Origin of the sequence: Microbacterium yannicii PS01, assembly GCF_000304335.1 — a bacterium.
GTDB lineage: Bacteria > Actinomycetota > Actinomycetes > Actinomycetales > Microbacteriaceae > Microbacterium > Microbacterium yannicii_A.
Genome location: NZ_CAJF01000007.1, coordinates 1 through 57,671, shown reverse-complemented (window position 1 = coordinate 57,671; position 57,671 = coordinate 1). Strand labels below are relative to the sequence as shown.

General features: G+C 70.8%; 48 protein-coding genes, 1 tRNA gene and 3 pseudogenes (1 of these 52 running past the window's edge). 29 read left to right on the top strand and 23 right to left on the bottom strand.

Annotated elements, in window-relative coordinates; all coding sequences use genetic code 11:
• Positions 1-1,557, bottom strand: partial view of a hypothetical protein gene (locus WYM_RS05510; protein ID WP_019179833.1) — the 5' portion only. The gene continues 12 nt to the left of window position 1, outside the view; only the first 1,557 of its 1,569 coding nucleotides appear in the window; its start codon is at positions 1,555-1,557; its stop codon lies beyond the left edge, outside the window.
• Entirely contained in the window at positions 1,533-3,119 is a 1,587-nt protein-coding gene (locus WYM_RS22460; RefSeq protein ID WP_337479189.1) for an ABC transporter ATP-binding protein, read from the bottom strand. Before WYM_RS22460 ends, WYM_RS05510 begins: the two co-directional genes overlap by 25 nt.
• A gap of 195 nt (positions 3,120-3,314) precedes the next feature.
• Here WYM_RS22460 and WYM_RS05500 point away from each other — a divergent pair, with 195 nt between their 5' ends.
• The 6 genes and pseudogenes from WYM_RS05500 to WYM_RS22160 all read left to right on the top strand — a co-directional run bounded on the left by WYM_RS05500 (position 3,315) and on the right by WYM_RS22160 (position 7,149).
• On the top strand, positions 3,315-4,007 hold the full coding sequence (locus WYM_RS05500) for an NTP transferase domain-containing protein (protein ID WP_019179831.1): 693 nt from the start codon (positions 3,315-3,317) through the stop codon (positions 4,005-4,007).
• 61 nt (positions 4,008-4,068) lie between these two features.
• Entirely contained in the window at positions 4,069-5,013 is a 945-nt protein-coding gene (locus tag WYM_RS05495; protein ID WP_019179830.1) for a hypothetical protein, read from the top strand.
• 97 nt (positions 5,014-5,110) lie between these two features.
• On the top strand, positions 5,111-5,413 hold the full coding sequence (locus WYM_RS05490; RefSeq protein ID WP_040569100.1) for a hypothetical protein: 303 nt from the start codon (positions 5,111-5,113) through the stop codon (positions 5,411-5,413).
• Positions 5,414-5,456: 43 nt separating this feature from the next.
• Positions 5,457-5,681, top strand: coding sequence for a hypothetical protein (locus WYM_RS21000; protein WP_019179828.1), 225 nt, complete (start codon positions 5,457-5,459; stop codon positions 5,679-5,681).
• An 81-nt stretch (positions 5,682-5,762) separates the two neighbouring features.
• A pseudogene (locus WYM_RS22165) lies at positions 5,763-5,996 on the top strand (maltokinase N-terminal cap-like domain-containing protein); the annotation flags it as partial.
• 448 nt (positions 5,997-6,444) lie between these two features.
• On the top strand, positions 6,445-7,149 hold the full coding sequence (locus tag WYM_RS22160) for a phosphotransferase (protein ID WP_237739316.1): 705 nt from the start codon (positions 6,445-6,447) through the stop codon (positions 7,147-7,149).
• Positions 7,150-7,168: 19 nt separating this feature from the next.
• On the opposite strand, the gene WYM_RS05475 is transcribed toward WYM_RS22160, so the two are convergent.
• On the bottom strand, positions 7,169-8,455 hold the full coding sequence (locus tag WYM_RS05475; protein ID WP_019179827.1) for a CDP-glycerol glycerophosphotransferase family protein: 1,287 nt from the start codon (positions 8,453-8,455) through the stop codon (positions 7,169-7,171).
• Positions 8,456-8,584: 129 nt separating this feature from the next.
• On the opposite strand from WYM_RS05475, the gene WYM_RS05470 reads away from it, so the two are divergent.
• Positions 8,585-9,610 carry a glycosyltransferase family 2 protein gene (locus WYM_RS05470; RefSeq protein ID WP_051008072.1) on the top strand — a complete coding sequence of 342 codons (1,026 nt, stop codon included), beginning with the start codon at positions 8,585-8,587 and terminating at the stop codon, positions 9,608-9,610.
• A 36-nt stretch (positions 9,611-9,646) separates the two neighbouring features.
• Here the strand turns inward: WYM_RS05470 and WYM_RS05465 are convergent, their stop codons facing one another.
• From WYM_RS05465 to WYM_RS05455, 3 genes are all read right to left on the bottom strand, one after another.
• Positions 9,647-11,101, bottom strand: a complete 1,455-nt coding sequence (locus WYM_RS05465; RefSeq protein WP_019179825.1) for a CDP-glycerol glycerophosphotransferase family protein — start codon at positions 11,099-11,101, stop codon at positions 9,647-9,649.
• Positions 11,098-12,378: a CDP-glycerol glycerophosphotransferase family protein gene (locus tag WYM_RS05460; protein ID WP_019179824.1), complete on the bottom strand. Its 1,281-nt coding sequence runs from the start codon at positions 12,376-12,378 to the stop codon at positions 11,098-11,100. The genes WYM_RS05465 and WYM_RS05460 overlap by 4 nt, the downstream gene beginning before the upstream one ends.
• A 64-nt stretch (positions 12,379-12,442) precedes the next feature.
• Positions 12,443-14,101: a S1C family serine protease gene (locus WYM_RS05455; RefSeq protein WP_019179823.1), complete on the bottom strand. Its 1,659-nt coding sequence runs from the start codon at positions 14,099-14,101 to the stop codon at positions 12,443-12,445.
• A 137-nt stretch (positions 14,102-14,238) separates the two neighbouring features.
• Between WYM_RS05455 and WYM_RS05450 the strand changes: the two genes are divergently transcribed.
• Entirely contained in the window at positions 14,239-15,438 is a 1,200-nt protein-coding gene (locus tag WYM_RS05450) for an aminotransferase class I/II-fold pyridoxal phosphate-dependent enzyme (RefSeq protein ID WP_019179822.1), read from the top strand.
• Positions 15,439-15,441: 3 nt separating this feature from the next.
• Here the strand turns inward: WYM_RS05450 and WYM_RS05445 are convergent, their stop codons facing one another.
• Entirely contained in the window at positions 15,442-16,251 is an 810-nt protein-coding gene (locus tag WYM_RS05445; protein WP_019179821.1) for a carbon-nitrogen hydrolase family protein, read from the bottom strand.
• Complete coding sequence (locus WYM_RS05440) at positions 16,248-16,772, bottom strand: DUF6328 family protein (RefSeq protein ID WP_019179820.1); 525 nt, start codon at positions 16,770-16,772, stop codon at positions 16,248-16,250. Before WYM_RS05440 ends, WYM_RS05445 begins: the two co-directional genes overlap by 4 nt.
• A gap of 94 nt (positions 16,773-16,866) precedes the next feature.
• On the opposite strand from WYM_RS05440, the gene WYM_RS05435 reads away from it, so the two are divergent.
• Positions 16,867-16,940 (top strand) — tRNA-Met (locus WYM_RS05435).
• Between the two features lie 78 nt (positions 16,941-17,018).
• Here WYM_RS05435 and WYM_RS05425 read toward each other — a convergent pair.
• Positions 17,019-17,447: a MarR family winged helix-turn-helix transcriptional regulator gene (locus tag WYM_RS05425; RefSeq protein ID WP_237739314.1), complete on the bottom strand. Its 429-nt coding sequence runs from the start codon at positions 17,445-17,447 to the stop codon at positions 17,019-17,021.
• A 126-nt stretch (positions 17,448-17,573) separates the two neighbouring features.
• Here WYM_RS05425 and idi point away from each other — a divergent pair, with 126 nt between their 5' ends.
• The 7 genes and pseudogenes from idi (at position 17,574) to WYM_RS19335 (ending at position 23,202) form a co-directional block, all read left to right on the top strand.
• The gene (gene idi / locus WYM_RS05420; protein WP_019179818.1) at positions 17,574-18,125 is read left to right on the top strand and encodes an isopentenyl-diphosphate Delta-isomerase; all 552 of its coding nucleotides are present in this window, start codon (positions 17,574-17,576) and stop codon (positions 18,123-18,125) included.
• The gene (locus WYM_RS05415) at positions 18,122-19,177 is read left to right on the top strand and encodes a polyprenyl synthetase family protein (RefSeq protein ID WP_019179817.1); all 1,056 of its coding nucleotides are present in this window, start codon (positions 18,122-18,124) and stop codon (positions 19,175-19,177) included. Before idi ends, WYM_RS05415 begins: the two co-directional genes overlap by 4 nt.
• Positions 19,174-20,061: a phytoene/squalene synthase family protein gene (locus tag WYM_RS05410; protein WP_019179816.1), complete on the top strand. Its 888-nt coding sequence runs from the start codon at positions 19,174-19,176 to the stop codon at positions 20,059-20,061. Before WYM_RS05415 ends, WYM_RS05410 begins: the two co-directional genes overlap by 4 nt.
• Positions 20,058-21,629 (top strand): phytoene desaturase family protein, encoded by a 1,572-nt coding sequence (gene crtI, locus WYM_RS05405; protein ID WP_019179815.1) that lies wholly within the window; start codon positions 20,058-20,060, stop codon positions 21,627-21,629. Before WYM_RS05410 ends, crtI begins: the two co-directional genes overlap by 4 nt.
• Positions 21,630-21,631: 2 nt before the next feature.
• Entirely contained in the window at positions 21,632-21,991 is a 360-nt protein-coding gene (locus tag WYM_RS05400) for a lycopene cyclase domain-containing protein (RefSeq protein ID WP_026059574.1), read from the top strand.
• On the top strand, positions 21,988-22,311 hold the full coding sequence (locus WYM_RS05395; RefSeq protein ID WP_019179813.1) for a lycopene cyclase domain-containing protein: 324 nt from the start codon (positions 21,988-21,990) through the stop codon (positions 22,309-22,311). Before WYM_RS05400 ends, WYM_RS05395 begins: the two co-directional genes overlap by 4 nt.
• Positions 22,308-23,202, top strand: a pseudogene (locus tag WYM_RS19335) (prenyltransferase). Before WYM_RS05395 ends, WYM_RS19335 begins: the two are co-directional and overlap by 4 nt.
• Before the next feature lie 67 nt (positions 23,203-23,269).
• Here WYM_RS19335 and WYM_RS05385 read toward each other — a convergent pair.
• Together WYM_RS05385 and WYM_RS05380 are read right to left on the bottom strand one after the other, a co-directional pair.
• Positions 23,270-26,200 carry a UPF0182 family protein gene (locus WYM_RS05385; protein ID WP_019179811.1) on the bottom strand — a complete coding sequence of 977 codons (2,931 nt, stop codon included), beginning with the start codon at positions 26,198-26,200 and terminating at the stop codon, positions 23,270-23,272.
• Between the two features lie 71 nt (positions 26,201-26,271).
• A complete protein-coding gene (locus tag WYM_RS05380) occupies positions 26,272-27,396 on the bottom strand; it encodes a YlbL family protein (protein WP_019179810.1) in 1,125 nt (374 codons plus the stop codon).
• A 144-nt stretch (positions 27,397-27,540) separates the two neighbouring features.
• Here WYM_RS05380 and WYM_RS05375 point away from each other — a divergent pair, with 144 nt between their 5' ends.
• A complete protein-coding gene (locus WYM_RS05375; protein WP_019179809.1) occupies positions 27,541-28,992 on the top strand; it encodes a zinc-dependent metalloprotease in 1,452 nt (483 codons plus the stop codon).
• 763 nt (positions 28,993-29,755) lie between these two features.
• Here the strand turns inward: WYM_RS05375 and WYM_RS19330 are convergent.
• Positions 29,756-31,557 (bottom strand): annotated as a pseudogene (locus WYM_RS19330) (ATP-dependent helicase).
• Positions 31,554-32,468, bottom strand: coding sequence for an NAD(+) diphosphatase (nudC, locus tag WYM_RS05365; protein ID WP_019179808.1), 915 nt, complete (start codon positions 32,466-32,468; stop codon positions 31,554-31,556). The pseudogene WYM_RS19330 and the gene nudC overlap by 4 nt, the downstream one beginning before the upstream one ends.
• A 60-nt stretch (positions 32,469-32,528) precedes the next feature.
• Between nudC and WYM_RS05360 the strand changes: the two genes are divergently transcribed.
• Positions 32,529-33,836 carry a phosphotransferase gene (locus tag WYM_RS05360; protein WP_019179807.1) on the top strand — a complete coding sequence of 436 codons (1,308 nt, stop codon included), beginning with the start codon at positions 32,529-32,531 and terminating at the stop codon, positions 33,834-33,836.
• 6 nt (positions 33,837-33,842) lie between these two features.
• Here WYM_RS05360 and WYM_RS05355 read toward each other — a convergent pair whose 3' ends face one another.
• Positions 33,843-37,178, bottom strand: a complete 3,336-nt coding sequence (locus WYM_RS05355) for an ATP-dependent DNA helicase (RefSeq protein ID WP_019179806.1) — start codon at positions 37,176-37,178, stop codon at positions 33,843-33,845.
• Positions 37,175-40,423 carry an ATP-dependent DNA helicase gene (locus WYM_RS05350; protein WP_019179805.1) on the bottom strand — a complete coding sequence of 1,083 codons (3,249 nt, stop codon included), beginning with the start codon at positions 40,421-40,423 and terminating at the stop codon, positions 37,175-37,177. Before WYM_RS05350 ends, WYM_RS05355 begins: the two co-directional genes overlap by 4 nt.
• A gap of 159 nt (positions 40,424-40,582) precedes the next feature.
• Here WYM_RS05350 and WYM_RS05345 point away from each other — a divergent pair, with 159 nt between their 5' ends.
• Positions 40,583-40,807 (top strand): DUF3107 domain-containing protein, encoded by a 225-nt coding sequence (locus WYM_RS05345; protein ID WP_019179804.1) that lies wholly within the window; start codon positions 40,583-40,585, stop codon positions 40,805-40,807.
• Between the two features lie 11 nt (positions 40,808-40,818).
• Complete coding sequence (locus WYM_RS05340; protein WP_019179803.1) at positions 40,819-41,109, top strand: hypothetical protein; 291 nt, start codon at positions 40,819-40,821, stop codon at positions 41,107-41,109.
• Between the two features lie 15 nt (positions 41,110-41,124).
• Here the strand turns inward: WYM_RS05340 and WYM_RS05335 are convergent, their stop codons facing one another.
• Complete coding sequence (locus WYM_RS05335; RefSeq protein ID WP_019179802.1) at positions 41,125-41,838, bottom strand: ferritin-like fold-containing protein; 714 nt, start codon at positions 41,836-41,838, stop codon at positions 41,125-41,127.
• Positions 41,839-42,027: 189 nt separating this feature from the next.
• Between WYM_RS05335 and WYM_RS05330 the strand changes: the two genes are divergently transcribed.
• Positions 42,028-43,557 (top strand): DEAD/DEAH box helicase, encoded by a 1,530-nt coding sequence (locus WYM_RS05330; RefSeq protein ID WP_019179801.1) that lies wholly within the window; start codon positions 42,028-42,030, stop codon positions 43,555-43,557.
• A gap of 113 nt (positions 43,558-43,670) precedes the next feature.
• Positions 43,671-44,105, top strand: a complete 435-nt coding sequence (locus tag WYM_RS05325) for an SHOCT domain-containing protein (RefSeq protein WP_019179800.1) — start codon at positions 43,671-43,673, stop codon at positions 44,103-44,105.
• Between the two features lie 33 nt (positions 44,106-44,138).
• Here the strand turns inward: WYM_RS05325 and WYM_RS05320 are convergent, their stop codons facing one another.
• On the bottom strand, positions 44,139-45,002 hold the full coding sequence (locus WYM_RS05320) for a PHP domain-containing protein (protein WP_019179799.1): 864 nt from the start codon (positions 45,000-45,002) through the stop codon (positions 44,139-44,141).
• A 74-nt stretch (positions 45,003-45,076) separates the two neighbouring features.
• Between WYM_RS05320 and WYM_RS05315 the strand changes: the two genes are divergently transcribed.
• The 3 genes from WYM_RS05315 to WYM_RS05305 all read left to right on the top strand — a co-directional run bounded on the left by WYM_RS05315 (position 45,077) and on the right by WYM_RS05305 (position 49,517).
• The gene (locus WYM_RS05315) at positions 45,077-46,099 is read left to right on the top strand and encodes an endonuclease/exonuclease/phosphatase family protein (RefSeq protein WP_019179798.1); all 1,023 of its coding nucleotides are present in this window, start codon (positions 45,077-45,079) and stop codon (positions 46,097-46,099) included.
• 61 nt (positions 46,100-46,160) lie between these two features.
• A complete protein-coding gene (locus WYM_RS05310; protein WP_019179797.1) occupies positions 46,161-47,666 on the top strand; it encodes an aminopeptidase P family protein in 1,506 nt (501 codons plus the stop codon).
• Between the two features lie 111 nt (positions 47,667-47,777).
• A complete protein-coding gene (locus WYM_RS05305; RefSeq protein WP_051008071.1) occupies positions 47,778-49,517 on the top strand; it encodes a gamma-glutamyltransferase family protein in 1,740 nt (579 codons plus the stop codon).
• A gap of 19 nt (positions 49,518-49,536) precedes the next feature.
• On the opposite strand, the gene WYM_RS05300 is transcribed toward WYM_RS05305, so the two are convergent.
• Positions 49,537-50,211: an alpha/beta family hydrolase gene (locus WYM_RS05300; protein ID WP_019179795.1), complete on the bottom strand. Its 675-nt coding sequence runs from the start codon at positions 50,209-50,211 to the stop codon at positions 49,537-49,539.
• Positions 50,212-50,220: 9 nt separating this feature from the next.
• Positions 50,221-50,865, bottom strand: coding sequence for a general stress protein (locus tag WYM_RS05295; protein ID WP_019179794.1), 645 nt, complete (start codon positions 50,863-50,865; stop codon positions 50,221-50,223).
• 40 nt (positions 50,866-50,905) lie between these two features.
• Here WYM_RS05295 and WYM_RS05290 point away from each other — a divergent pair, with 40 nt between their 5' ends.
• The 3 genes from WYM_RS05290 to WYM_RS05280 are packed head-to-tail and all read left to right on the top strand — an operon-like array spanning position 50,906 to position 53,903.
• On the top strand, positions 50,906-52,222 hold the full coding sequence (locus WYM_RS05290; protein ID WP_019179793.1) for a magnesium transporter MgtE N-terminal domain-containing protein: 1,317 nt from the start codon (positions 50,906-50,908) through the stop codon (positions 52,220-52,222).
• A complete protein-coding gene (locus WYM_RS05285) occupies positions 52,222-52,755 on the top strand; it encodes a DUF1003 domain-containing protein (RefSeq protein ID WP_019179792.1) in 534 nt (177 codons plus the stop codon). Before WYM_RS05290 ends, WYM_RS05285 begins: the two co-directional genes overlap by 1 nt.
• Entirely contained in the window at positions 52,752-53,903 is a 1,152-nt protein-coding gene (locus WYM_RS05280) for a P-loop NTPase (RefSeq protein WP_019179791.1), read from the top strand. Before WYM_RS05285 ends, WYM_RS05280 begins: the two co-directional genes overlap by 4 nt.
• 45 nt (positions 53,904-53,948) lie before the next feature.
• Here WYM_RS05280 and WYM_RS05275 read toward each other — a convergent pair whose 3' ends face one another.
• Positions 53,949-54,341, bottom strand: coding sequence for a hypothetical protein (locus WYM_RS05275; protein WP_019179790.1), 393 nt, complete (start codon positions 54,339-54,341; stop codon positions 53,949-53,951).
• 73 nt (positions 54,342-54,414) lie between these two features.
• Here WYM_RS05275 and WYM_RS05270 point away from each other — a divergent pair, with 73 nt between their 5' ends.
• Positions 54,415-55,050 carry an O-methyltransferase gene (locus tag WYM_RS05270; RefSeq protein WP_019179789.1) on the top strand — a complete coding sequence of 212 codons (636 nt, stop codon included), beginning with the start codon at positions 54,415-54,417 and terminating at the stop codon, positions 55,048-55,050.
• A gap of 44 nt (positions 55,051-55,094) precedes the next feature.
• Here the strand turns inward: WYM_RS05270 and WYM_RS21380 are convergent, their stop codons facing one another.
• From WYM_RS21380 to dapE, 3 genes are all read right to left on the bottom strand, one after another.
• A complete protein-coding gene (locus WYM_RS21380; RefSeq protein ID WP_019179788.1) occupies positions 55,095-55,268 on the bottom strand; it encodes a DUF3117 domain-containing protein in 174 nt (57 codons plus the stop codon).
• Between the two features lie 95 nt (positions 55,269-55,363).
• Complete coding sequence (locus tag WYM_RS05260; protein ID WP_019179787.1) at positions 55,364-56,581, bottom strand: hypothetical protein; 1,218 nt, start codon at positions 56,579-56,581, stop codon at positions 55,364-55,366.
• Positions 56,563-57,639: a succinyl-diaminopimelate desuccinylase gene (gene dapE, locus WYM_RS05255; protein ID WP_019179786.1), complete on the bottom strand. Its 1,077-nt coding sequence runs from the start codon at positions 57,637-57,639 to the stop codon at positions 56,563-56,565. Before dapE ends, WYM_RS05260 begins: the two co-directional genes overlap by 19 nt.
• Between the last annotated feature and the right edge of the window lie 32 nt (positions 57,640-57,671).

Here is a 57,671-nt window from a genome sequence, read left to right as displayed (position 1 = left end):
GGCGAACTCCATCAGACGGCCGCCGCGACGCTCGAACACGAGCGATCCGATCGTCACGCCGACCACCAGCACACCGAGCCCGATGGCGACGCCTGTCCACAGCGCCGTGTCCGCGGCATCCGTGTCTCCGTCCAGGGCGAGCCAGCCGAACCACAGCACCGGCGCCGTCAGCACCAGCACGCCGAACATGACCAGCGCCTGGGCGATCGCGCCTCCGGAGCTCGTGCGCTGCGGCTGCTGGAAGGGGCTCTCACCGGGGCGCGAGACGGCATAGGGAGCGACGACGGACGAGATGCTCGACAGCCCGAGGCCGCAGAAGAAGAGCGATGCGCACACGCCCACGACCGCGGGCAGCATGGCCCACCGTCCGTGGAGCGTGATCGTGATCGGGATGGCGACGGCGAGCACCGGGATGCCCGCGAGGAGGACGGGGACGAGGCGGCCGATCCGGTCGGACACACCGCGAACGCCGCTCGCGATGTGCATCCACACCGCCGTGGAGTCGTACGCGAGGTCGTTGTGCGGGAGCCAGCCGAGGAAGAGCGCGACGAAGACCACCGGCACCAGTGCGACCAATTCGGAGGGCACTCCCGCGACCAGGAGCGGCACCGTCGTGATGGCAGCGGCAACCGGGATCACGAGCGCGTTGACCACGTACCGCCGATCGCCGAACCAGTACACCAGGCTGCGGGCCGAGATGGCCCCTCCGGGCGTTCCAGGCGCGACGGCGAACCATCCCAGCCCGCTGCGCTCGCGGCCCGACGACGGACGCTCGGTCGTCGTCAGAAGCCTCCGGACCGCCCACGCCCAGAGGATCCCCAGCAGCACGACCGTGCCGACGGCCACGAGGCCGGTGAGGACGGCGTCGTCGTCGCCTTCGGCGATCATGCCCGGAAGCGCCCAGGAAGCGCCGATCGGCGTCAGCGCGAGCGCGGAGACGGCTTCCAGCAGCTGCGGCGGAACCTCGCCACGCCACTCGAGCGACGCGAGGAACACGCCCACCGGCACCACCACGACGAGGACGGCAAGAAGGAACACCCCCGACAGCTCGCGCGACCGCCGATCCCGCAGGAAGAGCGTCGCCAGGGCCATGCACAGCCGCGCGAGAAGGCTGCAGGTGAGCACAGCGAGGACCACTCCCCCGATGGTCGCGATCGGGGGCACGCCACGGTCGGACCACACGATCGCGGCGCACACCGCGACGGCGAGGAGCGTCAGTATCGGGACGCTGATGAGGCCCGCCACCGCGAGAACGGTCGCCAGTCTTCCGCGGGAGAGCCCCAGCACGGCGAATCGGCGCGGATCGAGCGGATCCTCCGCGGCGCCGATGAGCGGGGCCAGCGCGAAACCGAGCGTGACCGCCGATCCGCCGAGCACCGTCACGGCGAGGACCACGTCGGTGTCGGCGTCGCGCAGCGTGAGCAGTGCCCAGCACGCGGCAGCGGTCGCGGCGACCAGCACCAGGAGTGCGGCGGAGACGCGCACGACGTGCGCGGGCCGACCGCGCAGCGTGCCGAAGAGGACTGCGAGCCTCAGTCGGAGAACGTGTGCAGCCACTCCAGGCCCTCCACGTCGCTGAGGCCGCCCGCGAGCTCGACGAACCGCTGCTCGAGGGTCAGCTCACCGCGCACCTCGTCGACGGTGCCCTCGGCGAGCACCTGCCCGGCTACGAGGACGGCGACCCGGGTGCACACCCGCTCCACGAGCTCCATGCCGTGGCTGGAGAGGATCACCGTGCCGCCGTGCGCGACGTAGGTCGAGAGGATGTCGAGGATGATCGCGCTCGAGACCGGGTCGACGGCCTCGAACGGCTCGTCGAGCACCAGCAGACGGGGCGAATGGATCAGCGCGCCGGCGAGCATCACCTTCTTGAGCATTCCGGCCGAGTAATCCGACACGCTCCGGCCGAGCGCGCTCTCGAGGTCGAACGCCCGGCCGAGGTCGCGGGTGCGGCTCTCGACCACCGCCGGCGGCAGTCCGCGAAGCACCCCGTAGTAGTAGAGCAGCTGTCGTCCGGTGAGACGGTCGAACGTCCGCAGTCGATCGGGAAGCACGCCCAGCAGCTTCTTCGCGGCGAGCGGCTTGGCCGAAGCGTCAACGCCGCCGATGCGAATGGTGCCGCGATCGGGGTTCAGCAGACCGGCGATCATGGAGAGCGTCGTCGTCTTGCCCGCGCCGTTCGGCCCGACCAGTCCGTAAAAGGTTCCGGCCGGCACCGTCAGGTCGATGCCCTCGACCGCGTGCGTGCTGCCGAATCGCTTTGTGACGCCGCGCAGCACGAGCACGTCGCCGGATGCCGCGGGGAGGGGTGCCGGAAGAACCGGAAGCGACGCGGGATCCGGCTCTCGCTCATGGCGCGAGTCGGGCTCGAGGCTCGGGATCGTCTCGACATCCCGGACGGGCTCGGCTTCCCACACGGATTCGGGCTCCCGGACGGGCACTGCCTCCACGACGGGCTCGTCTGCGAGCTCGGGTTGCGGACCCGGTTCGGCTTCCCGGGCAGGCTCGGCCGCTGTCCCAGGCTCGGACGCCGGGACGAGCTCGGAGGCGGTCTGCGCTTCAGCCTCGACGTCGCGCTCCGTCGCGCGGATGGGATCGGATTCGGCGACAAGTTCGCTGCTCGTCGCCGCGTCGGGTTCGATGATCGCCGCCCCTGGCTCGGCGATCGCAGCCTCGGGCTCGGGCTCGAGCTCGGTGATCGCCGCCTCGGGCTCGGGCTCTGGCTCGGTGATCGTTCGTGCCCGGGGCTCGGCGACCACCGCCTCCGGCTCGGGCGGGGTGAGGACGGCACCCGTCGCCGCAGCAGACGGCGGAAGCGGGGGTCGGGGCGGAACGACGAGATCTGCCGAGGAGCTCGCCAGGATCTCGAGGTCGCTCGGCAACGGCGGCGGCGGGCCGGGATCGACGGCAGCGTCCCCGCGCTCAGGCGGTTGAGCCGTCCTCGGTGCACTGGGGCGGCGGGGCTTGCCCTTCGACTGCCCCTTCCGCGGCTTCGCCGCCGGGCGAGCGGCATCGGCGGGCGGGTCCTGGGGAGCGGGAAGCCGGACGACGGGCGCGCTGGAGTGACGGTCCGGCTCTTCCGGATCGATGTCATTCGGCACCGGGAGGGAGGCTGTCACCGAACCAAGGTATCAAGCGCCTCATCCGGACGGGGACGTCCGCGACGCCGAGCCACATTATCGACGTTGTGTCACGAATCGGCAACGGCGGTCGCCCATTCTGCCCGTTCCCAGGCGTCATGGCTACCATGAGGGAGGCACGAAGGGGTGTCTCGTCGGTGAACCGACAGTGAATCTCAGACTTCAGGAGCTACCGTGACCCTTCAGACCGTCATCCTCGCCGCAGGCATGGGCTCGCGCCTGGGCCGCAGCCTGCCCAAGCCTCTCACCGAGCTCAGCGACGGCCGCAGCATCATGCAGCAGCAGCACGACAACATCCGTGCCGCCTTCGGCGACGACGCCGAGATCACGACCGTCGTCGGCTACCGCGCCGAGACGATCGTCGAGGCGTTCCCCGACGTGGATTACGTCTACAACGACCGATACGACCAGACGAACACGTCCAAGAGCCTGCTTCGCGCCCTCGCGAAGACCGGCAAGAGCGGCGTGCTCTGGATGAACGGCGACGTCGTCTTCGACCCGCGCGTGCTCGGGCGCGCCATCGAGCTCATCGAGCGCGACCAGTCGTTCGTGACCGTCAACACGTCGAAGGTCAGCGACGAAGAGGTCAAGTACACCGTCACGCCCGAGGGCTTCATCAATGAGCTGTCGAAGACCGTCAAGGGCGGCATCGGCGAGGCGGTCGGCATCAACTACATCTCGAGCCGTGACAAGAGGGCGTTCATGCGCCACCTTGCCCGCGTCGACGATCAGGACTACTTCGAGCGGGGCCTCGAGCTCGCGATCGCCGAGGACGGCGTGCTCCTCGAGCCGCTGGACATCTCCGACCTCTACGCCGTCGAGGTGGACTTCGCCGAGGACCTCGAGCGCGCGAACCTGTACGTCTGAGTCGCGAGTCACGTTGTCAACCCCGGGCGAAGGCTCGGGAAACGGCTCTAGGATCGCTCCGATGGCCGACAAGGTGCACCAGATCCACTCGCTCCCCGACGGCGCGCCCTGGACGGGCGGTCTTCCGCCGGCGGGCTCCGACGAGCATCCGCGCACGATCCGCGCCCTCGACCGGGTGCTCGCGATCCAGCGGCCGGTCGTGCTTGCGCACCTGCGCAGCATCCGCCTGCGCCACCCCGACGCCTCGACCGCCGAGATCGTGCGCGTCCTCGAGCGCCGCTATCTCGCGGCCGTCACCACCGGCGGGGCCGCGGTGGGCGCGACGGCCGTCGTGCCCGGCATCGGGACCGGCGTCACGCTGGCGCTCAGTGGCGTGGAGACAGTGGCCTTCCTTGAGGCGACCGCACTGTTCGCACAGTCCGTCACCGAGGTCCACGGCATCCCCGTGTCAGACCCGGACCGGGCACGGGCACTCGTCCTCACCCTCATGATGGGCAAGGAGGGCGTCGACCTCGTGTCGCAGCTCGCGCGTCAGGTCGCGGGCACGGGTCCGGGGCGCGACAAGTACTGGGGCGAGCTGGTCACCAAGACGCTCCCCCGGGCTGCGATGGGTCCCCTGGTAGACCGCCTCAAGACGAGCTTCATCCATCAGTTCGCCGCACGCGGTGCGGGCTCCTGGATCGGCAAAGCCCTCCCCTTCGGCATCGGCGCGGCCATCGGCGGCGCCGGGAACAACATCCTGGGGCGACGAGTGCTGGTCAACTCGCGTCGTGCGTTCGGCCTTCCTCCCGACGTCCTTCCCGCCGACCTCGAGCCGAAGCCCGGCACCCTGCGGCTCGAACGGGCGGCGGGGCGCGGCATCTACCGCGCGGGCAGTGCCGTTGTCACAGGCATCGGCCGTGGCGCGGCGACCGTGGGACGACTCGGCGGCAGGGTCGTTCGCCGATCTGCGCCCGAGCTCGAGGCGGCCGGCGAGACCGACACGACGCCGGCTCCTCCCCAGTAGTCCTGCACGCCGGGATTCGAGGCTTCGCCCACAGCCGCCGTCCGATGCGCCGATTTCGCGTCGTGCGCCGTCGGATGCCGTCCCTACCGTGACCGGCATGCTCCGCGCCCTCGGCCCCGATGACTCCCGTCCGCTACCCGCCTACCGCGTGCCGTGGCGGGTCGACGGCATCTACGACCGGCATCCGCTCGTCACCAACGCCGGCTCTGCGCCGCTGGACTTCGTCCGGGTCTTCATCGATCTCGGGCGCGCCTCGGCGACCGAGCACTGGGGTCAGATGCCGGCAGGCGACACGGCCGAGATCTGCCTGTGCGATGCAGACCCCGGCGAATCGATCGTCACGATCGCGTGGTTCCGCCCCGAAGACGGCGAGGAGTACCTCTGGAGATTCGCCATGTGACCGGGCGCTCGCAAGAGCCGGGCGGCGGGGTGAGAATGGACGTATGGGTCTGTTCAGCCAGCGACCGGAGCACAACGAGGAGCTTCCCGGACTTCCCGGCGAGCCCGCGCACCCGGAGACGCAGGCCGAGCGGCTGGCGGATGCCGCACCCGCCGCCGGATCCCTCGACCTTCTCGGGCTCGGCGGCGGATCAGTCGAGTCCATCGTGATCCCCGTCGCGCCGGTGATCGAGATCGCAGTGCCGCGGGAGTCCGCCGCGGACGAGTGAGCCCACGGTCGCGCCGTCCTCCGCGGCAAGCGCTTGCGCGTCTCCTCGACACGGCATCGCCCCGGGCCATAGCCTCACATCATGGACAGCACGTTGGCGTGTCTGGCGGCGTGGATGCCCCGGCAGCGATGGTATGCGGCGAAGGGACGCCCGCCGAGCCTTCGCCTCGTCTCGTGGTGGGACCTGCCGGCCACCCGACCGGACGACGCCGATGCGCGGGTGCGCACATTCCTCGTGGCCGACGAGGGCGCGCTGCCGGCGGTGCTCTACCAGATCCCCGTCGTCTCGCGGGCGACCGAGACCGTCGTCGCCGACGCCGAGCATGTGATCGGCAGTCCGGAACCCGGCACGACCTTCATCGACGGGCCATTCGATCGGGCCTATGCGGCCGCCCTGCTCGAGCTCGTGATCGCCGGCGGGACCGTGACGGGTCCGCAGTCGACGGTGGTGGGCCACGCGGCGTCGTCGGTCGCGACGCCGGATCTCGGCGCCTTCGACGCGCGCGTGCTCAGCGGCGAGCAGTCGAACACCTCGCTGATCTACGAAGGTCCCGGAACCCCGCTCATCTGCAAGGTGTACCGCCAGCTCCATCCCGGCCTCAATCCCGACATCGAGCTGCAGACGGCCCTGGCCGACGCCGGATCGACGCGTGTCCCGCGCCCGGTCGGCTGGGTCGAGGGCAGGTGGCCCGACCTGGCGACAGCCCACGGGGTGATCTCGGGATCGCTCGCGTTCGCGCAGGAGTTCCTGCCCGGGGTCGAGGATGCGTGGCGCGTCGCTCTCCTGGCGGCTGCACGGGGGGTACGACTTCCGTTCGCAGGCGCGCGCGCTCGGAACGGCGACCGCGGAAGTCCATCTGGCTCTCGCCCAGCGATTTCCGACGCGGACTGCCTTGGAGAGCGACCGCGCCGCCGTGGCGGAGACGTGGGCGCGCCGCCTCGCGATCGCGATCGCGGAGGTGCCCGACGTCGGCGGGCGACGTGATGCCGTCGAAACGGTGTACCGCCGGGCGCTCGAGGTCGAATGGCCCCCGCTGCAGCGGATCCACGGCGATCTCCACCTCGGTCAGGTCCTGCAGGTTCCCGGGCAGGGCTGGGTGCTGCTGGATTTCGAAGGAGAGCCGCTGCGACCGATGCCCGAGCGCACTCGTCACGACCTCTCGATGCGGGACGTCGCCGGGATGCTCCGCTCCTTCGACTACGTGGCAGGCTCGATCCGGCTCGACGATCCGGAACGCTCGCCGGACGCGGCCCGCGCCTGGGCGCGGGACGCGCGAGATGCGTTCGTGGCCGGCTATGCCGGCACCACCGGCAGCGACCTCGACCCTCGTCATCCGCTGCTTGCGGCTCTCGAGCTCGACAAGGCCGTCTACGAGGCGATCTACGAGGCGCGCAACCGGCCCACCTGGGTGGCGATCCCCCTGCGGGCGATCGCCCGGCTCGTCGAGAGGCCCGCCGCCGTCGTGTGAGCCCCGCGCCGAGGTCCGCTCAGCCCTCGACCGCGTCGTCGAGCTCGGCCTCGTCCTCGGGCTCGTCGTCTTCCGACTCTTCCGACGACTCCGCGTACCACCGGTCCCACTCCTCCATGAGGTGACGGATCGCATCGTGGAAGCGCGCCGTCGCGGCGCCCGGTGAGGTGTCGCCGAAGTAGTGGCTCACCCAGTGCTCCAGCCGTTCGACCGCGTCCGGGTCGGCGAGGATCCGCTCCGTCTCGGCCACGATGTCGGAGGCAGCCGACGCCTCGAGCCACTCGCAGGCCGAGAGATATCCGTGAGTGTCGATCGCCGCGGCCGGATCAGCGGGTCTGGTGATCATGAGCGGCTTGTCGGCGGCAAGGCGGTCGTAGACCATGGCGGAGATGTCGACGATCGCGACGTCTGCTGCGGCCAGCTGCCATCCAAGGTCCGGCCCGTCGTCGTAGACGTGCTGGGCGGAGGGATCGGAGGCGTTGGCCGCGGCGAGCGCCGCGATGATGCGCCGGTTCGCGGCGCCGTACTCGGGATCCACCACGCCCGATCGAGGGTGTGGCCGGTAGATCACACGGTGCGAGCCTGACGCCAGCAGTGCGGCGACCAGCGCCTCGCCGTGCGTGCGCACCGATCCGTAGTGGGCGGAGGGCCGGTCGCCCTCCCACGTCGGCGCGTAGAGCACCACGGTGCGCTCGTCGGGCCGGTACGGCAGGGCGCCCGAGTAGTGATCGGCCTGCGGACGCCCGATGGCGATCGTGCGGCGGTCGACGTCGTAGTCCCACAGCACCCGGGAGAGACGGTCCCGAGCGGCATCCCCCGCGATCAGGGCGTAGTCGTACGCCTTGTACTGGTTCGTGGTCATGTACATCTTGTCGGACTCGCCGTGGTTGATGAACACGTGCCAGCGACGCCCGTACCGGAACATCTGGAAGTTGCGGGCGTTCTGGTTCACGTAGAGGACGACGCGGATGTCCTGCTGCGCGAGGAAGCGCTCCAGATCCCGCACCGTCGGCACGAACGCGACGGGCGGAGCGTCCTCGGTCAGAAGGGCACGGGCGCCGGTGGCCGCCCGGCTGAGCACGACGACCGGCCACGTCTTCGCGAGCTCGGCGAGCGGCTTGTACCACTGACGCATCTGGTACATGTTGACGGCGCCGTCGGCGAAGTACACGGCGACGCGGAAGTGGAACGGCGGATGATCGGGCTTCGTCGCCAGTGAGCGGCGGACGTCTATCACGGCCCGACGGTGGCGCACCGCCTTGCGGACGAGCGCGACCGCCTTCTTCCCATCCGAGACCAGACCCACCGCTCCAGCCTAACGGGGTCGTCCAGCCGGTTCTCGGGCAGCCCCGTGACATGATCGACGCGTGCATGTCGAGCAGCGCGGGCGTCGGGACGCTCCCTCCGTTCCCCCGCCGCGGGCGTGACGTTCGTCATGCCCGTCCTCAACGAGCGCGCCTACCTGCGCCGGGCCGTCGAGACCGTCCTCGCCCAGCAGGTCGACGGTCCCAGCGAGCTCATCCTGGCACTGGGACCCTCCACCGACGGCACCTCCGAGCTCGCACGGGAGCTCGCGGCCGCGGAGACGCGGATCGCGCTCGTCGACAACCCGGCCGCCGACATCCCGGTGGGTCTGAACCTCGCCATCCGGGCCGGCCGCTACCCCACCATCGTTCGCGTCGACGCGCACTCCGAGCTCGAGCCGGACTACACCCGCCGCGCACTGTCGGCCCTCGATCGCGTCGGAGCGGCGAACGTCGGCGGCGTGATGCGCGCCGAGGGCCGGACGCCGTTCCAGCGCGCGGTCGCACGGGCCTACAACTCCCCGATAGGCCTCGGGGGCGGCGCTTACCACGGCGGGACGCAAGAAGGCGAGGCGGAGTCCGCGTACCTCGGTGTGATGCGGCGCAGCGTCCTCGATGAGGTCGGCCTCTTCGACGAGTCCATCCGCCGCGGCGAGGACTGGGAATTGAACCTGCGCATCCGCCGCGCCGGCTACCGCGTCTGGTTCGATCCGACTCTGGCGGTGACCTATTGGCCGCGAGAGAGCTGGGTGCGGCTCGCCCGTCAGTTCTCGGCGACCGGTCGATGGCGCGGGGAGCTCGTCCGTCGCTTCGGGCGCGGCAACTCCCTGCGTTTCTTCGCACCTCCGCTTCTCGTGCTCACGCTGCTGCTCGCCGTGGTGGTGGGCGTGGTGCAGGCGACCGGCGTCCTCCACGATTGGTGGGCGGTGGCGGCATCCGTCGTCTACCTGCCGATCATCGCCTACGCCCTCCTCGTCGTCGTGGTCGCTCTCGGTCCGGGCGGAGGTCGCGGCTGGCGCGACAAGCTGTGGACGGCCGGAGTTCTTCCGACGATGCACCTCTCGTGGGGCTGGGGCTTCGTCGTCGGACTCGTGCGCGGGGCGCACGACACCGTCGACACCTCGAGGCTCGGCACCCGCAACACTCCGCTGCCCTAGGCCGCTTCGCACCTGCAGCGGCCCCGCGACGAGGAGTCAGCTCCCAGCGTCGATGAAGCCCTGGTCGAGGATGCGGGAGACGACGCGCTCAGCGGCCCTGCCGTCATCGCGGGCGTTGAACTTCGCACGCCAGCGGGCGTAGCGCTCGGCGTAGGCCCCGGAGTCGTCGCGGCCGAGGGTCGCCACCAGTTCCTCCTGGGTACGCAGGACGGGCCCCGGCGCGTGAGCGGCCAGGTCGAAGTAGAACCCCCGCAGTTCGCCGCGGTAGTGCTCCATGTCGGGCACCAGGAAGTACATCGGCTTGCCGGTGACCGAGAAGTCGAACATCACCGACGAGTAGTCCGTGATGAGCGCGTCCGCCACCAGCAGCAGCTGTGATGTGTCGGGGAATCCCGTCACGTCGACGACCCGCGGCCCTTCGGCATCCCGTCCCGGAAGGAGCGTCCGCGAGTGCCCCCGCACCAGCACGACCGCGTCAGTGGCGGCGGCGAGCTCGGCCGGATCGACGAAGTCCACGATCTCGTCGCGGTCATCGCGCCAGGTCGGCGCGTAGAGCAGCACGCGCTCGCCGGGGCGGATGCCGAGGGCCTCCCGCGTCGGAGTCGCATCGCCGCCCACGAGCACGTCGTTGCGCGGATAGCCCTCGACCCAGATCGGGCGTCTGAGGAAGGCATACGCCTTCCCCAGGATCGTCGCGGCATAGGGGTTCTGCGCGAGGAGGACGTTCCAGCGCCGGGATTCGCGGATCACCGCCGCCATGCGCCGCGGATCGAAGCCCGGCCGGTGCAGGGCGAGTCGCTTCAGCGGCGTCCCGTGCCAGGTCTGCAGGACCACCTGTCCCTTGCGGCGCACGAATCTCCGCCGCAGCCAGTCGTTGACGACGAGAAGGCGGGCCGCGCCGCGGGCGCGCCACCACTCGGGCGTCCCCTCCACGACTGCGACGGCGCCGTCCGGCACGGCGACCGAGAAGTCCACCACGCTCCAGTACCGGGTGACGCCGGGCGCACGAGCGGCGAGCTCCCGGTCGATCGCGAGCGGGTTGCAGCTGGCGTTGCGGCCGTAGAAGCTCTCGAAGAAGACCGCGTTCTCGAAGCCGTTCGGCCGTGTGGCGTAGCGCCGCTCCAGCGCGTCCTGGCCTTCGCCCGAATCGTAGGCCGGGTTCATCGGGGGGCCGATCCGCAGCGTCCACTCGTCCAGCTCGGCGCGGAGGGTTCCGAGCTGTGTCACGGGCAGGGCTTCGGGGGGACGGATGCCGCGGCTCTCGGCATTCGCGATGCGCACCTGGTACGCGCCGGCCGGAAGGGGCAGTGCGGGGCCGCCCCAGCGCGCAGCACGAAGCGGCAGGACCGCACGCCACGTCTTCCCGCGCCCGGTCAGCGTCGCCGTCACCCGCGCCCTCGGACCGATGAGCTCCACGGACCCCGGACGCTCGCCCGTGCCCGTGAGCACGAGAGCGGCTCCCCCATCGGTGGTGAAGAGAGCGTGGGTCATCGGTTTCCTTCCCTCGTTGGAACGGCATCGTTGCGTCGTCCGAGTCCGGCCAGGATCGCACGGTACACCCTGTCGGCGTTGCGTCCATCGTGGTGAGCGTGCACGCGCGCGCTCAGCTCACGCGAGCGCGAGAGGCGGGTCTCGTAGGCCGCAGGGTCGGCGAGGATCGTGTCGAGCTGCGTCGCCGCCGCGTGCCAGTCGGCCGCCGCGTCGTCGCCGGCGACATCGCGGTAGCGCCCGTAGAACCCGCGCCGTCGTGCATACTCCTCGACGTCGGGGGCGAGGAAGACGACCGGCAGCGGCACGAGCGCGGCGTCGAAGGCCAGCGAGGAGTAGTCGGTGACGAGCGCGTCCAGACCGGGAAGCAGAGGTGTGACGTCGGCCACGAGATCGCTGCCCAGCGGCTGGATTCGATCGGTGACGAACGGCGGGACGTACTCCCCCGCGCCCAGGGGATGGGAGCGCACGAGCAGAGTCGCGTCGCGGTGCGTGAGGACGTCGATGAGCACCTGCCATTCCGTCGGCGAGGGCACAGCCGGGTCGGCACCGCCGTCCCGCCACGTGGGCGCGTACAGCACGAAGCGCGACCGCGGATCGGCCCGGGGGCAGGCGCGGCCGATGGCGGCGCGGGCCTCGGCGCGACGCTCGTCGGCCGTCCCGTGCGAGAGGACGTCCACCCGCGGCTCTCCGGTGACGGGCACGCGTGCATCGGGCAGATCGAAGGCGGACTCCAGGCGCGCGCGCACCAGATGCGACGCCGCCGGAAGGATGCGGATGCGTCCTGCAGCGCCCCGGTACATCGACCGCAGAAGGGCGCGCAGCGGCGAGGTGACAGGGGCCAGCGCGCCGGGTACGCGCAGGGTCTCGGGAGAGTCCAGCCCGATGCGCTTGAGCGGGATGCCGTGCCAGAGCTGGACCACGAACGCGCCCGAGACGGCATAGCGGTTGACGTCGCCGAAGCCGTGCGTGATGACGACCACGCGGGCCCTCGCGGTCCGCCACAGTCCGCGCAGCGAGTTCTTGGGAACGGTGGGGATGCCGCGGGCCGCGGCATCCCGTGTTTCACGGTCGCTGCCGACCAGCCACACCGCGCGGGGTCGGTCTGCGGCGGCGGTGTTCCACAGCGCGAGCGCACCATCGGCGATGCCGACCGCGCAGCCGAAGACCCATTCGTCGTCGGAGCGCGGGACCAGAAGCGTGAGGATGCGTCCTGCGGCATACAGCGGGATGGACGCGATCTTTCGCGCGTTCCCCGCGCCGAACGAGAAGGACGCCACCCCGCGAGCCTAGCGCCCGTTGTGGGCGGAGCCTCGGAGTGGCGTCCTCGTCGGTGGTGTGCGATTACTGCTGCAGCGTGCCCAGCGTGACCTCCACCGTGCGTGACTCGCCGTCCCGGACGTAGGTGAGCTCGGCGTCGCTCCCGGCCGCAGCCGCGCGCACCTGCGCAGTGAGGTCGGTGGCGTCCGTGATCGGCACGCCGTTGAATTCCGTCACCACGTCGCCGACCTCGAGGCCCGCGGCTTCCGCGGCGCCGCCCGACACGACCTCGGCGATGTAGGCGCCCGAGATGGTGGCGTCCTCGACGGCGGCGGCGGGCTGCACGCTTGCGCCGAGCAGGCCGTGCGTCGCCTCGCCGGAGTCGATGATCTCGTCGGTGATGCGCTGGACGATGTCGGACGGGATGGAGAAGCCCACGCCGATCGAACCGGAGCCCTCGGTGGTCGAGCCGCCGGCGGTGGCGATGGCCACGTTGATGCCGATCAGCCGGCCCTCGGAGTCGACGAGCGCGCCGCCGGAGTTTCCGGGATTGATCGCCGCGTCGGTCTGGATCACCGCGATCGAGATCGTCTGGGTCGGCGTCTGCTGCTGCTGTCCCTGGCCGAAGTCGAAGCGGAAGGGACCCTCCTGGCCCTCCTCAGGCTCCTCGGGAGCCTGCTGCTCCTCGTCGCCGCTCTCCGGTGCCGCCGACGAAGCGATCGAGATCGAGCGGTTCAGTGCGCTCACAATTCCGGTGGTCACCGTGTTGGCGAGGCCCAGCGGAGCGCCCACGGCGATCGTGGAGTCGCCCACGTTGAGCTCGCTCGAGTCGGCGAACTCGATCGGGGTGAGCCCCTCGGCATCCGTCAGCTTGATGACCGCGAGGTCGTACATCGGGTCGGTGCCGACCACCTCGGCGTCGTAGACGCGTCCGTCCGCGGTGGTGACCCGGATCTGGGCGTCTCCGGTCGCGCCGTCGAGCGTGACGACGTGGGTGTTGGTGACGACGTAGCCGTCCTCGCTGAGAACGACGCCCGAGCCCGTGCCGCCGCCGGCGTCGCTCGTCGCCGCGATGGTCACCACGCTCGGCACCACCTTCGTGGCGATCGCCGTGGTCTGGTTCACCGACTCGGTGTCGTTGACCGTGACGGTGGTGGGTCCGGCCGCCGGCGACGTGCTGGCCGGCGCGAACCAGTTCAGGCCCGCGTACGAGCCGCCGAGCCCCGCCGCCCCTCCGACGATCGCGGCTGCGACGATGAGGCCGACGACCTTGCCCGCGCCCTGCGGCTTCTTGGGTCCGCTGTGGATGGCCGAGGTTCCGGCCGGGCCGGCACCCGACGGCGGAGAGCCCGCTCCATCGAGGGGAAGCGTCGGCTGCGAGTCGGCGGGTCGGCCGAAGGACGCACTCGGAGCGGCTGCGCCCTGCTGCTGCCCCGCATAGGAGCCGGCACCGACGGGCTGACCGGCATAGCCGTGGGGACGCGCATAGGCGTGGGCGCCGGTGGGATACCCTGCCGGCGGCACGGGCGGGACCGGCGGCGGCTGGTGCGCAGCGGGAGCGGCGGGAGCCGACGTCTCGTGCGCCGATGCCTCCTGCGCCGGCTGGGCGGGAGCGGCTGTGCGCTCCTGCGCCGGAGCGGCTGCGGGCTCCTGGGTCGGGGTGGCGTCCGCCTCACGAGCGGGCGCCACGGGCGGAACCTCGGGGGTCTGGTCTGCGGGGCGATCGCCCTGGTTGTCGCTCATGATTGCTCCTTCTGCCAAGCACTGACCACATTGCCCACCGATGCTGTGCGTTTGTTATGTCGCGAATGGGACTCGCCTATGCAAAACAGATGAGCCTTCCCGCGCCCTCCGGTCACCCCGCCCGCTAGCGTGAAGCGATGCGACAGATTCCGGGAGCATGGCGCCGCACCGCCGCGGGCGCCGGACTCGTCGGCCCCGACGGGTCGATCCGTCCCACCATCTTCGCCGAGATGTCGGCCCTCGCGGCCCGTACCGGCGCAATCAACCTCGGACAGGGCTTCCCCGACGAGGACGGCCCCGCCCAGGTTCTCGAGGCCGCGCGGGCAGCTATCGCGAACGGCGTCAACCAGTACCCGCCCGGTCGCGGCATCCCCGACCTGCTCGCGGCCATCGCCGAGCACCAGCAGCGCTTCTACGGCCTGCATCTGGACCCGGCGCGCCACGTGCTCGTGACCGCGGGTGCGACGGAGGCGCTCGCGGCGGCGCTGCTCGCTCTGCTCGAGGATCCCGACGACGAGGTCGTCGTGTTCGAGCCCTACTACGACTCCTACGCCGCGATCGCCGCCCTCGCCGGCGCCCGCCTGGTGACCGTGCCGCTGCGGTGGCCGGACTTCCAGCCCGATCTCGACGACCTGCGGGCCGCCGTGACCGATCGCACCCGCATCATCCTGGTGAACGATCCGCACAACCCGACGGGGGCTGTCTTCGCCTCGGAGGTGCGGGACGAGATCGTGCGCCTGGCCGACCGTCACGACGCCCTGATCGTCACCGACGAGGTCTATGAGCATCTCGCCTTCGACCGGCCGCACGTGCCGATCGCGACTCTGCCGGGCGCGTGGGACCGCACTCTGACGATCTCGTCCGGCGGCAAGACGTTCTCGACGACCGGATGGAAGATCGGCTGGATCACCGGTCCTGCGCCGCTCGTGGACGCCGTCCTGGCGGTGAAGCAGTTCCTGACCTACGTCAACGGCAGCCCGTTCCAGCCCGCTATCGCGACCGGACTCCGCCTCGGCGATGATTTCTTCGCCGTGATCGCGGGCGCGCTTCTCACCAAGCGCGACACGCTGGGCGCGGGCCTGCGCGACGCCGGCTTCGACGTCTCGGTGCCGTCGGGCTCGTACTTCACGGTCGCCGACGCCGGGCCCCTCGGGGCGACGGATGCCGCGGCGTTCTGTCGCGAGCTCCCTGAGCGCGTCGGCGTCGTGGCGATCCCGCTCACGGCGTTCGCGACACCTGAGCACAGCTCCGACTATCGAACCCTCGTGCGCTTCGCGGCGTGCAAGCGTGTCGAGGTGCTCCAAGACGCTGCGGCGCGCCTTTCCGCTCTCGCATGAGGCTCACAAGTCGCGAGCGACGACGCCGAGCCGGCGCAGCCGCAATGCGGGATTGACCCGCCGCACCCGCTCCACCGCACCGAGATCGAGGTGCGCGATCGCCACGTCGGTGGACGTGCCGACGGCGGCGAGCTCGACGCCCTGCGGATCGACGATGAGCGAATGCCCCACTCCGAGGGGCGGCGGGTGGTCGGCCGCGGCCACGAACACGGTGTTCTCGATCGCACGGGCGTGCAGCAGCGTGCGCCAGTGATGCTCTTTGAGGGGCCCTCGGACCCACTCGGCCGGAACCAGGAACACGTCGGCGCCGGCATCGACGAGAAGACGCCCGACCTCGGGAAAACGCAGGTCGTAGCAGGTCATCAGGCCGAACCGCAGACCGTCGAACTCGAACGTCGCGGGCTCGTCGATATCGCCGGCCTCGACCCAGTCCGACTCGCGCTGCCCGAAGGCGTCGTACAGGTGCAGCTTGCGATAGTGGGCGCGCAGTCCGTCCGCGGCGACGGCGACGACGGTGTTGCGCACGCGGCGCCCGTCGGCGGCACGCTCCAGCAGGCCTGCGACGACGACGACGTCGTGAGCCGCGGCCACACGGGTGAGAGCCTCCACGAAAGGGCCGTCGAGCTCCTGCGCGTTCTCGGCGAGCGACTCGTCGAAGGGGTCGACGAAGTAGCTGGAGTACTCGGGGAACACCACCAGGCGAGCGCCGCGTGAGGACGCCGTCGTGACGAGCTCCTCGATCGCGGCGATGTTGGCGTCGGTGTCGGCGATCGGCGCGAACTGGGCGACCGCGATGGGGAGGGTGGCGTTCATCGGCGACCGCCGTTCGAGCGCACCCGCACGCGGATGACGGCGGGCGCCACGACCCACAGCGCGAGGATCAGGGCCGCGAGGATGCCGAGAGCCCACAAGGCGGCGGAAGGGCCGACGACGACGTCGAAGACGAAGGCGACGACGCCCACGAGGAGCAGCGACACCGTGAGAAGGGCCGTGATGAGGGCGACGTGGCCGTAGTCGACCACTGATCGCTTTGCGCGCTGCTGGAAGAGCACGCGATGCAGCGCGACAGGGGCAAGGGCGATGATCGCGCTGAGGGCGGAGAGGACCACCAGGCTGAGGTAGATGACGCGCTGCGCATCGGTCAGATCGGCGAACGCGGGCTGGAAGGCGAGGGCGAGGAGGAATCCCGTGAGGATCTGCGTGCCGGTCTGCAGCACCCGCAGCTCCTGCAGCACTTCGTTCCAGTTGCGATCCGCGCGCTCGGCCGGCGTCTCGTTGCGACCGTCGACGCGGTCGTCGAGCGGGTCGGTGTCGGGCGGAGGCTCAGAGGGCATGCGCTCATCCTCCCCTTGCTCGCGCAGGTGCGGCAACCGCCGTCGGCTCGTGTCGCGGAGCACCGAAAACCCGTGCTAGGCTTACTTCTCGTGCCGCGGGGTGGAGCAGTTCGGTAGCTCGCTGGGCTCATAACCCAGAGGTCGCAGGTTCAAATCCTGTCCCCGCAACAGAAACGAAGAAGGACGTCCCCTCCAGGGGGCGTCCTTTTTCGTTTCTGTTCCGAGGTCCGGCGCCGAGAATCTGCGTCAGTGCGTGGGGTCGAGGGCGCCCGAGACCTCGTCGAGGAATTGCGAGATGACAGCCAGGTCGCCGTCGGCGTAGTCCGTGGCGACCAGACGCATCGCCCGCAGGTGGGTGCCGAACGTACGGAAGAACGCCTTGCGCGACTCATCGGTGAGGACCACGATGCGTCCGCGGCGGTCGGTGGGATGCGGCCGGCGCATCACATGCCCGGAATCGACGAGACGATCGAGGAGCTTGGTCGTCGATGCCGTCGAGATCCGCAGGTGATCCGCGATCTCGCGCGGGCTGACCGATCGGCCGAGCTGCTCCCGCATGATGAGCATCCGCAGCGCGGCGAGGTCGGTGGCATTCATGTCCATGTCGCCCTTCATCCCGCTGTGCATGCGATCCATGGCGTCGCTGAGCGCACGGACCGATCTGAGCACGCGCATGACAGCATGGTCGTGTTCCGACTGCGGATACCAGCGTTCGGACATGATGGACGATCCTCCCCGGACCGTTGTAGCATCGCACAGGACGCATCGCTAGATAAACTAGCGAATTCGGAGGGAATACGCATGACCGACACCGACCTCGTGGTGCTGCTGGACGATGACGGACGGGCGATCGGAACGGCTCCCAAGAGCAGCGTGCACGGAACGGACACCGCACTCCACCTCGCGTTCTCGTGTCACGTCATGGACAGGCAGGGCAACGTGCTGGTCACGCGGCGGGCCCTCGACAAGCGCACATGGCCCGGAGTGTGGACCAACTCCTTCTGCGGTCATCCGCGACCTGCCGAGCCCGTTCTGTCGGCTGTGCGCCGTCGTGCGGACTTCGAGCTGGGTCTGACCCTCGTCGATGTCGAGCTGGCACTCCCGCTGTTCCGCTACCGGGCCACCGACGCCAACGGCATCGTCGAACACGAGGTGTGCCCGGTCTACACGGCTGTCACCGACGACGAGCCGGTGCTGAATCCCCTCGAGGTCGTCGACTCCCGCTGGGTGGAGCCGAGCGCCCTCGCCGCGGCCATCGAGGCGACGCCGTGGGCGTTCAGCCCCTGGCTCGTGCTGCAGGCGCAGCAGCTGCATCTCTTCGACGCCGCCACCCCACGCCGACGAGCGTCATGATCGACGTCACGCAGAGCCCTGCGCTCGAGATCGCAATCGAAGGCTCGCTCAGCCGGATCCGCGAACGAGCGGCCGAGCTGGGGCCCGCGTTCGGGGCTCTCGGCGAGGCGATCGCCGGCGCCGCGCGCGGCGGCAAGCGATTCCGGCCCGCCCTGGTCGCGGCATCCTTCGACGCCTTCGACGCGCCTGATCGCCACGCCGCCGCCGTCCTGTCCGTCGCCACGGCGTTCGAACTCCTCCACGCCGCGTTCGTCGTCCACGACGACGTCATCGATCACGACCTCGTGCGGCGCGGTGTGCCGAACGTCGCCGGTCGGTTCCGGCTGCGAGGCCGCCAGCTCGGAGCGGATGCCGACGGCGCGGCGCAGCTGGGCGACGCGGCGGCCATCCTCGCCGGCGACCTGCTCCTGCACGAGGCGGTTCGGCTCGTCGCCATGGCGGATGTCGACGCCGACGTCCGCGAACGTCTGCTGACCCTGCTCGATGACGCGGTGTTCGTGTCCGCCGCGGGCGAGCTCGCCGACGTCGAGAACAGCGTCGCCCCGGATTGCGCGCCCGTCGAGCAGGTGTTCGACGCGGCCTTCAACAAGACGGCGGTCTACTCCTTCCGCGCTCCCCTGCAGGCCGGCGCAGTGCTCGGAGGCGCCTCGCCCGAGGCGATCGTCCTGCTCGGCCATGCCGGTGGACGGCTCGGACTGGCGTTCCAGCTCGTCGACGACCTGATCGGGGCCTTCGGGAGTCCCGAGCAGGCGGGACGCGAGAGCGGTGGCGATTTGCGGGAGGCGAAGCGGACTCCGCTGGTGGCCCTCGCGCGGGAGTCTGCGGACGCCACCCGCCTGGACGCGACGCTCGCGCTGGCGCGCACCGGCCCCGTCGCGGTACGAGACGCCCGCCGCGCGCTCGATGCGAGCGGCGCACGGGGGCGACTGCGCGACATGATCACCGACACGCTCAGCGAGGTGCGGGCGACCTCGCGCGGCGACGACCTCACCCCTGCGGCGGGCGAGCTGCTGCGTGAGATCGCCGACGGCATCGAAGGGCGCATCCCGTGAGCCGAGTCCGTGCTCGTCGCGGGGAGCCGACGGGTCTGGAGCTCTACGACGCGACGGCGCGGGATGCCGCGGCCGGCGTGATCGCCAGATATTCGACCTCGTTCGCCTTGGCGTGCCGCCTGCTGGGTCCGCGCCCCCGGCCGCACGTGCGCAGCGTCTACGCGCTCGTCCGCGTCGCCGACGAGGTCGTCGACGGACCGGCGGCCTCCGCCGGCCTGGACGAGGCGACGACACTGGCTGTGCTCGACGATCTCGAGCGTGAGACGATCCGCGCCGTCGAACGCGGTTACAGCGCGAATCTCATCGTGCATGCCTTCGCGCTGACGGCGAGGGAATGCGGCATCGGAGAAGACCTCATCCGGCCGTTCTTCGCCTCGATGCGGACCGATCTGTCCACTCGCGAGCACGACGGCGCCTCCCACGACGCGTATGTGTACGGTTCTGCCGAGGTCGTGGGTCTGATGTGCCTGGCTGTGTTCGTCAACGCGGGCAGCGTGCGGCCGAGCGACCCCGATCCGGCCCTGGTGGACGGTGCGCGGCGCCTGGGCGCCGCGTTCCAGGAGGTGAACTTCCTGCGCGACCTCGACCACGACGCCGACGCGCTGGGCCGCGACTACCTCGGTCTGGCCGCCCGCCGCGAGTCGCGCGTGAGCGTGCTCGACCGCATCGACGCCGACCTCGCCGCCGCCGCGGCGGTGATCCCGTCTCTGCCCCCCGATTGCCGGCGCGCCGTCACCGCCGCACATGATCTGTTCGCCGAACTGTCCGCGCGGCTGCGCGCAGATGCCGGTACGAGAGGACGAGTACGCGTGCCCGATCCCGTGAAGATTCGACTCGCCGCCCGCGCGTGGCTCGGTTTCTCCCCCCGGGGAGCCCGCGCATGACCGCGCGGACGCCCACTGTGCCCGGGGACGCGATCGTCATCGGCGGAGGGATCGCAGGACTCGCGACCGCGGCGCTTCTCAGCGCCGACGGATGGAGCGTGCGGCTCCTCGAGGCTCGTCACGAGCTGGGCGGCCGGGCCGGCACGTGGGAAGCCGATGGGTTCCGTTTCGACACGGGTCCCAGCTGGTATCTCATGCCCGAGGTGTTCGACCACTTCTTCCGCCTCCTCGGAACGACAGCCGCGCGCGAGCTCGACCTCGTGCCGCTGGATCCCGCCTACCGCGTGTACTCCGACCCGACGACGGGCGCCGGCCCACTGGACGTGCGGTCCGGCCGTGCGGAGGCGACCGCACTGTTCGAGAGCATCGAGCCCGGCGCCGGCGCGCGCCTCGATGCCTATCTCGACTCCGCAGCCGACGCGTACGAGCTCGCCACCAGCCGCTTCCTGTACGACACCTACGAGACGACTGCGGGTCTGCGCGACCCCGCGCTCGTGAAGCGGATGCCGCAGCTCGCGCCGCTTCTGACGCGGACGCTGGCCACGCACGTCGAGAAGCGCTTCACCGACCCCCGGCTGCGTCAGATCCTGGAGTACCCGGCGGTCTTCCTCGGCGGCTCGCCGTACGGGGTTCCGAGCCTGTATCACCTCATGAGCCACCTCGACCTCGACGACGGCGTGCTCTACCCGCGCGGCGGGTTCATCGAGATCATCCGCGCGGTCGCCCGGCTGGCCGAGGCAGCCGGGACCGTCATCGAGACCGGCGCACGTGTCACCTCGATCACGACCGAGGACGGCTCGGCGACAGGCGTCGAGCTCGCGGACGGCCGACGGCTGACCGCCGACCTCGTCGTGTCGGGCACCGACCTGCACCACACCGAGACCGTCCTGCTGCCGCGCGAGCTGCAGAGCTACCCCGAGGAGTGGTGGCGCAAGCGCACGCCCAGCCCGGGGGCGCTGCTGGTCCTCCTCGGGGTGAAGGGCGAGCTGCCGCAGCTCGCACACCATACGCTGCTGTTCTCCCGCGACTGGCGGGCGAGCTTCGACAACATCTTCGGCGCGGACGGGCGGATCCCCGATCCGGCGTCGCTGTACGTGTGCCGCCCGAGCGCCACCGACGCCGCGGTCGCACCGCCCGGGCACGAGAATCTCTTCGTCCTCGTGCCCGTCCCGGCCGACCCTTCGCTCGGACACGGCGGCCAGGAGGGCGACGGCACCCCGTCCATCGAGGCGGCGGCGGATCGCGTGATCGCCCAGATCGCCGAGTGGTGCGACATCCCCGACCTCGCCGAGCGAGTCGTGGTGCGTCGCACAGTCGCGCCCGCCGACTTCGCCGACGATCTGAACGCGTGGCGCGGCAACGCCCTGGGCCTGGCGCACACGCTGACCCAGAGCGCGGTCTTCCGGCCCCGCAACGCCTCGCGCAAGGTGACCGGCCTGTCGTACGTGGGCGCCTCCACGCTCCCGGGCATCGGGCTGCCGATGTGCCTCATCTCGGCGGAACTCGTCGTGAAGCGCCTGCGAGGCGACCGCTCCCCCGGACCGGTGGCCGAACCTGCGAGAGTGTGAGTGTGCCCGGCCTGTATCTCGTCGCGATCCTGATCTCGGCCGCCGGCATCGCCCTGCTGGATCGGCGCTGGCGATTGGCGGCGTGGGATTCCCTCGCACGGACGGTCCTCGCCGTGAGCATCGGAACCGTGTTCTTCCTGGCGTGGGACGCGGTCGGCATCGCCACCGGCGTCTTCGTCAAGGGTGACAGTCCGCTCCTGCTGGGCGTCGACCTCGCCCCGCATCTCCCGCTCGAGGAGCCGTTCTTCCTCGCGTTCCTCTCCTACCTCGGCCTGGTCGCGTGGGCGGGTGCGCTGCGACTGCTCGACCGGAGAGCGACGCACGCGGATGCCTCTGCCCCCGCCGGAACGGACGGCCGATGACCTATCCGCTCATCGTGCTGCCGTTCGCGACGCTCACTCTCGCCGCGGTGCTCCTGACCATCGGGCGACCAGGCTTCGGCCGGCGGATGGCCGCATCCGGAATCGCCGCCGCGGTGCTGATCGCCCTCACGGCGGTCTTCGACAACATCATGATCGCGGTGGGTCTGTTCACCTATCCGAGCGAACAGATCTCCGGCGTCAAGATCGGTTTGGCCCCGATCGAGGACTTCTCCTACGCCCTGTGCGCCGCCTTCCTCATCCCGGCGCTCTTCATCCTGCTGACGCCGACGCGCCGCACGACGACCGGCGGTCGCTCATGAGTGACGCCGCGCGCCTGCACCCGGGCGCGGTCGTACGGCAGCTCGTGGTCTCGTCGCGACCCGTGAGCTGGATCAACACCGCGTACCCGTTCGCGGCCGCCTACCTTCTGACCACGCGCGAGATCGACGCCGCGCTCGTGATCGGCACGCTGTTCTTCCTCGTGCCCTACAACCTCGCGATGTACGGCATCAATGACGTGTTCGACTACGAGTCCGACCTGCGCAATCCGCGGAAGGGCGGCGCCCACGGCGCCGTGCTCGACCGGCGCCTGCACCGGATCACGCTCTGGGCGGCGGGGGTGTCGTGCGTTCCCTTCGCGGTCTATCTGGTCGCGATCGGGTCCGCCGCCTCGTGGCTGGTGCTCGCGGCGAGCCTCTTCTTCGTCGTGTTCTACAGCGCCCCGCCCCTGCGGCTCAAGGAGCGCCCCTTCGCCGACTCCATCACCAGCAGCATCCACTTCTTCTCGCCCGCCGTGTACGGACTCGTGCTGGCGGGGGTCGGTGTGGACGTGGCAGCTCGGCGCCATCATCGTGGCGTTCGCGCTGTGGGGCGTGGCCTCGCACGCGTTCGGCGCCGTGCAGGACGTCGTCGCCGACCGCGAGGCGGGTATCGCCTCCATCGCGACAGCACGCGGAGCCCGCTGGACGGCCAGATTCGCGCTCGCGTGCTACGCGCTCGCCGGACTGGCGATGCTGCCGACGGCCTGGCCCGGCCCGCTGGCCGCACTGGTGGCGCTGCCGTATCTCGTCACGGTCTGGCCGTTCCGGTCCATTCCCGACGAGCGGGCGGCCGAGGCCACCCGGGGCTGGCGCCGCTTCCTGTGGCTCAACCAGCTCGCCGGCTTCCTCGTCACGCTCCTGCTCATCTGGTACGCGATCCTCACCGCCTGAGCGGGACTCGGCTCATACGGACGAAGGGCCGGCCCGCCGGGCCGGCCCTTCGTGCTGACGCAGTGAGCTACTGCTGAGCGCCCAGCTCGATGAGCGTCTCGACCGCGGCGGTCAGACGGTCGTCGGCGGCGGCGAACGCCGTGAGGTCGCCGGCCTTGAGTGCGGCATCCCTCTCGAGCATCGCCTGCTGCGCCTCCTGCAGCGCCGCCTGGTACGCGTCGGTCGGGACGGTGGGCTCGGCGGGCTCGGTCGGCTCCGTCGGCTCGGTCGGCTCCGTCGGTTCGGGAGTCGGAGTCTCTCCGGGCGCGGGAGTGACCTCGGTGTCTCCGGCATCCGCTCCGGAGTCGCCGCCGAACAGCACGTCGAGCGCCTCGTCGAGCGTGTTCTCGAACGCGATCCTGTCTCCGAAGCCCACCAGCACGCGCTGCAGCGTCGGCAGTTGCGTACTGCCCGAGGACTGGACGAAGACCGGCTGGACGTACAGGAGGCCGCCGCCGACCGGAAGGGTCAGCAGGTTGCCGTTGAGCACGTCCGACTGGCCCTGGGAGAGGATGTTGATCTGGGCCGAGACCGCCGGGTCGGCGTTGAACGTGTTCTGCACCTGCCCGGGGCCGGGCACCGGCGTCTCGGCGGCGATCTCGAGCATGCGGAGCTTGCCGTAGTCGGCGTTCTTCGTCCCCGCCTCGTTCCCCGCGTTCGAATCCACCGCGAGGTAGCCCATCATCACGTTCCGGCTCGATCCGCCCTCGGATGAGGGGATGAAGGTCGTGAACATCGAGTACGACGGCGTCTCCTGACCCGGCATCTGCATCGTCAGGTAGTACGGCGGCTGATAGGTGCCCGGGTCCACCGGGTCCTCCGGCGTCTCCCACGCGTTGTCGCGCTGGTAGAAGGCTCGCGCGTCGTCGACGTGATACACGCCCAGCATGGCGCGCTGGATCTTGAACAGGTCGGTCGGGTAGCGGACGTGGCTCATCAGATCGCCCGACATCTCGCTGATCGACTCGATGGTGTTCGGGTAGACCTTCTGCCACGTCTGCAGAATCGGGTCCTCGGCGTCCCACGCGTAGAGGGTGACCGACCCGTCGTACGCGTCGACGGTCGCCTTGACCGAGTTGCGCACGTAGTTGATGTCGTCGAGGGCGAAGCGCGGCTGGGTGTTGGCCGAGTCGGCGATCGCGCCCTGCAGGCTCACCGTCGAGGAGTACGGGTAGTTCGCACTCAGCGTGTAGCCGTCCACGATCCAGACGATCCGGCCGTCGACGACACTCGGGTACGGGTCGCTGTCGAGCGTCAGGTACGGCGCCGCCTTCTGCACCCGGTCGACCGGGTTGCGGTCGTACAGAATCTGGGAGTCCTGGTTCACGTAGTCCGAGAACAGGATCTGCTCGGACTGGAACTTCAGGGCGTAGATGAGGCGATTGAACACGTTGCCCACCGACGGCCCGCCGTCGCCTTCGAAGGTCGTGCGGGTCTCGGATTCGCCGTCGGCACCGGAGGGGTAATCCAGCTCCACCGGGTCCGCGCCCTCGGGGGCGCCGACGATCGAGTACGGCGGGGATGCCTCGCCGAAGTACACGCGGGGCTCGAAGCCCTCGCCCTCCGAGAGAACTCCGGTGGCGGGGATGCCGCGCTCGATGAACTCGGGGAAGCCGTCGACGGTGCGGGCGTTGCCCTTCGCTGCGACCAGTCCGTAGCCGTGCGTGTAGACCACGGTGGTGTTCTGCCATGTCGACGCGGCGCCGAGCTGGTCCACGTTCAGCTCTCGGACCGAGACCAGTGTGTCCTGCGACTCGCCGGCCACCTCGTAGCGGTCGACGTCCAGCGTCTCGGCGAACTGGTAGTACGCGCGGTACTGCTCCTGCTGGCGCACCGTGGGCGGGATGATCGCGGGATCCATGATGCGGATCGACGCCGTGGTCTCGGCGTCCTCGCGCAGCTGCCCCGGGCCCACGTCGGTGACGGCTTCGAAGTCGCTCTTCTCGAGGCCGTCGATGCCGTACGCCTCTTTCGTCATGTCGATGTTGTGCTGGTAGTACTCGCTCTCGTACGCCAGCTGGTTGGGCTGCACCTGGAAGGTGCGCACCACCCACGGGTAGCCCACGCCGAGCACGATGGCCGAGACCACGAGCAGCGCGGTGGCGATCAAGGGGTAGCGCCAGCGGCCGATGACCGCGGTGACGAAGAAGAGGAGGGCCACGATGACTGCGGCGAACGCGAGGATCGTCTGGCCCTGGATGACGGCGTTGGCCTCGGTGTAGCCCGGGCCTGTGATGCGCCCCGCGGCGCCGGGCTCGACGAGCGTGCGGTAGCGGTCGAGCCACAGGCTCACCCCCTGCACGAGCAGGTACAGACCCGCGATGACGGCGAGCTGGATGCGGGCGGATTTCGAGATGCGCAGCTCGCGCTGGCCGACGCGGACCGAGCCGTACAGGTACGACACCAGCGCCGTCACGAGCAGGCAGACCAGCAGGACGGCTGACACGAAGCCGATCAGGGTGCCCCAGAAGGGCATCGCGAACATGTAGAAGCCGGTGTCGAGGTTGAACAGCGGGTCGCGGGTGTCGGTCGCGACGCCGTTGAACCAGAGCCAGGTCGTCTCCCACTGGGCGGACGCCGCGAAGCCGGCGAAGAAGCCGAAGAAGACCGGGATCCCCCACATCGCCAGGCGGCGCAGCGGCTCGACGACCTCCTGGTAGCGGTCGAGCTGAGAGCTCAGGCGCGCGTACACGGGGCGCAGGCGGTAGGCGAGCTGGATCGCGAGCCACACCGGGACCGCCATGCCGAGGAAGCCGATGACGAACATCAGCACGCGCGCGCCCCACTGGGTCAGCAGCACCGAGTCGAATCCGAGCTGCTCGTACCAGAGCCAGTCGGCGTACAGGCTGGCGAAGACGAAGAACGCCACCACGAGCGCGGCGATGATGGCGAGCGTGATGGCGATGATGCGGCGAGAGCGCGAGGGTGTGGCCGAGGGCGGCGGGGAGGTCGTGGTCACTGTTCCATCCTAGGCGGCTGGTTCTGAGCGCCCGCCGCGTCCGCGCTGGGCGAAATCCCTGAGAATCCGCGTCACGGCGCCGCGCAGGTGGGCAGCGCCGAGGTGTCGCCGTCCTCCCGCACCGCGTCGAGCACGGCGAGGGCGTCGTCGAGGTCCTCGATGGCGAACACCTCGAGCCCGGCAGGGATGTGGCCGACGACCTCGTTGCAGTTCGCCTCGGGCGCGAGGAACCACTCGGCTCCGGCATCCTGAGCGCCCCACAGCTTCTGGCGGATGCCGCCGATGGGTCCCACCGTGCCGTCGGCGGTGATGGTGCCGGTGCCGGCGACCTGCGCGCCGCCGTTGAGCTCTCCGGGCGTGAGGGTGTCGATGATTCCGAGCGCGAACATCATGCCGGCGCTCGGGCCGCCGACATTGTTGAGCTGGATCGTGACATCGATCGGGAAGTCGTAGTCGGTGATGAGGCTCACTCCGATGCGCCACCCGGTCTCCCCGTCGACGGTCGCCTCCTCCGGGGTGACCTCGACGGTCTCCTCGTCGCCGTCCCGCTCGATGAGCAGTTCCACCGGCGCACCCTCGCCCTCCTCGATGATCGACCGCAGCTCGGAGACATCCGTCACGTCCTGACCGTCTGCAGCGAGGATGAGGTCCTCCTCTTCGAGGATCCCCTTCGCGGGTGAGCCGTCGGGAATCGAGTGCACCGCCAGCTGCGCGCCGATGTCGTAGCCGAGCTCGCTCAGCGCGGCGGCGGTGGAGTCCTGCTGGGAGTCGACCATCATGGCCGCGCTCTGCTCGTTGCGCTCCTGGGTGGTCTCGCCCTCCGGGAAGACCGTCTCGATCGGCAGCACCGCCTTGGTCTGATCGAACCAGGCCGTCGCCAGCTCGAACCACGACGGGGTGCGCTCGCGGTTGCCCTGCACCTGCACGGTGAGAAGATCCAGCGCCCCGGCCGTCGGGTAGGTCTCGGCTCCTTCGATCGAGATGAGCGGCACCTCCTCGCCCTCCGAGGAGGTGGCCGACCCCAGCGTGTTGTAGACCGGGCCCGGCTGCTGCACCACATAGGACGTGGGAAGGAACGTGATGATCAGCAGCATCATCATGGCCACGGCGAGAGCCCAGATGCCCGTGATCGTGCGGCGGGACATGCGCTGCCGCGGGGCGGGCGTGATCGTTGTGTTCTCGTCGAACAGGGCCACGCGTGACCTCTCTGTTGTGCCTTGGGGTGGGATGCCGGTCGTTCGCGACCGGCGTAAGGCGTTCGGGGTCCTGGCCGGAGAGTGCGACGGATGCTGCGACTAGCGTAGAGCGAGACGTCATCGACCGGCTGAAAGGCGGCTGAAGTGGCAGGCGACGAGTCCGATTCCAGCAGCGACCAGAGTCCCGAAGAAGAGTTCCAGGAGCTGATCCGTCAGCTCTTCGGGGGTGGCGCGGGAGGCATCGATCCCGAGCAGCTCTCACGGCTGTCGGGCATGAACATCGATCCGGCGATGATGCAGGCGGTGATGAGCCAGCTGCAGGGCGCCTTCGCCGGCGCCGGGCAGGGCGGCATCGCGTGGGACATGGCCGAGCGCCAGGCCCTGCACATCGCGAACCAGGACGGCCTCGGGGTGACCACCGGTCAGCGCACCGACCTGGATCAGGCGTTCTCGCTCGCGACCCTGTGGCTCAGCGAGGCGACGACGATCTCGGAGCTGCCCGCTCCTGCGCAGCCCCTGACGCGCGGCGGCTGGGTCGAGGCCACGCTGCCGGTGTGGCAGCAGCTCGCCGAGCCCGTCGCCACCAGCATCGCCGATGCCCTCACGGCCGCTCTCAGCGAGCAGGCCCCCGAAGACATGCAGGGCCTGGTGCAGGGTGCCGGCCGGCTCATGCGCACCGTGGGCGGCTCGCTGTTCGCGTCGCAGCTCGGGCAGGTCGTCGGCAACCTCTCCAAAGAGGTCGTCAGCGGCGGCGATGTCGGGATCCCGCTGATGCCCGACGGGCAGGCTGCGATCCTTCCCCAGAACTTCGCCGACTTCGGTCGTGACCTCGAGGTTCCCGACGATCAGCTCGCGCTGTACGTCGCGACCCGCGAGCTGGCGCACGCCCGGCTGTTCCGGCACGCACGCTGGCTGCGCCTGCACGTCATCTCGCAGGTGACCGATTTCGCCCGCGGCGTGCACGTCGACACCGGTGCGCTCGAAGACCTCGCATCGCGCTTCGATCCCTCCGAGCCCGAAGAGCTGCGGCGTGCGCTCGAGAGCGGCGCACTGCTCCCCGAGCGCTCCGAGGCGCAGAAGGCGGCGCTCGCGCGTCTGGAGAATCTGCTCGCGACCATCGAGGGCTGGGTCGAGGTCGTCACCGAGGACGCCACGTCTCGGCTGCCCTCGGCACCGCGGATCGCCGAGGCCGTCCGACGCCGGCGCGCGGTCGGCGGCCCTGCCGAGCGGGCGCTGAGCACTCTGGTCGGTCTCGAGCTCCGGCCCCGCCGCATGCGCGAGGCGGCTGCGATGTGGCGCGCGGTGACGGATGCCGTGGGGCCGGCAGCGCGCGACGCGCTGTGGGACTACCCCGACCTCATGCCCCAGGCATCCGATATCGACGATCCGGCGGCTCTCGTGGCGCGACTCGAGGCCCACGCTCGCGGCGAGGAGCCGGCGCCCGACGAGATGGACGACGCCCTGGCGCGGCTGCTGTCGGCCGAAGACCAGCGGGGAGCCGATGCGGGAGGGGACGCACCCGCGGACCCGTCCGATCCCGACCCGGGCCCCTCGGACGACGGCCCCGCCTCCCCCGACGACCAGCGTCCGGCTTAGCAGCGACTCCTCCACAGGACCGGGACGGCGCCCTCGCCTTCCGGATCCTGTGGACAGCGCCCGCACGGTGCCTCCGCCGGGAAGGATCGAGAGATGCTGCGCATCGATCCCGCCCACCCGCCGGTGTGGCGCTCCGCCACCGTCCTGCAGTTCGGCGGCGAATCCGTCGCCGTGATCGACGATCCGCGGCCGTGGCAGCTGCGTCTGGTGCGCGAACTCGAGAACGGCATCCCGGACGACGCGTACGTGCCGTTCGCCCAGGCGCTGGGGGCACCCTCCGGCGACGCCGCCACCCGCTTCCTCGCCCGCATCCGGCGGGCACTCGCGCGGCCGAGCCCGACTCGGCGGCTCGTCACGCTCCGGGCCGGCGAGGATGTGCCGGACGATCAGCGCGACGCGGTCGGCACCGGCCTCGCCGCCGCGGGGATCGAGATCGACCTCGCACCGCCTTACGCGTCGCTCGACGAGACGCACGCCGACGCGATCGCGGTCGTCCTCGTCGTGCACCGCGTGGTCCCGCCGGCCGCCGCCGCCGCACTCATGTCGCACGATCTGGTGCACGTTCCGGTCGTCTTGACCGGCTCCGGGGCCGAGGTCGGGCCGATCGTGACCCCGGGGCTGTCTCCCTGCCTGTCGTGCGTCGCGGCACATCGTCGCGATCGCGAGCCGTCGTGGCCCGCCGTCGCCGCCCAGCTCCTCGGGCGCGGGGTCGAGTCCGATGCGTCGGTGGCCTGGGAGGCGGGGCTGGTCGCCGGGCGTCTGATCAGCGAGCGCGAGGGACGCCGGTCGTCCTCTCGGAGCCGGTCGGTGACGCTGCGCGCCGGTTCGCTGCACCGGACCGTGCGGGAGCACCGACCGCACGCAGAGTGCCGCTGCCGATCTCTCGCAGGAAGCGGGACGGCTGCCGCTCCCGTCCTCCTCGAGACCACGTCAGAGAGAGCGTTCGCCCGGCCCGCGTGATGCCCACGTACGCCAGGCGACGCTCCTCGTCGACCTGCTCGAAGGTCGTCGCGTAGGAGATGGGCAGAAGACCCTCGGCCACCCCCACCAGGTGGACGTGATCCCATTCGAGGCCTTTCGCCGCGTGAAGGGTGGCCAAAGTCACGGTGCGCAGCGCAGGCTCATCGTGAGCGCGCGCCCGCGCGGTGAGCTCGTCGGTGAAGGCGCGCAGCGTGGTGCCGGGGGGCGCCTCCTGTGCCAGCCTCAGCAGGGCCGCCCGGGCCTCCCACGCGTCACGGAGTGCGCCGCCCGCCTGCGGCGGCTCGTCGGTGAGCCCGAGAGACCGCAGCACGTCGCGCACGGTGTCGATGAATCCGCTTTCGAGCGGGGCGACGGACGCCCCGCGCAGCGCCATCACGCCCTGTCGCACCTCGGGCAGGTCGAAGAAGCGCTTGCCCCCGAGGACGCTGGCGGCGATACCGGCGTCCGCGAGCGCGGCGACGAGCTCGGCCGACTGCGAGTGCGCCCTGTAGAGCACGGCGATCTGCCGAGGGTCGACGCCCCCGGCGATCTGTGAGGTGATCCGGGCGGCGATCGCACGGGCCTCTGCCCGGTCGTCGTCGAAGGCCGTCACGGTGGGCATCGAAGGGTCGGCGGGCCCCTCGCCGATCCCGTCGGACCCGTCGTCCGGCGCGGCGCTCACGGCGGCGGTCAGTTGGAGCGCACCGGGGCGCCCGCGCATCAGCTCGTTCGCGACACCGAGGATCGCGGTATCCGAGCGGTAGTTGGTCTCGAGGCGCACCACCCGGGCCTCTTCGTAGCGCTTGTCGAAGTCGAGCAGGAAACGGGCCTCGGCGCCGGCGAACGAGTAGATGGTCTGGCTGGCGTCGCCCACCACGCACAGGTCCCGCCGGTCGCCGAGCCACAGCTCGAGGAGCCGGTTCTGCAGCGGGGAGACATCCTGGAACTCGTCGACGGTGAAGTGGCGATACTGCTCGCGCACGGCCTTCGACACCTTCGGCTCGGCCTCGAGCATGCCGGCACAGGCCAGGAGCACGTCTTCGAAGTCGAGCTGGCGCCGCTCGTCCTTGAGCTTCTCGTACGCGCGCTGCAACGCCACCACGCGGTCGACGCTGAGCCTTCCGACCCCGTTGGGTCGCGCGGCCGCGTACTCCTCGATGCTCAGCATCGAGACCTTCCGCCACTCGATGCCGCTCGCGACGTCGCGCAGCGTCGCCACGTCGGGACTGATCCCCACGCCGTCGGCTGCATGGGCGAGCAGCCGCACCTTGTTGTCGACGATCGAAGGAGCGGTATCGCCGGCCAGAGTCGGCCAGAAGTAGTTCAGCTGCGCAAGGGCCGCCGCGTGGAACGTGCGTGCCGCGACGCCGTCGACGCCGAGCGCGCGCAACCTGCCCCGCATCTCGCCGGCCGCCTTGGCCGTGAAGGTCACCGCCATCACCCGGCCGGTGAGTACGCACCCGTGTCGACACCGTGGGCGATGCGGTGCGTGATGACTCGCGTCTTTCCGGTGCCGGCACCGGCCAGCACGGCCACAGGTCCGCGCAGGGCGGTCACCGCTTCGAGCTGACGTTCGTCCAGCCTCCCGAGCACCTTGCCGCTCATGCCGTCCCCGCGTGCCACTCGCTGATCAGCCGGTGCGCGATCGACGTGCGGCCCGGCAGCGTGAAGTCCGCCTCGCCGGCCAGGCCCGCGCCGATCTCGGCGCGTGTGAACCAGCGCACGGCCACGATCTCCTCACCGTCCGGACGGGCGGCCGCGTCGTCACGCGCCGCGGCGAGGAACCCGACCATGAGCGAGCGCGGGTACGGCCACGCCTGCGAGCCGCGGTAGCGGACCGTGCCGACGGCGATCCCCGACTCCTCCTCGACCTCACGTCGCACCGCTGCTTCGAGCGACTCGCCGGCCTCCACGAAACCGGCGAAGCAGGAGTAGCGGTCAGAGCCCCAGAGCGCGTTGGAGCCCAAGAGGAGGACATCGGGATCAGTGGCGCTCGTGATGGCGACGATGATCGCGGGATCGGTGCGGGGGAAGTGCTGTCGTCCGCAGTTCGGGCATCGACGCGACCACCCGGCGTCCACCAGATTCGTGCGGGCTCCGCATGCCGGGCAGTGCGGCGCGTCGAGGATCCAGCGCCCCAGGCTGACCGCCTCCACGAAGATGCCGGCGTCCTCGGCCGAGAGCGCGCCACCGATCGTGCGCAGTCCCGCCCACCCGGCGGGCGCGGCGAACAGCGGATCCTCCGAGGCGGGGAACACCGCGGCGAGCACCGCGGCGCCGTCGGGGCGGCGGCCGAGAAGGGCCCATTCGGCGCCATCCGGCACGTCGGCCGGGGCCATCCACGACAACGAAGTGGGCGTCGCCAGCGGGGCCTGGTCGGCGCTCACGACGAGCACACGCGTAGCCGTGTCGGCGCGCGCGCTCTCCAGGACGTCCGGATCGGCCCGCTCCGCCGCTGCGCGGTCCCATTCGGCTCGTGCCGGGAGCGGAACGCTCGGGCTGTCGGGCGCCGTCATCGAGGATCCTCCAGGGCGTGGCGCGGGGGCTGACGAGCGTGCCCGACCTACCCTGGGCACATGGCACGCTCACCCCTCACTCTAGCCGCGTCCGTCACGTCGGCTCTGCCGCGGGCCGGCGTCGTCGGAGTCGGCGCGCTGACGGAAGGGACCACCGGCCGCTACGACTCTGCGGTCGCCGATCTCGACGACGGCCGCCGTGTCGTCGTCCGGGTCCCTGCCGACGCGGACGCCGACCCCGAACTGTCGGCACAGGTGAGAGCACTGCGCGCGCTGACCCCCGGCGTACGCGCTCTGCTGCCGTTCCGTGCCCCTGAGCTCCTCGGCGAGGCGGGGCTGGGCGGCGCCCGCGTCGTGGTCGTGGACTTCCTCCCGGGCTATCGCGTCGACGCCGCTCACCTTCCGCCGGGGCGGGGGGCGGCGACCTCTGTCGGCTCCGCGCTCGCAGCCGTCCACGCGCTTCCGTCGTCGGTCGTCCGGGCGGAGGGCCTTCCCGCACGCACCACATCGCAGGTGCGAGCCGACGTCGTGCGCCTCGTCGACCGAGCCGCCGCGACCCGTCGTCTGCCGGTTCGCCTCGAGAGCCGCTGGCGCACCGCCGCGGACGCCGATGAGCTCTGGCGATTCGAGTCGGCGGTCGTCCTGGGCGGCGTCGGCGCCGCGTCGTTCCTCTTCGAGGACGTCGACGACGTGCCGACCGTGACCGGCCTTCTCGAATGGCACGGGCTGTCGATAGGCGACCCGGCCGTGGACCTGCAGTGGCTCGCGTCAGCACCGGCCGCGGCCGACGACGTGTATGCCGCCTACGTCGCTTCCAGCGGCCGGGCGCCCGATGCCCGCGCTCGTGAGCGTGCACGACTCTACGCCGAGCTCGAGTTCGCCAAGTGGCTGGTGCACGGTCACGAGATCGGCCGCGACGACATCGTCTCGGACGCGGTCGAGCTGCTCGACTCGCTGGCGGCCGGGGTCGCCGACGACAAGATCGTGACGGATGCCGCGCTCGGCGTCGACGATGCGATCGCGCTTCTCGACCGGACGCCCGACGCCGCTGCGCCCGCAGTCGACACGTCGATGCACACCGATGCCTACGATCCGGAGGAGCTCGCCCAGTGGGTCGCCGACGAGTCGGAGGATGAGGACGACGAGCCCGCCGCGTCGCAAGCCTCCGCCACCGGCGCCGTCTCGCACGACATCGACCCGGCGGAGGCCTCCGCTCCGGAAGGGCTGTTCCACGACGACACGTCCACGGCGCCGATCGAGCTTCCCACCGCACCTCGTCTTCCCGTCCAGCCCGCCGACGACGCGGATGCCGCCGCCGACGCCGAGCGGGCGTCCGAGGCCGCGCTGCGTCGCTGGATGGCCGACTGAGCCCTCTCAGCTGCGCAGGATGACGTCCTCGCCGACGTAGTACAGCGCGACGTCGATCTCTTCCATCGGCACGCCGTGCTTCGCGTGGTACGCCTGCCGATACAGCTCGAGCTGCAGCATCCGCTCGTCCTTCTCTCTATCGGTGCGAGGCGCGGCCCCGGTCTTCCAGTCGACGATCTCGATCCGCCCGCCGCGATCCTCGCGCCGGTAGACGGCGTCCAGCTTGCAGATCACGATGTGCGGCAGCCCATCCGGACCGGTGGTGGTGAAGTCGATCTCGGTCTCGACCTCGATCGGCTGCAGGGCGGCCCATTCCGAGGTGAGGAACCGCTCACGCAACGCCTCCAGCGCAAGAGCGTCCGAGGCGCTCGCATCGGTGCCCGGAAGATCGTCGTCCATCTCCCACAGTGCGTCATCGAGCGACCCGCCCAGGCCGGCGCGACCGGAGCGCTGCTCGACCCAGGCGTGGAACAGCGTGCCGAGACGGGTCTGGCGGAACGGGCGCTCCGGGAGCGGCCGAGCGATGCGAGCGAGCGTGCCCTCGAGATCCGCGGCGTACTCCTTGTAGCGCGAGGCGGCGATCCGGGTCGGCGCGCGCCGGACCGGTTCTGCCCGGCGGGCGTCGCGCTCGGCGAGGAGCAGCGCGGCATGCGCGTCGAGCGATCCCCGCTCCTCTGCCTGCGCGGTCGCGACGGCATCCGCCGCCTCTTCGACCGCCGGCCTGCGCGCGCCCAGCGGCTCGATCGGCCATTGCAGGGTGCGTCGCTCGCCCTGATAGGGGTCCTCGCCGGGATCGTCCTCTTCGAGGCTGATCCCGAGGGCATCGGCCATCTCGACGAAGAACGTGCTGCGCGCGCGTGGCCGCTTCGTTCCGGACCAGCTCGAGCCCGTGAGCAGGAGATGGTCGCGCGCCCTCGTGACCGCCACGTACGCGAGCCGCCGATCCTCGTCGAGCTGCCGAGCGCGGTTGGCCTCGACGAACGCGTCGATGGCGGCCTTGAGGTCCTGCTGGGTCTGCGCTGACTGCCAGGCCAGCGCGGGAAGCCACGGCGAGTCGCCGCGGAAGGCGTATGGCAGGACGCCGAACCCGAGCCAGGCCTTCGTGTCGCGGGGAGCGCTGGGAAGCTCGTCCTTGACCAGCCGGACGACGGCGACCGCGTCCCACTCCAGTCCCTTGGACCCGTGGATGGTGAGCAGCTGCACCACGTCGTCCTCGGGCGGCTCGGTGCGCGGGGCGAACTCGTCGAGCTGCTCGGCTTGGTCGAGCCACGCCAGCAGGCTCGAGAGGGAGCCGGTCTCGTCGGCGGCGAGGAACGCGTGCACCTCGTCGACGAACGCCCGGAGCTGCGCGGAGGCCACGCGCGCCGGACCGCGCGCCTCGTTGGCCGCCAGCTCCACATCCAGGCGCAGCTCGAGCTCGACCAGGCGCACCAGCTCCGGGATCGGCATGCCGACGGCCTGGCGGAGCCCGGCGAACACCGAGCCGGCCTCCCGCAGGCGCTCACGCGCGTCGGGCGTGAAGCCGGCGAGCCAGCCGTGGTCGGGCGTGTGACGCAGCACGAAGTCGAGCGCGTCCACCAGCGAGCCGTCGTCGTCCGCCGCACTGCCGCGGATGCGCTCCACGACCTCCGGGGCGAGCGGCTGGAGTGCCGCGTCGTGCCGCGCGATGCGTCGCGCCAGCGCGGCGAGCTCGCGCAGGTCGGGCAGGCCGATCGACCAGCGTGGTCCCGACAGGAGCCGGATGAGCGCCGACCCCGCGGCCGGGTCGCTGATCACACGAAGCGCGCACACGACGTCCACGACCTCGGGAGTCGAGAGCAGCCCGCCGAGACCCAGGATGCGGTGGGGAATGCCGCGACGACCCAGGGCGTCGCCGAAGCGCACCATGTGCTTCTTGCTGCGGAACAGGATCGCGCCGGTGGTGGCCAGGCCCCCGTGTCTTCGCTCGGTGCGCACTCGATCGAACCACTCCGCCACCCGATCCGCCTCGGCGTCGAGGTCGTTGTCGAAGCCGAGCTCGATGGCGCCGGTGGGTGCGGCCGGCCGGGCGCGCAGTTCCTGGACGGCCACGGTGGAAGCCGAGGCGAGGGGCGCGAGCACCGCGTTGGCCGCAGTGAGCACGACGGAGCTGTTGCGCCAGCTCGTGAGCAGGGCGAACTGCGCGCACGGGCGGTCGGGCGAGAATGCGGCGGCGAAGCCGCCGAGGTTGCCGGCGCTCGCGCCGCGCCACCCGTAGATCGCCTGATGAGGGTCTCCGACGGCCATAACACCCGTGCCGGCGAAGAGCGTCGCGAGCAGATCGGTCTGCACCACGGAGGTGTCCTGGTACTCGTCCAGCAGCACGACCCGGTATCGGGCGCGAAGCTCCTCGCCTACCGCAGCGTGCCCCGCGACCGCCTCGAGGGCGCCGGCGACCTGATCGGAGAAGTCGATGACGCCGAGGCGCCGCTTCTCGGCGGCGTACTCCCGCGCGAGGTCGGAGAGCAGGGCGAGGGCGCCGACCTTCTCGACCGCCTCGGCCACGTCGGCGTAGACGGTGGTGCCTTTGCGAGTGGACGGGAGCTCACGCACCGCACGGAAGCGCTCGGGGAACGACGCGAGTGCATCGAAATCGACGAGATTGTCGACGCCGTCACGGGCGATCCGCAGCGCCGCGTCGACGATGCTGCGCACCGCCTCTCCGCGCTCCTCCAGACGAGGGTCATCGGATGCGAAGACCACCCGGCGCATGAGCAGCCAGGCGGCGGATTCGGACAGGACGGCGGCCTCGGCATCCCTCCCGATCCGCACCGCGTTCTCGCGCACGATCTGGTCGGCGAAGCTGTTGTACGTCGCGACCGTCGGCCGATGCAGGAGCGCGTCGTCTGCCACCTCCTGCGGCGACGCGCCGACCGCCCGGGCCAGCGCCTCCAGGGCGTGGTGTCGCGCCGCCGCGGCCCGGGCGCCGTCGCCCTCGGAGCGCTCCAGCTCGCCGAAGATCGCCAGCCGCCCCTCCTCGGCCAGCGCGGGAAGGTGCGGCAGGAGGCCCCGGCGCTCGAACTCGCCCAGCCGCGCCAGCCGCTTCTGGATGCGCTCCGCCAGTTCGCCGGCGGCCTTGCGGGTGAAGGTGAGGCCCAGCACCTCGTCGCGGCGGACGAGCCCGTTGGCGACCAGCCACACGACCCGCGCCGCCATCGTCTCGGTCTTTCCGCTGCCGGCGCCGGCCACGACGAGGGCGGGCTCGAGTGGCGCCTCGATCACCGCGGTCTGCTCGCCGGTCGGCGGGAACTGCCCGAGCGCCGTCGCGATGACCCGCGCGGAGAGGAGAGGCCCCGTCACGGCGGGGCGGTCCGCCGTGCTCACGAGGCGCTCACCGCGCCGACGGTGTGGATGCGGCACAGCCCGTACGCGTGCTCATCGCGGCAGTGCTCCTCGTAGGGCGCCGTGAACGATGTGCCCCGCATGACAGCGACCGCGGCACGCACGCGCGAGAGGAACGCCTCCCGTCGGTCGTCGTCGAACGGCGGCTGCCAGGGGGTGACGTAGTCGGACTTCGCCGCCGTCGGACGAAGGACGAGCAGCTTCGCCCCGCCGGGCTCGTGCCCCGCCGCCGCCGGAATCACCCCCGACTCGAAGGCCAGCTGGTAAGCCCCCAGCTGCGGGTTGTCGACGACCTTGGCGTCGGTCTGCGGCTCGCGCTTGCCGGTCTTCAGGTCCATGATGACGACGGTGCCCTCGGGGGTGAGCTCGACCCGATCGATGTACCCCGACAGCAGCACGCGATGTGCGGAAGATTCGCCGACGAGAGGAATAGGCACCTCGAAGTGCGGCTCCGCGCCGATCAGTGCACCGCCCGCCTGCTCGAAGCGGTGCAGGTACAGGTGAAGACGCCGCACGAGGTCGCGCGCCCGGTTCTGCTCGGCTCGATCCCGCCACGGAGCTTCGAACGACAGCTCGCCCCAGCGGGATTCGACCTCGGCCCACAGGGACGCCTCGTCCGACCCGGCGGCATGCTCGAGCGCCGCGTGGATGATGGTGCCGAGACCGGCGGTCGTGCTCCCGGGGTCGCCGCCCAGATCGCCGATGACCCAGTTGAGCTCGCACTCCTCGAGCGCGTGCAGGCGCGATGGCGACACCCGCACGTCCTCGCGCGACAGATCGCGCAGCGGACCGGTCGACGTGGGCGCCGGGATCCCGTACCACTCGGTGGGCGCCGCCCCCGCGACCCCGGCATCCGCCAGCAGAGCGAGCTGCGCGGCGGCATGGTCGGCGGCGGGCCGGTTCGCACCCTCGGTGAGGGTTCGCCGATGCCGGGCGACGAGACCGCGCAGGGTGAGCGGATGGTCGAGCACATAGCGCTCGGGATCGGGCAGCAGCTCGAAGAAGGCGCTGGGCCCGGTGTCGTCGTCGTCCACGGCGGTGACGACGACGCGCGCCCGGGCTCGGGAGAGCGCGCGCGCGAGGAGCCGCAGTTCGTCGTGCATCGCAGCGCGCCGACGATCGAACACGCCGGCCGCCTCGCCGTCGGCGCGGGTCGCAGCATCGGCCAGCCGCCAGGTGTCGAGCAGACTCCCGCGCAGACGCGTGTTCGGCCAGACCCTGTCCTGCACGCCCGCCACGATGACGGTGTCGAATTCGAGCCCGAGCGCCCCGGCCGGGGTCAGCACCCGGACGGTGTCGTCCCGGACCGGCACGTCGAGCCGGTCGTCGGCCACGCCGCTGTCGAGTATGCCGCGCACGAAGACACGGGGATCGGCGTCGAGCGATCGCTCCACGAAGCGCTTGGCCGCCTGGAAGAGCGCGACGAGCGCGTCGAGATCGCGGCCCGCCTGTTCGGCCAGCGGACCCCGCCCCCGCGCGAGCTCGGACCACACCCGCTCGAGCCCGCTCCGGTTCCACGCGGTCCACAGCAGCTCGTGCGCCGTCGCACCGCGGTCGAGCTCGGCCCGCAGGACCGAGAGCGTGCGCGCCAGCGTGGCGGCGCGCCGCGCTTCCCGTGTGTCGACGAGGTCGAACTCGAGCGGTTGCGACATGGCGGAGAGCAGCAACTCGCGGCCCGAGCGTTCGGGCAGCTCCTCCGCGACCTCCGCCGCGCCGTGCGCGTCGGCCTCCGAGACTCCGTCGAGAAGGTCCGGAGCGGCGCCGTCGTCGCTGCTCTGCGCAGCAGCGTCGAGGGACCGCCGAAGCTCGATGTGACGGAGGGCGGATCGGAGGCGGCGCAGCTCGATGGCGTCGAGGCGCCCGTAGGTGCCGAGGAGCGCGGCCGAGACGTCGTCGAAGGACCACTGGTCGGTTGCGGCGAGATCGATCAGGCGCAGCAGGTCCTGCACCGGCCGCTGCCTGCCGAGCGCGCGCCCGGGGCCGCTGGAACGCACGGGCACCTCGCGCGCCGCGAGCTCGGCCTCGAGCGCGGCGACCTGGCGGGTGTCGTGCGCGATGACCGCCAAGGCGTCCCACGGGACGCCGTCGTGGACGTGGCGCTCGCGCAGCAGCCGTGCGATCGCGTCGAACTCCTCGGCCGGCGACCGCAGCGTCAGCGCGCGGACCGAGCCGTCGGGATCGACATCGACGGCGCCGCCGCGATGGGCGACGACGCCCACAGCGCCGATGCGCTGGGTGATGCGTCGCACCAGCTCGCGCTGCCACGGCGTTCCCCGGTGCGGATCGGGAAGCACATGCATCTTGCCGAGCGATGCCGTCAGCCGGGCGAAGTTCTCGGGGGTGGCGCCGCGGAACGAGCCCGATCCGACGTCGGGGTCGCCGAAGGCGAGCACCGCCGCACCCCGCGCGTGTACCGCCTCCAGCAGCTCCACGCCGCCGAGTGTCAGCTCCTGCGCGTCGTCGACGAGCACCACGCGCACACGATCGATCGCGGGGATGCCGGCGGTCGCGGTGCGCAGCAGCCCCACCGCCTCGCGGACGAGGCCGGCGGCATCCCGGTGCGCCCCTCGCATGTCGGCGCGCACCTGTAGGTACTCCGCGAAGAAGGACGACAGCGCGATCCACGCCGGGTTGTCGTGGCGCTCCCCCAGCGCTCGCAGCCGGGCCGGCTCGATGCCGAGCGTCGTGCACTCGGCGAGGAAGGTGCGCACCTCGGTGCGGAAACCCGCCGTGCCGCGGACTTCGGTCGCAAGCCACTCCGGCCAGCGACTGCGGCCGGTCGCCTCGTCCTCGGCGTCGCCCTCGAGCAGGTCGCGGATGATCTGATCCTCGTCGCCGCCGGTCAGCAGCTGGGGTGGATCCGCCTCGGCCACCACGGCGTGAGCGCGCACGAGCTGGAATGCGTACGAGGCGACGGATCGCGCGAGCGGCCCCGAGGTCGCCCGCCCCACGGCGAGTCCCAGGCGGTCGCGGAGTGCGGTGGCCGTCTGACGCGAGGGGGTGAGCACCAGGATGGCGTCGGGATCCATGCCCCGCTCCACCAGCGCCGCCACGCGGGCCACCAGCGTCGTGGACTTCCCGGAGCCGGGCGCGCCCACCACGACGCCCGATGCCTCGACCGGAAGCTGCAGGACGGCCAGCTGAGCCTCGTCGGGAGATAAAGTCGCCACCGGCTCAGGAGGCACGGCGGCGCCCTCGCGGGAGAGCACGTTCTGCCGGGGCACCATGCACTCGACGCTAGCGCGGGCCGGCGACATCGGGCGTTCGCCCAGAGCGTTTCGTGCGCGACCGGGACCCCTGGCACGGTGTCGTAGAGTTGCCATGCGTCCGGGGAGCCCTCAGCCTTTCGGCAAGTACACCGTCGCCCCGCGCAGGAGGTCAGTCACGTGGAGATCCGCATCGGCATCGCGAACACCGGCCGCGAGCTCAACTTCGAGACCAATGAGTCCGCGGCGGACGTGAAGAAGTCCCTCGCCGCGGCGCTGGACGCGAACGCGACGCACGTGACGCTCTCGGACGCCAAGGGGAACTCCTACATCATCCCCACCGCCGCGCTGGCCTACGTCGAGCTGGGCACCGAAGAGTCCCGGCGCGTCGGCTTCGTCGCCTGACCGGTCACGACATGCAGATCCTGCTGGCGTTCATCCTCGGCGCCGTCATCGGCATCGGCATCCACTTCCAGCTGCACCAGCGGCTCACGCGCGGAGTCGTCGTCGCACCGATGATCGGAGCCGTCTCGGCCGGACTGGCCTGGACGATCCTGACCTGGGCGGGCGTCGGCATCGACACGCCATGGCCGTGGCTCGCGGCCCTCATCGTGCCGATCGCTGTCACCTATCCCGCCGTCATCCTGCTCTCACGCGTGCGCGTCGCCCATGACGCCCGCGAGAAGGCGCGGCTCGGGATCGGCTGAGACGCCGGCGGCGGCTCAGGCAGCCAGCCCCATCGCGTCCATGCGGCGCGAGTGCGCGGCCATCAGCTCGGTGAACACCGGCTCGACCTTCTCCTGGTCGGCGGCGCCCAGCGTCGCCCGCCGCAGCGCGGCTCGCGCGATGAGGAGCGTGTCTCCCACCAGACGCCGGCCCCACATCGCGAGAAGCGACTTCCACTCCGGGTCGCTGGCGATGGTCTCGCCGATCAGCTCGACCAGCGCCTGGCGCGCAGCATCTGCCTGGAGGATCCGCGCGACACGATCGCCGGTGTCTCCGTAGCTCGCCGAGAGCGCGAGGTAGAAGTCGTCGAGCATGCCGGCCGTGATGTGCACCGACAGCATGGTCTCCTCCGGTCGGACGCCGTGCGTCGCGCGGCGGAAGGCGTCGAGCGGCTCACGGAACGGAAGCATGAGCCGGGTCGGCTCGGCGCCGCGCTCCCGGATGAGGGCGACGAGCGCCTCGTGCTTGGTGAACGCCGCACCGGCGGCGCGTGAGAGCGCCTCCTTCTCGGCGAGCTCGGGCGTGGTCTGGATGAGCTCGCTGAGCGTCTCGAAGAAGCCGAGCTGCAGGTACGCCGCCTGGCCGAGAAAGGTGTCGATGTCGGGTGCGAGCTCTTCGAAGTCGACGCGGTTGGCGCCGCTCAGCTCGTCCCGGGACCTCAGCTGGAGCTTGCGCCCGGTCTCCCGGCGTTGCCAGAACCACTTCACCACGCCAGCCAGCCTAATGGGGACGCTTCCGCAACCTCCGGTATCGTGGACTCCGGCCCCGGCGTCGGATCGGGGCGCCCGCGCCTGTGGCTGAGAGTAGGGCGTGGATTTCACCTCCGCCCGCGCGCCGCCGACGGCGCCGCGCCGGGGCAAGGACCCAGGCAGCATCTCACTGCCGGACAGGCATTCATCGTGACGACCTTCGCCGAACTCGGCGTCGACCAGGACATCGTCGATACGCTCGCGGCTCGCGGCATCGTCGACTCCTTCCCGATCCAGGAGCAGACCATCCCCCTCGGCCTTCCCGGCCAGGACATCATCGGACAGGCGAAGACGGGTACTGGCAAGACCTTCGGCTTCGGCATCCCGGTCGTGCAGCGGCTCGGACCTGACCCTGCGCCGGGCGTCAAGGCGCTCATCGTCGTCCCCACGCGCGAGCTCTGCGTCCAGGTCTACGAAGACATGGACATGCTCACCTCGGGCCGGTCGACGAGCGTCGTCGCCATCTACGGCGGCAAGGCGTACGAGGGTCAGATCGATCAGCTGAAGGCCGGCGCGCAGATCGTGGTCGGCACCCCCGGTCGCCTGATCGACCTGAACAACCAGCGCCTGCTGGATCTTTCGCACGCCACCGAGGTGGTCCTCGACGAGGCCGACAAGATGCTCGACCTCGGCTTCCTGCCCGACATCGAGAAGATCTTCTCCAAGGTGCCGCCGATCCGTCACACGCAGCTCTTCTCCGCGACGATGCCGGGCCCGATCGTGGCGCTGGCGCGCCGCTTCATGTCGAACCCGATCCACATCCGCGCGACCGACCCTGATGAGGGCCTGACGCAGGCGAACATCCGTCACCTCGTGTACCGCGCTCACTCGCTCGACAAGGACGAGGTCATCGCCCGCATCCTGCAGGCCGACGGCCGCGGCAAGACCGTCATCTTCACGCGCACCAAGCGCGCCGCCCAGAAGCTCGTCGACGAGCTCAACGACCGCGGCTTCAACGCCGGGGCCGTCCACGGCGACATGAGCCAGGAGGCCCGCGAGCGATCGATGGCCGGGTTCAAGGCCGGCAAGAAGGACGTCCTCATCGCGACCGACGTCGCCGCGCGGGGCATCGACGTCGACGACGTGACGCATGTGATCAACCACACGATCCCCGACGACGAGAAGGCCTACCTGCATCGCGTGGGTCGCACCGGCCGTGCCGGCAAGACGGGCATCGCGGTGACCTTCGTGGACTGGGACGACCTGCACAAGTGGGCCCTCATCAACCGCGCGCTGGAGTTCGGTCAGCCCGAGCCCGTCGAGACGTACTCGTCGAGCCCGCACCTGTACGAGGACCTCGGCATCCCGGCCGGCACGAAGGGCCGCATCGCGACGGCGCCGAAGACCCAGGCCGTTCGCGTTCAGCCGCAGCGGGCGACGGATGCCGCAGCCGAGGTGGAAGTGAACGGTGACGGTCAGCCGCGCCGTCGTCGCCGGCGCCGCGGTGCGGGGGCCGATCGGGTCGGCGCCACCTTCGCTGAAGGCGCGGATTCGAATCCCGACAGCGTCGGAGCGTCAGCGGGGGAATCCGGCCATGCCGCGACGGCTCGCTCGGCAGAGGGCGCCGGCACGCACGACGGCGGGGGCAAGGAGCACCACGACGGCCACCCCGCCCCCCGTCGGCGCCGCCGCCGTCGCGGCGGTTCGGGCGCTTCCAGCGCCGCACCCGCCGGAGCCTGAGCGACCCGCGCGAATTTCTCTGCCGCAATCGACACGGTGCGGTCTTTCGGCGCTATCGTGAGCCCCGATGCGGTGCGTAGCGCCGCGACCTCGCAATCTACGAAAGGCAGATCGTGCGCTTCATCGATGCTGTGACCACCAGCTACGAGTACCAGGGTTTCTGGGGCTCGTTCTGGGATCTCATCTGGTGGTTCCTGTGGGCATTCGTGTTCATCTCGTACCTCTTCGCTCTCTTCGCCGTCATCGGCGACCTGTTCCGCGACCACAAGCTCAACGGCTGGGCCAAGGCGATCTGGATCATCTTCCTGATCTTCGTCCCCTTCCTGACGCTGCTGGTCTACCTCATCGCTCGCGGCCGGGGCATGGCCGAGCGCGGCGCCGCCGAGGCGAAGCAGGTGCAGAAGGCTCAGGACGCCTACATCAAGTCGGTCGCCGGCGGCTCGGCAGCCAGCCCTGCCGAGGAGATCGCCAAGGCGAAGTCGCTCCTCGATAGCGGCACCATCTCGCAGGCCGAGTACGAGGCGCTGAAGGCCAAGGCTCTCGCCTGACTCCCTCGCGCTCCGGAACGCCCTCGTCCGCCCTCACGGGAAGACGGGGGCGTTTCCCGTTCCGCGCTCGATGATGCGGGCGACCATGTCATCCGCGGTGGTGTTCTCGCCTGGCTGGTTCGGCTTGCCGAGACCGTGGTAGTCGCTCGATCCGGTCACGATCAGGTCGCGCTCCGCGCTGAGTCGGCGCAGCGTGCTGAGGCCCGGCTCGACGTTCTCTCGGTGACCCAACTCGAATCCGGCCAGCCCGGCTCGCAGCATCCGCTCGATAAGACGTGTGGGCAGCAGCCCGGCCCGCCCCGCGGGATGCGCGATGATGGGCACTCCCCCGGCGCTCACGACGAGTTCAACGGCGGTCACCGGATCAGGGGCGTACAGGGCGACGTAGTAGTCGCCGCCGGGGCTCAGGATGCTCGAGAAGGCCTCGGCGCGATCACGCACCAGGCCCCGGGCCACGAGCGCGTCGGCGATGTGCGGCCGTCCGACCGTCGCGCCATCCGTGGTCTGCGCGACGATGTCGTCCCACACCACGTCGTAGTCCCGCGAGATGCGGTCCGCCATCAGCCGCGCACGGTCGAGGCGCGACGAGCGGATGCGCTCGGTCATGGCTCGCAGCGGTCCGTCGTCGGGATCGATCAGATACGCCAGCACATGGACGCTGCGCCACTCGTGCCGCGCGGAGAGCTCCATTCCGGGCACGAAGGTCATGCCGAGTGATGACGCCGCCTCCGCCGCCGCCGCCCACCCCGATGTCGTGTCGTGATCGGTGAGAGCAGCCGTGCGCACCCCGTGGGCGTGGGCGGCCGCCATGACGTCGGCCGGGTGCTGCGTGCCGTCCGAGAACGCCGAGTGCAGGTGCAGATCGCTCGGTCCCTCGAAGCGATGGGTTCCCGGCATCCTCCGAGCGTAGCGCGGCGAAACGCGGCCCCGCGCTGACCGATCTCCCAGCCTGCTCGCATAGAGTCGCGGTCGTGCTTCGCCTCTTGGGGATCCTCGTGACCGTGCTCTGCGCGATCACCGCGGCCATCCTCACCTGGCCGGCGTTCTTCCGGCTCGAGCGCTACTTCCCGATCGCGCAGATCGTGTCGTTCCGCGGGATCGTCGCGGCCGCCTTCCTCGCGGCGGCGATCCTGGCGCTGCTGCTCGCCTTCGCACGACCGATGCGCGCCTTCGCGCTCTCGATCGCCGTCGTCGCCGCGATCGCCGCAGTCGCCAACATCGCGGTCATGATGGCGCGCGGAGGCACCGGAACGGACGGCCTCCCGGCGAAGACCGAGGCCAGCGTGCGGGTCATGACGTGGAACACCGCAGGGCCGGCCACTCCGCCCGAGACCATCGCCAAGATCGCGGTGGCGATGGATGCCGACATCGTCGCACTGCCCGAGACCACGATCGAGACCGGCGAGAAGGTGGCCATCGCCATGCGCGACCTCGGCCACCGCATGTGGGCGCATCATGCCGAGGACCCCTCGACGGAATGGGACGCGGGATCCACGACGCTGCTGATCTCGCCCGACCTCGGCGACTACGCGGTGATCGAGTCCTCGCTCGACGGCTCGAGCAACACCTCGACCGTGCCGAGCGCAGTGGCCATGCCCACCGACGGACGCGGCCCGGTCGTGGTCGCCGTTCACGCGGTCGCGCCCCGTCCGAGCTACATGCAGAGCTGGCGCGACGACCTGCGGTGGCTCGCGGATCAGTGCGGCGACACGAACGTCATCATGGCGGGCGACTTCAACGCGACGGTCGACCACATGTCGGGCCTCGGCGTCGACGGCGGCACCCTCGGGCACTGCGCCGACGCGGCGGTCGTCACCGGCAACGGCGCCGTCGGCACGTGGTCGGCGGCCATGCCGTCCTTCATGGGAGCGCCGATCGACCATGTCATGGCATCGCCGCACTGGGAGGCGACCGGCTCGCTCGTGCTCCGGTCGCTCGACGGCTCCGGCTCGGACCACCGGCCCCTGATCGTCCAGTTCGAGCCCGCCGGCTGACGCGTCGCCCGTGGCCTCTCCGGGACCTGGCGCACCTGCGACGGCGTGCCAGACTGGAGGCATGAGCAGCGCAGCCGACCGCACAGCGGGCATCACGGCCGAAACGGCCACACCGGGCGACACGATCGCCGAATCCCAGCCGGACGCTCCCGCGCAGGCGGCCGTCGAGGCTCCCGCGGAGGCTACCGACGCCCCGCCGGCATCGACCAGCACCAACCGGCGACAGCCGTTCGGCCAAGGGTTCCTCGACACGATCTCGACCGGCTGGGCGGATCGCCCCGAGCTCTCCCCGCCCGCCCGTCCTCAGGCGGCGTTCGCGGCGGCCCGCCGCGCCGAGGTCTCCGCGGCCTTCCCAGGACGCCGCCTGGTGATTCCCGCGGGCGAGCTGAAGCAGCGCAGCAACGACACGGACTACCCGTTCCGCGCGCACTCTGCGTTCTCGCACCTGACCGGCTGGGCGTCCGATGCCGAACCGGGCGCCGTGCTCGTCTTCGAACCGGCTGAGACGGGTCACGAGGTCACGCTGTACTTCCGCGAGCGTGCGGACCGCACGACGAGCGAGTTCTACTCGGATGCCTCGATCGGTGAGTTCTGGATCGGGCCTCGGCCGGCCCTGGCCGGCGTGGCCGGCGATCTCGCGGTCGCGACCGCGCACGTCGACGACTTCGAGAGCCTCGACGGCGACGTCGTCCTCGACGAGGACGACGAGCTCACGCGCTTCGTCTCGGAGCTGCGCCTCGTGAAGGACGAGTACGAGATCGAGCAGATGAAGCTCGCCGTCGAGGTCACCGCGCGCGGGTTCGACGACATCGTGGCGAACCTCGACCGGGTCGTGCAGCACCCCCGCGGCGAGCGGGTCGTGGAGGGCGTGTTCCATCAGCGCGCGCGTGCCGACGGCAACGCCGTCGGGTACGACACGATCGCCGCATCGGGTCCGCATGCCTGCTACCTGCACTGGACGCGCAACGACGGCACGGTGGCGCCAGGAGATCTCATCCTGATCGACGCGGGTGTCGAGGTCGACAGCCTCTACACGGCCGACATCACCCGGACCCTCCCCGTGAGCGGCCGATTCACCGACGTTCAGCGCCGGATCTACGAGACGGTGCGCGAGGCCGCCGACGCCGCGTTCGCCGCTGCCCGGCCCGGGGTGAAGTTCCGCTCGGTCCACGAGGCGGCGATGCAGGTCATCGCGCGGCGGGTGGCCGAGTGGGGACTGCTCCCGGTGAGCGCCGAGGAAGCGCTGGATGCCGACCGCGGCGGTCAGCATCGCCGGTACATGGTGCACGGCACCAGCCACCATCTCGGCATCGACGTCCACGACTGCGCTCAAGCGCGGCGCGAGATGTACTACGACGGACTCCTCGAGCCCGGCATGGTGTTCACCATCGAGCCCGGCCTGTACTTCCAGATCGACGACATCACGGTGCCCGAGGAGTATCGCGGCATCGGCGTGCGCATCGAGGACGACATCCTCATGACCGAACGCGGGCCGGTGAACCTGTCGGCCGACATCCCGCGCACGGCCGATGAGGTCGAGGCCTGGATCGCCCGTCTCGCGCGCTGACCCTTCCCCCACCCTCGGTACGTTGACCCTCCCCATCGGTTGTTGAGCTTGTCGAACTACACACCTCCACCCTCGTTCACGACGCGGCCGACGCTGTCGGGCACGTTCGGCATGACCGCGTCGACCCACTGGCTGGCGACCGCGAGCGCACAGTCGGTGCTCGAGCGCGGCGGCAACGCCTTCGATGCCTCTGTCGCGGCGGCGTTCGTCCTGCACGTCGTCGAGCCTCATCTGAACGGACCCGGCGGCGATCTCGTCGCCCTCTTCCACGAGAGCGGGGCCGCTGCGCCGACCGTCCTGATGGGCCAGGGACCTGCGCCCGCCGGCGCCACGATCGAGCACTTCCGAGGTGAGGGACTCGACCTCGTCTCCGGCGCAGGGGGGCTCGCCGCCGCGGTTCCGGGAGCAGTCGACGCGTGGCTGCTCCTGCTGCGCGACCACGGCACGTGGGAGCTCGCCGACGTGCTGGACTACGCCATCGGCTACGCGCGGGACGGGCACCCGCTCGTAGCGGGTGCGGCGGCCACCATCGCGAAGGTCGCGCAGCTGTTCCGTGACGACTGGACGAGCTCGGCCGACCTCTGGCTCGTCGACGGCGAGGCACCGCTAGCGGGTGACGTGGTCCGCAACCCCGCGTACGCCGCCGTCCTGGACGGCCTGGTCCACGCCTCGTGCACGGTGCGCGACGACGGGCCCGTCGGTCGCGCGGCGCGGATCGATGCGGCGCGCAGGGAATGGAGGAACGGCATCGTCGCGCACGAGGCATCCGCGTTCCTCGCCACTCCTCACCGTCACTCCGACGGCGCACTCCACGCCGGAGTCATCACTCCCGAGGACTTCGCGGCGTTCGATGCGGGTTACGAGCCCGCCCTCACGCGAGAGTTCCGCGGTCGAACGATCGCGAAGGCCGGGGCATGGACGCAGGGGCCTGCCCTGCTCCAGACCCTCGCCCTGCTGGAGCCGCTCGACGACGACCTCCTCGACCCGTCGCAGGAAGCCGGAGCTCACACGATCCTCGAAGCGCAGAAGCTCGCCCTCGCCGACCGTGACGCCTGGTTCGGCGACGCCGACGTCGACGTCGAGGCGCTGCTGTCGGAGGTCTATCTCGCCGCGCGGCGCGCGCTCATCGGCCCCACGGCGTCGGACGAGTATCGGCCAGGCGAGCTCCCGGGTCGCGCTGCCTTCCATCCTCCGCTGCGGACGTCGTATGAGGTGCCCGTGGCGGGCACCGGCGAGCCGACCGTCTCGGACAGCGGCGAGACGCGCGGCGACACGTGCCACCTGGACGTCATCGATCGGTGGGGCAACGTCGTCTCGGCCACGCCCTCCGGCGGCTGGCTGCAGTCCTCGCCGACGATCCCCGCGCTCGGCTTCTGTCTCGGAACGCGCCTGCAGATGACGTGGCTCGAGCCCGGGCATCCGTCATCCCTCGTCCCGGGACGACGCCCCCGCACGACGCTCACGCCCACGCTGGTGCTGCGCGAGGGCGTGCCGGAGTTCGCGATCGGGTCACCGGGCGGCGACCAGCAGGATCAGTGGCAGCTGCTCGCCCTCCTTCGGATCATCGTCGGGGGCTACTCGCCCCAGCAGGCGATCGATGCCCCGGCGCTGCACACCACATCGATGCCCAAGTCCTTCTGGCCGCGCACGTGGACGCCGGCGGGTGCCGTCGTCGAGGACCGGCTCGGCGAGACCGTCATCGAGGGCCTCGTGCGCCGCGGCCACGTCGTCACGCGTGCGGGCGCATGGACACTGGGGCGTGTGTCGGCCGTCGGGCGCGATGCCGACCGCAGCGTGCTGTGGGCCGCCGCGAATCCTCGCGGCATGCAGGGCTACGCCGCGGGGCGCTGAGCCGACGCGGCGGAAGGATTCACGCGCGCCGCCACATCCAGCCGGCGACCAATGGGGCCAGGGCAGCGCCGACCTCGTCGGCCGGGCGCTTGCGCCCTTTCACCTCGAAGGAATGCCCTGCGCCGTCGATCCACGCGATCTCGGCGTCCTGGCACGAGGCCACCGCCTCTTCGAGCTGCGAGTGCGGGTCGATGAAGGGGTCCGTGGTCCCCTCGACGAACAGCTGCGGAGGCGAGACGGCGGGCAGGTGGGCGGCACGAGCCTTCTCAGGGGCGCCCGGGGGATGCAGCGGATAGCCGAGGTACACCAGTCCCGCGGGCGCGATCGCCCCTTCGGCCGCAGCCATCGATGCCATGCGTCCGCCGTAGGACTTGCCGGCGGAGAAGATCGGACCATCGGCGAGATCGGCGGCGCGAGCCATGACCGCGGCCCACGTGATCACGGCGTGGGCGGCGGGCCCGGGCATCCGACGCCCCGCCTCGATATAGGGGAAGTTGAACCGCAGCGTTGCCACGCCCTCGCGCGCGAGTCCGCGGGCGAGGCCCTCGAGGAACGGATGCCGATACCCCGCCCCCGCGCCGTGAGCGACCGCGGCGAGCGCCCATGGTTCGGGCGGCCGCGTCACCGCGGCAGAGACCTCCACGGGGCCGGCGGGCAGTGCCACGCCGATCCGCGTCAGCTCGGTGTCGCTCACCGGACGCGCTCAGGCGCGATCGCGGTCGTGGCCGGCGTCAGGAGCCGCTTCGCCGGACGGCCGCGGCTCCTCCTGAGTCGCGACGCGCTCGCCGTACTTCGGCGGTTCCTCCACGGGATCCGGTCGCTGCGCGTCGGGATCCGGCCGCGGGGCCTGCGTGCCGGCCGTCGGCTCGGCAGTCGCACCCTGAGGGCCGAGCACCTGACGCGCGCGCTGCAGGCTCGCAGCCGAGACGGTCACCTCGTAGTGGTCCGCGACGACCTGCATCACCGAGGCGTAGTCACGCCGGCGGCGCACGAAGGAGTAGGTGATGATGCTCAGCAGCATGCCGATCGCGATGCCCACGAACAGGACGCCGACGAAAGCCTGGATCGGGACGGACGGCGACCCGATCACGAGGATCGCGGAGAAGAGCAGGCCCAGCAGCAGACCGTTCACGGCGCCGGAGCGCGCGGCAGCGGCGTAGCCCAGCCGCCCGGTGATCCGCTCGATCGAGCGCAGGCCCTGCCCGACGATCGCGATGTCGCGGGCGGGAACGTCCGCGGCGATGAGCGACGACACCGACTTCTGCGCGGCCTCGTACGTGGGAAAGCTGGCGACAGCCGTTCCCACCTCTTCCGAGCCCTTGGGGAAGCGGCCTCCCATCATGGTCATCTCCCCATCCTCCCATGGCACCCGGACTACGCTGGGACGTGTGAGCACGCAGAGGGTTTTCGTCGCGCGCCTGTCCGGGTGCTCCGTCTTCGACCCCGCAGGCGACCGCCTCGGGAAGGTCCGAGACGTCGTCGTCATCTACCGGAAGGACGACCCCCCGCGCGTCATCGGCCTGGTGGTCGAGATCCCCGGCCGCCGCCACGTGTTCGTCTCGATCGGGCGGGTGACCTCCATCGCGACGGGCCAGGTGATCACGACCGGACTCATCAACGTGCGCCGCTTCCAGCAGCGCGGCGGCGAGGTCCGGGTGATGGCCGAGCTGCTGGGCCGCAAGGTGTTCTTCGCCGACGGTTCGGGCACCGCGGTCATCGAGGACGTCGCGATCGAGCGGAACCGCCTCGGCGAATGGGATGTCGGGCAGCTCTTCCTGCGCAAGCCCAAGACGAGCGCGTCGCCCTTCGCGAAGGGACCGACCACATTCGCCGCGTGGGAGGACGTGCGCGAGAGCCAGGTGCCCGGCGAAGCCCAGTCGGCTGAGCAGCTCGTGGCGACCTACTCCGAGCTGCGGCCCGCCGATCTCGCGAACACGCTGCTCGATCTTCCCGAGGAGCGCCTTCTGGAAGTCGTCGAAGAGCTTCCCGACGACCGGCTCGCCGATGCGCTGGAAGAGATGCCGGAAGAGGATCAGGTGCACATCCTCGAAGCCCTCGACGACGAGCGCGCCGCCGACATCCTCGATGCGATGGAGCCCGATGACGCGGCTGACGTGCTCGGCCAGCTCCCCGAAGAGCAGCGGGAGGAGCTCCTCGAGCTCATGGAGCCCGAAGAGGCCGAAGACGTGCGCGCTCTGCTGAAGTACGGGCCCGACACGGCGGGCGGACTCATGACGAGCGAGCCCATCGTCCTCTCCGCCGATGCCACCATCGCCGAGGCACTCGCGCTCATCCGACGGCACGAGCTGCACCCCGCCCTGGCAGCTGCGGTGTTCGTCACGCTGCCGCCGTACGAGACGCCGACCGGGCGGCTCCTGGGGACCGTGCACTTCCAGCGGATGCTGCGCTATCCCCCGCACGAGCGCCTCGGCGCCCTGATCGACGACACGCTCGACCCCGTTCAAGCGACGGCATCGGCGGCGGAGGTGGCGCGGCTGCTCGCCTCCTACGACCTCGTCGCGCTGCCGGTCGTCGATCCTGCTTACCGCCTCGTCGGCGCCGTGAGCGTCGATGACGTGCTCGACTACCTCCTGCCCGAGGACTGGCGGTCGCACGACGGCGATGACGAGCACCGCGCTGCTCCGGCGACGGCGGCCACCGCTCTTCCGGCACTGGGCGACAAGGGCACCAGGAGGCGGCGCTGATGGCCCGCACGACCCGCCGCCCGTCGCTCGACGCGCCCCGGGGCCGTTCGGGGATGCTGCAGCGATCGTCGCAGCCGTCGAGCGATCGTTTCGGCCGCTTCTCGGAGTCCTTCGCGCGCGCCATGGGGACGTCGGGGTTCCTCATCGGGATGACGATCTTCGTCGTGCTCTGGCTCGCGTGGAACACATTCGCTCCGCGCGAATGGCAGTTCGATCCGCGCGAGTTCAACTACACACTGCTGACGCTCATCCTCTCGCTGCAGGCGTCGTACGCGGCTCCCCTCATCCTTCTGGCGCAGAACCGGCAGGACGACCGCGACCGCGTCCAGATCGAGCAGGACCGCCAGCGTGCCGAGCGCAATCTCGCCGACACCGAGTACCTCGCCCGCGAGGTGGTGGCCCTCCGGATGGCGGTGAGCGACTTCTCGTCCGAGGTACTCACGCGTGACGCGCTCCGCACGGAGCTTCGAGCCCTCCTCGACAAGCTCGAACGCCAGAGCGAGGAGAGACCCGAGGACGGCTCGAGCCGATGACGACCGCCAACGCGGACGACGTCCGCCGCGCGGTGGGCGCCGTCTCCGACCCCGAGCTGCGACGCCCGATCGGCGAGCTCGACATGGTGCGTGACATCTCGTTCCAGGACGGCGTCGCGCGCGTCGGGATCGTGCTGACCATCGTCGGCTGCCCGGCCGCGGACCGCATCGCCTCCGATGTGCGGGCCGCCGCGGCATCCGTTCCCGGCGTGACCGAGGTCGCGCTCGACGTCGGGGTGATGTCGCCGCAGGAGCGCAAGGCGCTGACAGAGCGCCTGCGCGGCGGGAAGACGCGCGAGATGCCGTTCGGCCCCGGCACGCTCACCCGCGTCATCGCCGTCACCAGCGGCAAGGGCGGCGTGGGCAAGTCCACGGTCACCGCGAACCTCGCGGCCGCGCTGGCGGCACGGGGACTGGCGGTCGGGCTCATCGACGCCGACGTGCACGGGTTCTCGATCCCAGGCCAGCTCGGTCTGGTCGACGCAGACGGATCCGTGCCGCAGCCCACCCGCATCGACGACCTCATGCTCCCGCCTGTCGCGTTCGGCGTGAAGGTCATCTCCATCGGCATGTTCCTGCGCCGCACCGGCGGCGAGGGGCCGCTCGGCGCCGTCGCCTGGCGCGGGCCGATGCTTCACCGCACGGTGCAGCAGTTCCTCACCGACGTCTACTTCGGCGACCTCGACGTGCTGCTTCTCGACATGCCGCCGGGAACCGGCGACGTCGCGATCTCGGTCGGCCAGCTCCTTCCGAACGCGGACGTGCTCGTCGTCACGACTCCTCAGACGGCCGCCTCCGACGTCGCTGTGCGCAGCGGCCTCGTAGCGCGTCAGACCGGCCAGCGCGTCATCGGCGTCATCGAGAACATGGCCGCGATGACCCTGCCCGACGGCACCACGCTCGAGCTGTTCGGCAGTGGGGGCGGCGATGCGGTGGCCGGCGCGCTGACCACGGCGGATGGCGAAGTCGCGGTGCTGGCCTCGGTGCCCCTCAGTCCGACTCTTCGCCAGGATGCGGACGCGGGCATTCCGGCCGTCCTGGCCCACCCCGACGATCCCGCCGCTCAGGCGATCGACCGCGTCGCGACGCAACTCGCGGCTCAGCCTCGAGGCCTCTCGGGCCGCGCGCTCCCGTTCCGGCCGAACTGACATCCCGGCCGCGGCGCGTGCCGGTCGTCCGATACGCCGTGCCGCTCAGGTGGCTTCGGTGTCGTACGGCGTCGGCTCTGCCGAGGGACCGCGGAACGGAGAGCGGACCGGCGCGGCCGGCGTCGTGCCGGACGCCGTCACCGCGCCCGCGGCCTGCGCCGCCCGCACCGTCGGGACCGGCGCGTCGTCGAGGAGAGCCTCCCGGATGATGCGGCGTGGATCGTATTGACGCGGGTCGAGCGTGCGCCAGTCGACGTCGTCGAAGTCTTCGCCCATCTCGTCTCGCACGCGCGTCTTCGCGCTGGAGACCCAGTCCTTCGCGCGACGCGTGAACGACGCCAGGGCCTCGGCGTATCGCGGGAGGCGCTCCGGCCCGATGATGAGCGCAGCGATCAATCCGATCAGCAGCAGCTTCTCGATCGTGAGGCCGAAGATCATGACATCAGATTACCCGCCGCGCCTGTCCGGGCAGCACGGTGACGCCGCGTAGGCTGGCGGGCGGAGGATTCGGATGGGAGAGCAGAGCGCGAACCAGCGGTTCGTCGATGAGGCGACGGTCGAACCCGATCACATCGCGCGGGCCCGCGCCCACGCGCTCGAACTCGGAGCGGCACCGATCAGCCCCGCCGTCGGCGCGCAGTGCGCCGTCCTCGCCGCCGTGTCGAAGGCGCTGAACATCGTCGAGATCGGCACGGGCGCGGGTGTGTCGGGCCTGTGGCTGCTGCGCGGTTCACCGCGCGCGACGCTCACCACGATCGACAAGGAGCCCGAGCACCTCGGCGCCGCACGCCAGGCCTTCGCCGAAGCTCGGATCCCACCAGCTCGTGCTCGCTTCATCACCGGCCGCGCCTCAGACGTGCTTCCTCGCATGAACGAGGCGTCGTACGACATCGTGCTGGTCGACGCCGATGCCGAGGGAGTGATCGAATACGTGGAGCACGGACTGCGCCTCGTCCGCCCGGGCGGGATGGTCCTCGTGCCGCGGGTCCTGGCCGGCGGGGCGGTCGCCGACCCGGTACGACGCGATGCCGTCACGACCGCCTACCGCTCGCTCATCCAGGAGACCCAGGCATCCCCTGCGGTCCTCGGCGCGCTCTCCATCACGGGTGAAGGCCTGCTGCAGCTGACGACGGTCGCGACCGACTGAAACGAGAAACGGCCGGTCCGAAGACCGGCCGTTCCGCGTGCGACTCACGCCGCGTTGACGACGCCACCCAGCACGTCGTAGAGCTCCTTGGCCTCAGCGTCGTTCACGGAGACGACGAGACGGCCCCCACCCTCGAGCGGCACGCGCACGATGATGAGGCGACCCTCCTTCACGGCCTCCATCGGCCCGTCTCCGGTTCTCGGCTTCATGGCTGCCATTGCGGCTCCTTTTCATCGATGGTCTGCGTCAACCAGTTTATCGTGAGGGTGCTCTCATCGGCGTGCGCCTGGGGAAAGCGGCATCCGTGGCGACATCACGGAACCTGCCAGATCGTGTTCCCGAGCGCGTACATGTTGTAGATCCACCACCATTGGCCGACGATGCAAGCCCCGAGGACGCCGAACCGCCAGATCGGCGAGCGGGGAACCGCGAACGCGCCCCACAAGGGCGACAGGGGCACCAGCAGACGGAAGATGCTGGATTGCGGAAAGAACACCAGGAGCAGGTAGACGAGATAGCTCGCGCTCCACAGGCGGATCTCGACACCCAGCGCACGCACCTGCGGCGCGAGCAGCAGCGCCGCGGCGACGGCGAGGACCCCCACGCCGAGCGCAACGTAGCCGAGAGCAGCCGGAAGCTGCCAGACCGAGGCGAACCAGAAGGCGGACGCCGTCACGAACCCTTCGAACGGGAAGAAGGCGGCATCCCCCGGGATCCAGTTGCGCCGCCACGCCAGCTCGGTCGACAGGTAGGCGCCGGCCTCCCCCGTGACCCAGCCCGCGATGAGCTGCCACGCGAAGCCGGCAACCGCGGCCAGCACCCCGAGGGTGACGATGTGCACCACTTCGCGCCTGCGCAGCGGCTCCCGGTCGCGGGTGAACCACCGCCAGATCCCGAACAGACCGAGAAAGAGCGAGAACGCGAGGACTCCCGGTCGCGTGAAGGCCATGAGCGGGATGAGCGCGTAGAGCCAGGCGTAACGTCGACGCATCACGCACCACAGGGCGAGGAATAGCCACAGCAGATTGAGGGACTCCGCGTAGCCGACCTGGAACAGCGCCGCCAGAGGAGCGAACGCGAAGAACACCACCGACCAGGTCGCCGCCTGGTCGTCCAGCTTCAGACGCAGAAGGTGATACAGGACGACGGATGCCGCGTACCCGGCGAGGAGCGAGACGATCAGTGCCCCCATCGCCCAGTGTCCGAAGGGCAGACCCACCAGCTTGGCGAGGTAGGCGAACAGCGGCATGAACGCCCATGCGTTCTCGGCGATCTGCCCGGACTCGGTGCGAGGCAGGTCCGAGGGGTAGCCGACCTCAGCCAGGTACCAGTACCACTGCCCGTCCCAGGCGACGATCACGTCGACGAGGCTCGCGCCGTCGCCCATGCGTGATCCGGCGCCCGAGAGCTCGGCGGCGAGCAGCAGCAGAGCCGTCGTGACGGCGCGCGCAACCAGGTAGATGATTCCGATCCGCAGGGCGATGCGTGCCGCCCCGGGCGCTGGAGTAGAGGTCAGCTGCCCGTCAGCCATGCGCGCAGGCCCCGCTCGACCGACTCGATCTGCGCCAGCGGCACCCGCTCATCATCGTGGTGCGCCAGCTGCGGGTCGCCAGGGCCGTAGTTCACGGCGGGCACGCCGAGGGCGCTGAAACGAGCGACGTCGGTCCAGCCGTACTTCGGGCGCGGCTCTGCACCGACCGCGGCCAGGAACTCCTGCGCGAGCGGAGCATCCAGGCCAGGACGCGCGCCGGCGGCGGCATCGACGATCTCGACCTCGAAGCCGGCGAAGACATCGCGAACGTGGGTCTCCGCTTCCGCGAGGTCGCGGCTGGGAGCGAAGCGATAGTTCACCTCGACCTCGCACAGGTCGGGAATGACGTTGCCGGCTATCCCGCCGCGGACCCGGACGGCGTTGAGACCCTCGCGGTACACGAGACCGTCGACCGGGATCTCGCGAGGCCGGTACTCCGAGAGGCGCTGCAGAATCGGGGCCGCCTTGTGGATCGCGTTCTCCCCCACCCAGGCGCGGGCGCTGTGGGCGCGTACACCGTGGGTGCGGACGAGAACACGCAGATTGCCGTTGCAGCCGCCTTCGACCTGACCGTTGGACGGTTCGCCGAGGATCGCGAAGTCGCCGGCGAACAGGTCGGGGCGGGTGCGAGCCAGGCGCGTCAGCCCATTGAGGTCGGCGTCGACCTCCTCGTGGTCGTACCACATCCACGTGATGTCCACGCGGGGCGCGACGAGCTCCGCTGCCAGCTTCAGCTGCACCGCGACACCGGCCTTCATGTCGACCGTGCCACGGCCCCAAAGGAAGGGTTCGCCTTCCTCGACGGTGTCGCGCGTGGGCAGATTGCCGTTGAGGGGAACGGTGTCGATATGCCCGGCGATCACCACGCGCTGAGCGCGTCCCCGCTGTGTGCGGGCGACGATCGTGTCGCCGTCCCGATGAACCTCGAGGTGGGGCAGACGGCCGATCGCCGACTGGATCGCGTCGGCCAGGACGGTCTCGTCGTCCGAGACGCTCGGGATGTCGCAGATCGTACGCGTGAGTTCGACGGTTGATGAGTTGAGATCGAGCTCGGGCATTTCTCGAGTCTATCGAGGGATGAAATGCGCTC

Excerpts from the sequence above, each read along its gene's own strand:
- WYM_RS05495 (WP_019179830.1), top strand. The coding sequence starts at position 4,069 with ATGGCCGACAAGGTGCACCAGATCCACTCGCTCCCCGACGGCGCGCCC.
- WYM_RS05490 (WP_040569100.1), top strand. The coding sequence starts at position 5,111 with ATGCTCCGCGCCCTCGGCCCCGATGACTCCCGTCCGCTACCCGCCTAC.
- WYM_RS21000 (WP_019179828.1), top strand. The coding sequence starts at position 5,457 with ATGGGTCTGTTCAGCCAGCGACCGGAGCACAACGAGGAGCTTCCCGGA.
- WYM_RS22160 (WP_237739316.1), top strand. The coding sequence starts at position 6,445 with ATGCGTGGCGCGTCGCTCTCCTGGCGGCTGCACGGGGGGTACGACTTC.
- WYM_RS05470 (WP_051008072.1), top strand. The coding sequence starts at position 8,585 with ATGCCCGTCCTCAACGAGCGCGCCTACCTGCGCCGGGCCGTCGAGACC.
- WYM_RS05465 (WP_019179825.1), bottom strand. The coding sequence starts at position 11,101 with ATGACCCACGCTCTCTTCACCACCGATGGGGGAGCCGCTCTCGTGCTC.
- WYM_RS05455 (WP_019179823.1), bottom strand. The coding sequence starts at position 14,101 with ATGAGCGACAACCAGGGCGATCGCCCCGCAGACCAGACCCCCGAGGTT.
- WYM_RS05450 (WP_019179822.1), top strand. The coding sequence starts at position 14,239 with ATGCGACAGATTCCGGGAGCATGGCGCCGCACCGCCGCGGGCGCCGGA.
- WYM_RS05445 (WP_019179821.1), bottom strand. The coding sequence starts at position 16,251 with ATGAACGCCACCCTCCCCATCGCGGTCGCCCAGTTCGCGCCGATCGCC.
- WYM_RS05440 (WP_019179820.1), bottom strand. The coding sequence starts at position 16,772 with ATGCCCTCTGAGCCTCCGCCCGACACCGACCCGCTCGACGACCGCGTC.
- WYM_RS05425 (WP_237739314.1), bottom strand. The coding sequence starts at position 17,447 with ATGCGCGTGCTCAGATCGGTCCGTGCGCTCAGCGACGCCATGGATCGC.
- idi (WP_019179818.1), top strand. The coding sequence starts at position 17,574 with ATGACCGACACCGACCTCGTGGTGCTGCTGGACGATGACGGACGGGCG.
- WYM_RS05415 (WP_019179817.1), top strand. The coding sequence starts at position 18,122 with ATGATCGACGTCACGCAGAGCCCTGCGCTCGAGATCGCAATCGAAGGC.
- crtI (WP_019179815.1), top strand. The coding sequence starts at position 20,058 with ATGACCGCGCGGACGCCCACTGTGCCCGGGGACGCGATCGTCATCGGC.
- WYM_RS05395 (WP_019179813.1), top strand. The coding sequence starts at position 21,988 with ATGACCTATCCGCTCATCGTGCTGCCGTTCGCGACGCTCACTCTCGCC.
- nudC (WP_019179808.1), bottom strand. The coding sequence starts at position 32,468 with ATGACGGCGCCCGACAGCCCGAGCGTTCCGCTCCCGGCACGAGCCGAA.
- WYM_RS05360 (WP_019179807.1), top strand. The coding sequence starts at position 32,529 with ATGGCACGCTCACCCCTCACTCTAGCCGCGTCCGTCACGTCGGCTCTG.
- WYM_RS05350 (WP_019179805.1), bottom strand. The coding sequence starts at position 40,423 with ATGGTGCCCCGGCAGAACGTGCTCTCCCGCGAGGGCGCCGCCGTGCCT.
- WYM_RS05340 (WP_019179803.1), top strand. The coding sequence starts at position 40,819 with ATGCAGATCCTGCTGGCGTTCATCCTCGGCGCCGTCATCGGCATCGGC.
- WYM_RS05320 (WP_019179799.1), bottom strand. The coding sequence starts at position 45,002 with ATGCCGGGAACCCATCGCTTCGAGGGACCGAGCGATCTGCACCTGCAC.
- WYM_RS05310 (WP_019179797.1), top strand. The coding sequence starts at position 46,161 with ATGAGCAGCGCAGCCGACCGCACAGCGGGCATCACGGCCGAAACGGCC.
- WYM_RS05305 (WP_051008071.1), top strand. The coding sequence starts at position 47,778 with ATGACCGCGTCGACCCACTGGCTGGCGACCGCGAGCGCACAGTCGGTG.
- WYM_RS05295 (WP_019179794.1), bottom strand. The coding sequence starts at position 50,865 with ATGACCATGATGGGAGGCCGCTTCCCCAAGGGCTCGGAAGAGGTGGGA.
- WYM_RS05285 (WP_019179792.1), top strand. The coding sequence starts at position 52,222 with ATGGCCCGCACGACCCGCCGCCCGTCGCTCGACGCGCCCCGGGGCCGT.
- WYM_RS05280 (WP_019179791.1), top strand. The coding sequence starts at position 52,752 with ATGACGACCGCCAACGCGGACGACGTCCGCCGCGCGGTGGGCGCCGTC.
- WYM_RS05275 (WP_019179790.1), bottom strand. The coding sequence starts at position 54,341 with ATGATCTTCGGCCTCACGATCGAGAAGCTGCTGCTGATCGGATTGATC.
- WYM_RS05270 (WP_019179789.1), top strand. The coding sequence starts at position 54,415 with ATGGGAGAGCAGAGCGCGAACCAGCGGTTCGTCGATGAGGCGACGGTC.
- WYM_RS21380 (WP_019179788.1), bottom strand. The coding sequence starts at position 55,268 with ATGGCAGCCATGAAGCCGAGAACCGGAGACGGGCCGATGGAGGCCGTG.
- WYM_RS05260 (WP_019179787.1), bottom strand. The coding sequence starts at position 56,581 with ATGGCTGACGGGCAGCTGACCTCTACTCCAGCGCCCGGGGCGGCACGC.
- dapE (WP_019179786.1), bottom strand. The coding sequence starts at position 57,639 with ATGCCCGAGCTCGATCTCAACTCATCAACCGTCGAACTCACGCGTACG.